Source organism: Rhodococcus sp. P4_B6, assembly GCF_056402215.1.
Map to the genome: position 1 here is coordinate 1 of NZ_JBFUHV010000055.1, position 55447 is coordinate 55447.

Genomic DNA, 55447 nt, shown 5'->3' on the forward strand with positions numbered 1-55447 from the left:
GATATCGGGGGCGGTGAGAATCCGCGCGCGGCAGCCGGAATCGGCGAGGGCGCGCACGACCCGGCCGGCCGCGATCGTGATCGCGCGGGAAGCGCCTTCCTCGCCGCCGCCTCGCCGGGCCACAGCCGCGACGCTCTCGGTGGCGTCGAATCGCAGGGCGAGCCAGACCATCCGGGTCGCCGTCGCCGGGAGCGGTCCGACCAGTCTGTCGTACACATCGGTCGCGGGTGTGCCTGCCGCGGCGCGATAGCCGTGGCTGACGATGTCGATTCCGGTCAGCGAGATGTCGTGCTGCACGAGGCACGCGGCGAGCGCGTCGGTGGGGAGTTCGTGCGTCGTCTGGAAGCCGTCACGGGTGATCTGGGTGAGACTGCCCGCGGGAGGAAGGACCTCGACGACGGCGACCACGTTCCCCCCGTCCCAGCGGAGCCCGACGGACTGGCCGGTCGGCGCCTGGAAACCGACGGTGCGGGACTCCGTCCGGCCGGGTTCGGTGCAGTACCGCCAGTACGTCCGGGCCCAGTCCAGGCTCGACCAGCCGCCTACCCGGACGAGCGCGGCGACGACGAGAAGGACGGCAAGTGCGACGGCGCCCCACCAGACCAGCCCGCACAGCGAGGCCACGACGCCGCCGGTCACCCCCAGAAGTTGTGCGAGGATCACCTCGGTCGCCGAGAACCGAAGAGACGACGGCCGACGTGTGACGCGTGAGCGGTCCATGGTTCCTCCCCCGAATACCTGAACCCAGCAGACCCGTACCCGTCCGCCGTGAAGATTGTCGATGGAACTGTACTGTGTCACCCCGAGCGCTGTGCAGCACGGGGGAGGAACAATGGCTGTAACACCCACCACCCGGTGGCAGGTCAACGGGTATCGCTTTCTGGTCAGAAGGATGGAGCACGCCCTGGTGCGTCGCGACGTCCGAATGTTGCACGACCCCATGCGGTCGCAGTCACGCGCGCTCGCGGTGGGGGTTGTGATCGCGTCACTCGGCCTCGCAGGGTGCGCAGCGCTGGCGCTGTTCCGTCCGCAGGACAAGATCGGTGACGCGTCGATCGTCGTCGGCAAGGACTCGGGCGCAATGTTCGTCGTCATGGGCGACACTCTCCGTCCCGTTTTGAATCTCGCGTCCGCCCGGCTCATCGTCGGAAAGTCCGAGAATCCGGTGATCGTCAAGGAATCCGAACTCGACACCCGCGCGCGCGGTGCCCTCGTCGGGATCCCCGGCGCGCCGTCGGCGCTGCCTGCCGGAGACCCCGCGGCGAAGACCCCGTGGACCGTGTGCGATTCGATCGCGGCCGACGGAAATCATTCCGTCACAACATCGGTCATCGTCGGGAAGACGGAGGGTTCCGACGGCGGCGGGTCCCTCACGGGAGATCAGGCACTGCTTGCGTCGACCTCCGACGCGTCGTACCTGATCTACGGCGGCAAGCGGGCCAGGGTCGACCTGGACGACCCTGCTGTCACCCGTGCGCTGGGCCTCGAAGGCGCCCGGCCGCGTCCGGTGAGCAAGGGCCTCGTCAACGCCATCCCCGAGGTGCCGCCACTCGCGGCTCCCGTCATTCCGGGGGCCGGAAGCAGCCCTCGGTATCCGTTGCAGGACAAGGTCGTGGGATCGGTGTTCACGGCGCTGATCGGCTCCGAGGCCACCCACTACGTGGTCCTTCGCGACGGAATCCAGAAGATCAGCTCGGCCGTCGCGAACCTGATCTTCCTGTCGGACTCGCACGGCGACACCGAGATGTCGAGCGTCCCGCCGGACGCCACCAAGCGAATCCCCTCCGTGGAACAGATTGAGGTGGACAGCTTTCCCGAGTCGGCGCCCACGATCGTCGATGCCTCCGACAGTCCCGTGAGCTGCCTGACGTGGAAGCCTCTCCGTGCACCGGACGAGACCGGCTCGAGTGGTCCGGCGGCCGAACTGTCGCTGGTCGCGGGCCGCGCCCTCCCGATCCCGGGCGACGCCCGCGCGGTCGAACTGGCCCAGGCGGACGGCGCGGGCGACAACGCCGACACGGTCTATGTACAACCGGGAACCAGCGGTTTCGTGCAGTCCACCGGCATCGAGCCCACGAGCACGCGACGTGACAGCTGGTTCTTCGTCGCGGACACGGGAGTTCGGTTCGGTATCCCGGACAGGGACGCGGACAAAGACTCTGCCAAGGCATTGGGGCTCGACGGCGCCCAGCCTCTCGCGCCCTGGCAGATACTCGCCCTCCTGGCGCAGGGCCCCTCGCTCGGAAAGTCGTCGGCGCTCGTTGCACACGACGGTGTCGCACCGGACCTCGACCCTGCCGCTGTCGCGTCAGGATCCAGATAGGAGTTCGCGGGGGAGGACGCGGTCTCGTTCAGGCGTCCGCATCCTCCCCGTCGGGCGGAGGGTCAGTTCCGGTCGGTCGCCGAGCGGAACCGGCGGCGGAGCGGGAACGACGCCAGGACGCCGAGCACGAGCAGTGCGCTCAGCGTTCCGGTGGCCGCCACTGCGACGTTGCGCGGCCGATGGTCCGGGGGAGCAGCGGCCGGAAGCTCCTCGATCGCGACGGAATTCGACTGATCGACGATGGCATCGTCGAGGGGAACGTCGGCGGTGACTGCCGCCAGCGGATCGATGATCCCGTGCCCGACCGACGGATTCCACCCCTCTGCCGGAGCATGCGCCGTGGCCTCGATGCGGGCCATGACCTGCTGTGCGGACAGTTGCGGGAACCGCGAACGAACCAGGGCGACGGTCGCCGAGACGTACGGGGCGGCGAAACTCGTTCCCTGCACCGGCTCCGCGTTGCCCTCTGGGGCGTACACCGTGTTCGTCAGGTCGCCGGTGGTCGGGTGCAGTGACGTGAGACCGGTTCCCGGGGCTGCGACGTCGACCCACGGACCGGCCAGGCTGAAGTCGCTCGCCGAACCGTTTGGCTCGACGGAGCCGACGGTGAGCACGTAGTCGTCGTACCAGGCGGGACTCGCGATGGTGCTGACGGAGTCCCACAGATCGGCGCCGGGCCGGAGGGGGTCGACCGGTGGATTCTGAATCTTGCAGTCTCCGGAACCGAAGTTGCCTGCTGCCGCGACCACCACGGCGTTGTGCACCGTGACGGCGTACTTCACGGCAGCTCCCACGTACCGGTCGCCGCTGCCGATCCCCTCCGTAGCGGTCTTGCACGCGACCTCGGAGATGTTGATGACGGTCGCACCCTGGTCGGCCGCACGCCGGATCGCCGTCGCCATCGTCACAACGTTTCCGTATCCGCCGACCGAGTTGCCGGCGTTGTCGACCTCGTCGGCCTGGCCGGCGGGGTTGTACGCATTGCTCGACTGCCGGATCGACAGGATCCGCGAATCCGGTGCGCCACCGGAGAAACCGGAGCCGGGCACCTGCGAGGCGCCGATCAACCCGGCGACGAGAGTGCCGTGCGCGTCGCAGTCGACCGTTCCGGTCTGCGTCCCCACGAGGTCGCCGCCGTCCACGAGTCCGGGGAGACGGGGGTGCCGCGAGACGCCGGTGTCGATCACCGCGACGATCTGACCGGCGCCCCTCGTGATCGGCCAGACCGACTGGAAGTCGAGATCGCGCTGGGCCGCCGGGACGTCGGGGCCGTCGGGCACGCGCACGGCATCTTTGCAATTGCGGCGTAGCTCGGCCTTCTGGCGGTCCGTCGGTGGAACAAGTCCGACGTCCACGGGAGCGGGCACCACAGCCGAGGCGCCGCCCTGACCCACGGCGGCGGTGACCGCCACGATCGCGGTGGCCAGGACGACGCGGGTGAGCCGGCGCCTCACAGTCCACGCATCAGCGAGTAGAGACCGGTCACCCAGCACACCAGCGGGACGATCGACGCGATCACCGCCAGATCGATGAGCTCGGCCACCCGCCGCATCACGGGCGAGAACGTCCGGCGGGGGGCGAGGATTCCCAGCACCAGCCCGCCGACGGCGAACAGGATCGCGACCGCGAACGATGCGATCGCGAAGTCGGGTACGGCGACAGCCGCGGCGGTGAGCAGCAGAACCAGTATCGTCACCCCGCCCGCGATCAGCGGAACGGCCTGCTCGGCGCTGCTGTATGTGCGTCCCCGGAACATCAGGACGGTGGCGGTGGCGACGGCGAGAGCGAGTCCGGGCCAGAAGATTCCGTCGTGCACGCCCGGGTGCGCCGCGACGAGGGCGCCGGTCACGGCGAGTGCCGTCATCGCGCCGACCAGGCCCGTGAGGTACTTGCGGGCACGTGCCGCTCGCTGTGCGAGGGAGTCGAACGAGGGCATCGTCACCTCGTCGTCCGGGTCGTCCTCGGACGGATCGACCGACGTGCCCGGAGCGGGGACCGGGGGCAGCGGAAGCTTCGCCAGCAGTATCGACACCCGGGCCGAGAAGGCGAGTCCGATCAGCGCCGCCGCCACGAGGCCCGCGCCGACCGCGGCGGTCGGGTTGCCGAACAGCGTGGCCACGAGCGCGGCGATCGATCCGAACAGGGACGTCACCGACAGTGCCGTGAACAGTCGCAGCCCGACCCCGCCCAGTCGTAACGCCAGAACGGCGGTGGTACCGGCCAGCGCGAGCCCGAGGAGCAGGTGCGCAGCGCCGAGATCGYCCGGCACGAACAGAATTCCCGCGGCGAACGAGAGGGGAACGGCGCATCCGCTGAGGACCACGGAACTGGGCGCGTCGCCGTAGACGCGGCCGGTGACCGCGCCGGCGATCAGGAACAGCAGGGCCGTCGCGACGGCACAACCCGCCCCCAGGAATCCTTCCGTCCCCGCCCCGGACCACAACAGTGCGAACGAACCGACGACGGTGCCGAGCACGGCGGCGACGGAGCCCACGACCCGTGCGGAACCCCGGGTCCACTCGCGGTCGCCCTCGGCGTCGGCGATCGCCACGTTGTACATGATGTCGTCGAACAGCGGCGGCGGTGCGCCGGCGTGCACACTCTGCAGCACGAGGAGATCCCCGTCGCGGATTCCGTGCTCGTGCAACGTCAACGTGGTCGAGAGCGGCGAGTGCCCGATCTTCGCGAGAACCCACTCGCTCGGTTCGTACTGTTCGAGGGAGTCGTCGAAATCGTTGGTACTGCGATGGGTGCGAATGGTGTCGACGATCCCCGGAACGAGGATGGCAAGCGGCACACCGAACGGCACGGCCATGTCGACCTGCGAATGCGTCGACAGGACGGTGATGCGGCACAGATCGGCCGCGGCACCGGGACGGGTGGACGAAGCGGATCCCCGCGATTCGTCATGGGTGACGGACACTGCGATTCCCCCAACTCTTCCGACGCACAACCCCATCTGCGCCGTTACGACACCGATCGACGACAGATCACGGATCGTCGTCCGGTTTGATCACGGGTGACCTTACGACACTGCGGGCGGTGCCTCCAGTGTCCACCAGGGCACGACCTCCTATATGCCCGATCGCCCTCCATGGGTTAGTGTCTGACTTCGCGGATCGAGCCCAGGGGGGCGGACCCGGAGTTTCGGGATCGGATCGGCTGCACGGTTTTTTCGGGGCGGTTGTAGTCATGGGGGCGAGTAGTGAGCACTATTCGATTCGTGCGCAAAGCGCGACGGGAAGTACCACGCATTCCGGGCGGCGAAGTGAGCTTGCAGGCTCCGCCCGAGATTCCACGTCTGGTTCCCGGAAACCTTCTAACCAAGCTCCTTCCCGTGGTCATGGTCGTCGCCATGGTCGGGATGATGGCCCTGATGTTCTCGTCGGGCATGGCCCGCAATCCGATGTCGATGCTCTTTCCCGTCATGATGATGGTGTCGATGCTCGGCATGCTGGCAGGCGGCGGCCGTGGTGGCCCGAAAGCGGCGGAGGCCAACGAGGACCGCAAGGACTACCTGCGCTACCTCGATCAGCTGCGGCGCGACGTCAACGAGACCGGCGGGCAGCAGCGAAAAGCGCTCGACTGGAGTCACCCCGAACCCGGTCTGCTGTGGACCCTCGCAGGCACGGCTCGCATGTGGGAGCGCCGTATCACCGACCCCGACTACTGCCACGTGCGCGTCGGCCGGGGAAGCCAGCGCCTCGCGACCCGCCTGATCGCGCCGGAGACCGGACCGGTGGAGGATCTGGAACCGGTTGCAGCGGTGTCGCTTCGTCGCTTCGTCCGCGCGCACTCCGTCGTTCAGAACCTGCCCACCGCGGTGTCGCTGCGCGGCTTCGCGGCCATCTCCGTCGAAGGGGACCGCGGTACCGCACGGTCCCTGGTGCGGTCGATGCTCATGCAGTTGTGCGCATTCCACGGCCCGGACAATCTCCTGGTCGCCGTCGTGTGCGGTCCCGACACGGAGCACGAGTGGGACTGGGCGAAGTGGCTGCCGCACGCGCAGCATCCGGATTCGTCCGACGGTGTCGGTTCGTCCCGCATGATCTACGGCTCGATCCTCGAACTCGAATCCGCGCTCGGCCCCCAGCTGTCGATGCGAAACCGGTTCTCGCGCAACGCGCCCGCCGCGCCCGGTGTTCCGCAATTCGTCATCGTCGTCGACGGAGGGATTCTCGAGGGCGAATCGGGGATGATCACCGACGGCGGCGTCGACTCGGTCTCCGTTCTCGACATCAGCGGTTTCTGCCCGCGACTGACGGCCACGCGTGGCCTCCAACTCGTCGCGCAGGACGGATCCCTCGGCGCCCGCAGCGGAGTCGGAGTGGAGATGTTCGCGACAGCGGACCTCGTCAGCGCTCACCAGGCGGAAACACTGGCCCGGCGACTCGCGCCGTATCGGACGGCGTCGCATACGGCAGTGGACGCCGGCGACGACGATCAGCCGGTCCAGACGTGGAGCCAGATGCTGGGAATCGGCGACGTCGGCCGTCTCAACCCGGATCACGCGTGGCTGCCCCGCCAGGGCCGCGACCGGCTGCGGGTCCCGATCGGTGTGGGAGTGGACGGTCACCCGGTCGAGATCGACCTGAAGGAGTCGGCCGAGAACGGAATGGGGCCCCACGGACTGTGCATCGGAGCCACCGGTTCCGGCAAATCGGAGTTTCTGCGGACGTTGGTGCTCGGGCTGATCTCGACGCATTCGCCCGAGGCGCTCAACCTCGTCCTCGTCGACTTCAAGGGCGGCGCCACGTTCCTCGGCCTCGAGGACGCGCCGCAGGTCGCCGCGGTGATCACCAACCTCGCCGAGGAACTCGCGATGGTCGACCGGATGCGGGACGCCCTCGCCGGTGAGATGAACCGACGCCAGGAACTTCTGCGCTCCTCCGGGAACTTCGCGAACGTCACCGAATACGAGAAAGCCCGCCAGGCCGGCGCCGACCTCGACCCGCTGCCCGCGCTGTTCATCGTCGTCGACGAATTCTCCGAACTGCTCAGCCAGCAGCCCGAGTTCGCGGACCTCTTCGTCGCCATCGGCCGACTCGGCCGGTCGCTGCACATCCACCTGCTCCTGGCGAGTCAGCGGCTGGAAGAGGGCAAACTGCGAGGCCTCGACAGCCACCTGTCGTACCGGATCGGCCTCAAGACGTTCTCGGCCAACGAATCGCGCACCGTGCTCGGTGTACCGGACGCCTACCACCTGCCCGCGACCCCGGGCGCCGGATACCTCAAATGCGATTCCGCGGAGATCGTCCGCTTCCAGGCCTCGTACGTGTCCGGCACCTACGAGGGCGGTCGCGTCGACAACGTGCGGCGCCCCGGTGAGGCGGCGGTCGACCTGCGGCCGAAGATCTTCACGGCCGCACCCGTCGCCGTCGACGTCGTCGAGATCCACGACGAACCACAGTCACTCCACCTGACCGAGGAGGCGGCGGAAACCCGCACCACCATCGACGTCGTGGTCGAACGGATCAAGGACCGCGGACCGCGCGCCCACGAGGTGTGGCTGCGGCCCCTCGACGCCGCGCCGACCCTCGACCAGATGCTGCCGAGGTCCGTTCTCACCGAACCGGTTCCCGCACTGAGTTCGCTGCGTGCACCGATCGGGATCATCGACAGACCCTACGACCAGCGGCGCGACCCGCTCGTCGTGGATCTGTCCGGGTCCACCGGCAACATGGCCGTGGTGGGTGGACCACAGTCGGGCAAGTCCACTGCGATCCGCACGCTCATCACGTCGCTGGCCGCCACCCATTCCGCGGAGCAGGTGCAGTTCTACTGCCTCGACTTCGGTGGCGGCACGCTCGCCGGACTGTCGGGACTACCGCACGTCGGATCGGTCGCCAACCGCCTCGACGTGGACCGGGTGCGGCGCACCGTCGCCGAGATGAACACCATCGTGCGTCAACGCGAGGAGCGTTTCCGCGAACTCGGGGTCGAGTCGATGGCGGAGTTCCGCCGTCTACGTGCCTCCGACCCCGGCAGCGGCGGCCCGGCTGCGGGGGTCGCGCAGGACCCGTTCGGCGACGTGTTCCTGGTGATCGACGGGTTCGGCAGCATCCGTCAGGATTTCGAGGCTCTCGAACAGCAGATCACCAACCTTGCGTCCCAGGGCTTGTCGTACGGCGTGCACGTGGTCCTCACGGCGTCACGGTGGGGCGAGGTCCGGCCCGCGCTCAAGGATCAGCTCGGCACGCGCATCGAGCTGCGGCTCGGTGACCCGTCGGACTCGGACCTCGGTCGCAAGACCGCGGCACTCGTTCCCGAAGGCAGGCCCGGACGCGGCATGACCCGCGACAGCCTGCATCTGCTCATCGGGTTGCCGAGGTTCGACGGGAGCTCGGATCCGACCGCCCTGGCAACCGGGGTGGCGCACGCGGTGTCCGCCGTCGCCGCCGCGACCCACGGCAGGCCCGCTCCAAAGGTGCGAATGCTGCCGGCACAGATCGCCCGCGAAGACCTGCTCCACGCTGCCGGGGGGTGGCCGTCCTACCTGGACCCTGCGCAGGCATGTCTGCAGATTCCGATCGGCCTCGACGAGGCCGAGTTGACCCCGATGTTCCTGAACTTCGCCGAGCAGCCCCACTTCCTGGTTTTCGGCGACACCGAATGCGGTAAGACGACGCTCCTGCGGAACATCTGCGAGGGCATCATGGCGTCGAACACGAGCAAACAGGCGAAGATCATTCTCGGCGACTATCGGCGCACGATGCTCGGTGTCGTCGAAACGGAGCACCTCGCCTCGTACGCACCGTCCGAGGACGTGCTGGGGACGAACATGAGGGATCTCGCGTTCCTGCTGAAGGAGCGCATGCCGGGTCCCGGGTTCAGCCGCCAGCAGCAGCGCGACCGGTCCTGGTGGTCGGGCCCCGAAATCTTCGTCGTCATCGACGACTACGACCTCGTCGTGACCTCGAGCGGGAACCCCGTCTCCGCGATCGTCGAATTCCTGCCGCACGCCCGCGACATCGGATTCCACCTGATCATCGCGCGACGCTCCGGCGGTGCGGCACGGGCGATGTACGAGCCGGTCATCGCACGCCTGCGTGATCTGCAATCCACGGGCCTCGTGATGAGCGGCAACCGGGAGGAGGGCAACCTCATCGGCACCGTCCGTCCGAGCGCGATGCCTCCCGGGCGCGGAACGCTGGTCAACCGTGCGGGTACCGGCCTGATCCAGCTCGCGTGGATGCCCCCGCTGTGATGTCGTCGGTCGCGATTCACCTCACTGAATCCGGCATGTGGTCCTGCGTGCAGGGCGTGACGAGGGCGGTACGCGAGACGACGCCGCTGTGCTTCGTCGACGACGAGTACGTCGACGTCGACGGTGGTGTTCTCGCGGTGTCCGACGCACTGACCGCGGTGTACCGGTCTGTGATCGGCGGTGCGGGGGAGGCGTCGCCGATCGCGACGGCGGTACTGTCGCACCCGACGGAGTGGGGTTCCGCGCGGCAGAATGTGCTCGCCGCCGCGGGTTCACGGGTTGCCGCCGACACCGTGCTGGTTCCGGTCGCGGTGGCGGCGGCCGAGGGTGCTGTTTCTTCCGGCGGTCGATGGCTGGTGCTCGAAAGCCGGACGATGGGCGCGACGGCCAGTTACGTGGTCGGTGAGGTCGGCGGATACCGGGTCGTCGCATGCGAGCACGACCCGTCGCTCTGCGCGGACGAGGGGATCGACGAGTGGGCTGCGGCGATCGCGGAACTCGGTGCGCGGGCCCGCGGTGATCGCCCGGTCGACGGAATCCTCCTGACGGGGGCCGGAGATTCGCAGGAGCGCGCATCGATGCGGGACGCCGTGGTCGCGGTCGCGCCCGCGAACACCGATGTCCGGATCGTCACCGGAGAAGAGATTGCCCGGGCACTCGTCGTCGGCGTGGTCGACGCCGACGAAGCGCCGACGACGATGGCTGTCCCGCAGTCGAACTGGCTCGAACCGGCACTGCAGGGGTCGGATCGCGGGGGCCGGCGGAACGTGCGGCCCACTTTTCTCGCGGTGGCTGCGGTGCTGGCAGTGGTCGTCGGGGCCGTTCTCGTCTTCACACTTCGCGACCCCGACCCCGGCACCGAAACGGTCCGCGCACTCGACGCGAGTGCGGCACCGGCGGCCCCGGCCCCGACGCTCACGCGGTCCGCGGTGCCGACGACCACCACGACCGACGCCAGCCTCGAGGTGGGCGGCATTCGTGTAACGCTGCCGAGCGGATGGAAGGAGCGGGCACCCGCGTCGAACTCCGCCGTGCCCCGGCTGGAATTGGTGCCGGCAGGTGGGGCCGACAGGCGAATCATCATCACGCAGAACGCGGTTCGAGAGGGTTCCGGATACGACGAGGTGGCGGCGACGCTCGCGTCGAAGATCGCGCAGCGCGGCCGGCCCGAACTGTTCGGCGAACTCGAGCGCGACGTCGTGTTCGGAGGCAGACCCGGCATCGCGTACAGCGAGTTCCCCGACGAGAGTTCCGCGGTGCGATGGCACGTACTCGTCGAACGCGACCTCCAGGTGAGCGTCGGCTGCCAGTTCCTGGCCGAGGAGTGGGAGTCGATCGAGAGCGTGTGCGAGGACGTCGTGCGGTCGCTGGTGATCGTCCGGTGATCCCGTTCTCTTCGCCGAGAAATCTTCCACGGAGGTGGAACCGATTGGGCGGATGACGCGTCCAATCTTGTGTAGGGGTGAATTCGGGCAGTCCAGTGGGGGCCGCCGCACCGAGAGCAGAAGGAGTCACACATGGCGGGAGTTGTTACCGATGTCGGCCAGATGGAGGTCGCGGCCAATCACGTGCAGACGGTGAACAGCCAGCTGCAGGGCACGATCAACAGCCTCAAGGGTCGTTGCGAGGAGTCGTCTTCGGCGTGGCAGGGTGGAGCGCAGACGGCGTTCATGAACCTGATGGCACGGTACGGAGATGCCTCGCGCCGTATGCAGGAGTCGCTGGACGAGATTGCGGTGAAGATCCGCGAGAACGGCAAGGGTTACGACGCCGCCGAGCAGGCCAACCAGGATGCGATCCATTCGGCTGGAGCCTCGGGATCGCTCGACATCTAGCGCCGGCACCGAGAACAGTTACGAAGCTCGAGGGGAGCACCGAATGTTGAAGTACGGATTTGCCGAGTTGCAGGCGCTGGCGGCCGACATCAAGTCGAACGAAGCGAAGCTGCGCGAGACGCACGACGAGCTCAAGGGCTACGTCAACGGCCTCGTGGCGCAGTGGGAGAGCGGTGCGCGGGACAACTACCAGGCTGTGCAGGCCAAGTGGGACAGCTCTCACGAGGATCTGCTCCAGGTCCTGCAGACGATCTCGAAGGTCGTCCAGGACGGCGCCATCGACATGCAGTCCGCGGAAGACCGGAACGCCACGGCCTGGCTCTGATCTTCGCGTGACACACCCGAGTGCCCCAGCAATCCACGGTTGCTGGGGCACTGTCGTCGCCGCCGTGTACGACGAGGGGATCAGTCGGCGGGCGGTATCAGTCGGCTGAGGACGACGCTGCTCTTGGTCTGGAGGACGGCCGGCTCCGACCGCAGGTTCTCCAGCGTTCGTTCGAGGTGTGCGGTGTCGGTGGTGCGGACGCGGAGCAGGGCGTTGGCGTCGCCGGTGACCGTGTACGCCTCCTGAACCTCGGTGTGGCGGGACACGATCCGCGCGATCTCCACGGCCGACGTGCGACCGCTGCAGTACAACTCGACGAACACCTCGACGCCCGGGCCGAGGGCGCGGGGATCGAGCGCCGCATGGAATCCGGTGATCGCTCCGGACTCGACCAGTCGATCGACCCGGCGCTTCACGGCCGGTGCGGACAGCCCGACCTCGGCGCCGATGGTGGCGAAGCTGGACCGTGCATTGCGCTCCAGTCGCGCAACGATCCGCCGATCGAGCCCGTCCAGACGCAACGAATCATCCATGTGATGGAACGCTAGCGCATTGATCAGGCCTTTTGGTGGGTGGATACTGATGTCACCGACACCGATCGAGGGGGAGTGGAGATGGCGCCCACTGCTGGTATCGAGTCCGAGAGCCCCTATGAGGAGCCGGCGGTCGCGCCGGGCGACGCCGTCCGCCACGCCCACCCGCGGACCTACCTGATGTGCCCGCCCACGTATTTCGACGTCGTCTACGCCATCAACGACTGGATGCGCCCCGGTGAACCCGTGGACCGGGACCGTGCGATGTCGCAGTGGTCCGCGCTCGCGGACACCTACCGGCGGCTCGGCCACGAGGTGCTGACGATCGACCCCGTCGAGGGGCTCCCGGACATGGTGTTCGTCACCGACAGCGGACTCGTCGTCGACGGCGTCGCTCTCGGCGCCCGGTACCGGACCGCCGAGCGACGCGCCGAGGCCGAACACGTGTTCCGGTGGTTTCGGGACAACGGGCTGATCAGGCCCACCCTGCCGCGGTACGTCAACGAGGGGGAGGGCGACTTCCTCGTCGTCGGCGACGTGATCCTCGCTGGAACCGGGTTCCGGTCCGACCCACGGTCGCACGCCGAGGCGTCGGCGCACCTCGGTCGTCCGGTGATCACCCTGAACCTGGTGAACCCGCGCTACTACCACCTCAACACCGCGCTGGGCGTGCTCGACGACAGCACCATCGCGTACCTGCCCTCCGCGTTTTCGCCCGACAGTCGCGACGTGCTGGGGCGAATATTCCCCGATGCGGTGATCGCCGCCGGGACGGACACCGACTGGCTCGGACTCAACCTGGTCAGCGACGGCGCCAATGTGGTGTTGCCCGTGCAGGCTTCACACCTCGCCGACCAGCTGTCGGACCGCGGGTACGAACCCGTTCCGGTCGACTACTCGGAATTCCTCAAATCCGGTGGCGGAATCAAGTGCAGCACTTTGGAGCTCCGCGGCTTCCGCGGGATCCGGGACGAAAGTCAGGGGTGACCAGCAATGTCGGACGGTGTCGTTTCCGTGTCGGATGCCACGCGTGAGCAGCTGAAGAGGGCCGAGGAGCACAGCGCCCACAACTACTCCCCGCTGCCGGTCGTGATCGAATCGGGTGCCGGCGCATGGGTGAAGGGAATCGACGGCGTCGACTACCTGGATGTGCTCGCCGGTTACTCGGCACTCAACTTCGGCCACGCACACCCCGCGCTCGTCCGGGTGGCGCGCGAACAACTCGGCCGGCTCACCCTGACCAGCCGCGCGTTCCAGCACGACCGTTTCGCTACCTTCTGCGAGGACCTGAGCCGGCTGTGCCGGAAGGACGCGGTGCTGCCCATGAACACGGGCGCCGAGGCCGTCGAGACCGCGCTGAAACTGGCCCGTAAGTGGGGGTACGACGTCAAGGGTGTGCCGCCGGGGCGCGCCGAGGTAATCACGTGCGCCGGGAACTTCCACGGCCGCACCATCACGATCGTCGGGTTCTCGTCCGATCCGGACGCGTACGCCGGGTTCGGTCCGTACCCGGCAGGGTTCTCGTCCGTCGAATACGGGAACGCGGCGGCGCTCGAGGCCGCGATCACCGAGAACACGGTGGCCGTGCTCCTCGAACCGATCCAGGGTGAGGCCGGAGTCCTGGTGCCGCCCCCGGGCTACCTCGCGGCGGTCCGGGACATCTGTACCCGGCGCGGAATCCTGATGATCGCCGACGAGATCCAGAGCGGGCTCGGACGGACCGGCGACACGTTCGCGTGCGACCACGAGAACGTGACCCCCGACGTGTACGTGCTGGGCAAGGCGCTCGGCGGCGGCCTGATGCCGGTCTCCGCCGTCGTCGCCGACTGGCCGGTGATGGCGGTGATAGGCCCCGGGCAGCACGGCAGCACGTTCGGGGGTAACCCGCTCGCCTGCGCGGTGGGCAGTGCGGTGGTGGACCTGCTCGAGACCGGCGAATATCAGGAGCGAAGCCGTGAACTGGGCGCCTACCTGCACGACATGCTGTCGCAGTTGCCTCCCGAACACGTGTCGGAGGTGCGCGGGCGCGGACTGTGGGCCGGTGTGCAGCTCGCCGACGGTATGCCGGCCGCCCGGACGATCTGTGAAAGACTCCTGGCGCGCCGGGTCCTCGCGAAGGACGCGCACGAGGGCACGATCCGCATCGCCCCGCCGCTGGTGATCGAACGCGACGAGCTGACGTGGGCCGTCGAACAGCTCGCCGATGCGCTCGCCGAGTGAGTTTTGACCCTGGGGCGCCCTGACCGGTATTGTTCTCCGTTGGCGTGCCGTGCGCCGCTGCGTCTCCGTGTCGCAGTGGCTGGCGGTTCTCGGGTCTCAACTGGCCGCCGGGAATCGCTCGACGATACGCAATGGCCAGCAGCGGATTGAACAAGACGAGGAAGTTCTGTGTCTACGTACACCCCGAAGGCCGGAGATGTGACCCGCACGTGGCACGTCATCGACGCCACTGACGTGGTGCTCGGCCGCCTTGCCGTCCAGGCAGCCAACTTGCTGCGCGGCAAGCACAAGCCCACCTTTGCACCGCACGTTGACGGCGGCGACTTCGTCGTCATCATCAACGCCGAGAAGGTCGCGATCAGCGGCAACAAGCGCGAGGGCAAGTTCCTCTACCACCACTCCGGACACCCCGGTGGTCTGAAGTCCCGCTCCGTCGGTGAGGTTCTCGACAAGAACCCCGACCGCCTCGTGGAGAAGGCCATCGTCGGCATGCTCCCCAAGAACAAGCTGGGTCGCGCCATCAGCAGCAAGCTGAAGGTCTACGCGGGCCCGAACCACCCCCACGCCGCGCAGCAGCCGGTGCCATTCGAGATCAAGCAGGTGGCCCAGTGACGGCGCCGGAGGAGCAGAACGTGTCCAACCCCGAAGAGATCACCGAGGTTGTCGAGGTCGCGGCGGACGAGTACGTGTCCGTCGAGGAGCCCGAGGTCGCCGAGGACATCGAGGCCGCTGCTGCGCCGCAGGCCCCGATCGTGATCGATCGCCCCATCCAGACCGTCGGTCGTCGTAAGGAAGCGGTTGTCCGCGTCCGTCTGACCCCCGGTTCGGGCGACTTCAAGCTCAACGGCCGCACCATCGAGGACTACTTCCCGAACAAGGTGCACCAGCAGCTGATCAAGGCTCCGCTGGTCACGGTCGAGCGTGCCGAGTCCTTCGACATCGTGGCGCTGCTGCACGGTGGCGGACCGTCCGGACAGGCCGGCGCCCTGCGTCTCGCCATCGCCCGCGCGCTCATCGAGGTCACCCCCGAGGACCGTCCGGCTCTCAAGAGCGCCGGCTTCCTCACGCGTGACGCCCGCGCCGTCGAGCGCAAGAAGTACGGCCTGAAGAAGGCCCGCAAGGCATCTCAGTACTCGAAGCGCTGATGTGTCGCCGAAGCCGCCCTCCGGGGTCGGCTTCGGCACCTGTTCTTCCCGAGAGCAGGCGTCCATCGTTACCGGACGCCTGCTCTCGTGCTTTATCCGAGATGTAATGGGTTTTCTAGGTGCGAGGGGTCTGGTCTATGGGTCGATTGTTCGGGACGGATGGGGTTCGTGGTCTCGCGAATACCGAGCTGACCGCCGAGCTGGCGTTGCAGGTGGCCTCCGCCGCAGCGACGGTGCTGGCGTCGCCGGGTTCGGGCGGACGCAAGACGGCCGTGGTCGGCCGTGACCCGAGAGCCAGCGGCGAAATGCTCGAGGCGGCGGTCGTCGCGGGCCTGACGTCTGCCGGCGTCGACGTCCTGAACGTCGGGGTGCTGCCGACGCCTGCGGTGGCGTTCCTGACCGCGGAACTGGACGCGGCTCTCGGTGTCATGATCTCCGCCTCGCACAATCCGATGCCAGACAACGGCATCAAGATCTTCGCGGCAGGCGGACACAAACTCGACGACGAGGTGGAAGACCGGATCGAGTCCGTCGCCACCGGCACCGCGACACGGCGGGCGCCGACCGGGGCCGGGATCGGACGTGTCCGCACGGTGCCGGACGCCGCGGACCGGTACCTGCAGCACCTGACCACCGCACTCCCGAACAGCCTCGACGGACTGACCGTGGTGGTCGACTGCGCGCACGGCGCGGCCTCGGATGTCGCCCCCGCCGCCTACCGGGCCGCCGGCGCCACGGTCGTCGCGATCAACGCCGAACCCGACGGACTCAACATCAACGAGAACTGCGGATCGACGCACCTCGAGGGTCTGCAGAAGGCCGTCGTCCGGCACGGCGCCGACCTCGGGCTCGCGCACGACGGGGATGCGGATCGATGCCTCGCCGTCGACGCAGCCGGTTCCCTCATCGACGGCGACGCCATCATGACCGTGCTCGCCCTCGGCATGCGTGATGCGGGCGAACTGGTGGACGACACCCTCGTCGCGACCGTCATGAGCAATCTCGGTCTGCACATCGCCATGCGCGAGGCCGGAATCTCGCTGGTCACCACGGCGGTCGGTGATCGCTACGTCCTCGAGGGACTCCGATCCGGCGGGTTCAGCCTGGGCGGCGAACAGTCCGGTCACGTCGTGTTCCCCGCCTTCGGCACCACCGGTGACGGAGTGCTGACGGGACTGCGGCTGATGGGCCGGATGGCGGAAACCGGGCAGCCGATCGCGGAACTGGCGTCGGCGATGACGACGCTCCCGCAGGTCCTGATCAACGTGAAGGTCGCCGACAAGCGTGCCGTCGCCGCGTCCCCGGTCGTGCTCGACGCAGTGCTGGCCGCGGAGCGCAGCCTCGGTGAGAACGGGCGGGTGCTCCTGCGGCCGTCCGGCACCGAGCAACTCGTGCGGGTGATGGTCGAGGCTTCCGATCTCGAAGTGGCTCGTAAGCTCGCCGACGAACTGGCGGGTACCGTCGCCTCCGTGTGATGCGAGCGGACACAGCGCACCGATCGGCCGGGAACCGATCGGTGCGCTGTCGCGTCTAATGCAGTAGGTCGCGAAGAGAGGGTGGGGCAATGGGCGAGGGACTCGAGGTGGACGTCGCGGTGGTGACGGACGCGGGCACCAGGCTGCTGCGGTCGGCGGAGGTTCTGAGACAGCGGGCCGCCGAGACCGCCCGGCTGGAATTCGCCGGAGCGCAGGCGGGCCGCGACTACACCGCGAAGGGCGACGCGGTGCGGGACGCCCTCGGCGTCGTCGGGGGCGCGCTCGAGCAGTGGGCCGCGGACGCGGAATCGTTCGGTCACGCGTTCCGGGAGGCCGCGGCGCGCTACTCCGGAACGGACGCGAGCGTGGCCGCCGACGTGGACGGGGTGCAGTGGTGACCACGGATCCCAGAACGCTGATCGAAGACCCGAACCTGAGCCGCGAGTTCAAGGAGCAACTCCTCCAGGCGTGGGCCGCCTCCCGAGAGGAAGACGAGTCATCGTGGCAGCCGTACTTCGACGAGTACGGACTCGGCAAACGTGACCGGACGCCGTCCGCCGACCAGCGGTACGCGGCACTGCTCGAGCACGGCAGCGACGCCCAGACCGCCAACACATCCCGCATCGCGCTGGGAGAGCACCTGCGCCCGGATGCCCTCAACGATCCCGAGGACATGCTCGATCTCGGCGCTCACGGGCTCGAATTCTTCGAGTTGTTCCTCCCCGCCGCGAAAAAACTGGGATACGAATCCCTCGAACTCACCGACTACTACGCTCGGTTCGACGCCGAGCGGGGGATGCGCCTGCACGCGCTCGCCCGCGACATCGACACCCTCGGACGCAGCGTCGACACGGCCCGCACGGAACTCGACGACAACGAGAAATGCGTCACCGCGGTGCGAACCGGGTGGAGCGGAATCGCGGCCGCGGCAGCGATCGACGCCGCCGACCGCCGGAACGCTCAGGTCGCCGCCACCGTCGATCGGCTCGGCGACCTCGCCGAGGTGCTGTTCGAAGCGAACCTCACCCTGAGCGCCGCCGTGACGAACAAGGCGTACAAGGTGGTGTCGCTGCACCAGCCGACGGTCGGGGGATACAGCGCCGCGCAGATCGACGTCCTCGCGCAGATCTACGCCGAGGGCAAGGACGGCGAGAATTCCGTCGCGAAGGATTGCATGGAAGACGCGTCCTACTGGTTCCCCGAACTCGCCGACGACGACTACCGGCACGTGAACGGCCTGTACAAGGACGGGGGCGCCGGTGCGCTCCGCCGCCTCGACCGCGACGACGTGGTGCGGCGGGCCGCCGGAATCGCCAAGGACTGGCTCGACGCGAACTTCCGGCGCGTGTACGAGGAGAAGCAGCAGGAGTTCACCGCTGCCTGTGCGGACTGCGCCGATGCGGTGCACGCCGCCTACGACGCCGTCGTCGCCGAGGCGCGGTCGATCGAGGTGCAGCCCGGGTTCCGTCCCGAGGACACCCCCGAACCGGCGCCCGCGCCGAGTGCACCCGAGGTCCAGAACGCCGGCACCGTCCCGGCTGCGGCACCGGGACCTGCTCCCGCACCTGCTGCGCCGGCCGGACCGGCCGCGGCACCCGCGAACGACGGCCCCGCGTACGTCCCGCCTCGATCCGGTGGCGGCGACGCGACCACCGGTCCGGCGGCCGCCGCGCCCCCGATCGCTGCGGCTTCTCCGATCGGGGCTGCACAGCCGGCGCCCGTGGCCCCTCCGACGGCCACGGCGCCCATGACGACTGCCCCGGTCGCACCGGTCCCGCCCGCAATGCCCGGGCTTGCCGGGATTCCCGGGTCGCTCGTGCCGGCACCGGGCGCCGTCCAGAGCACGGGAAACGTCCCCGGCCTGGGCGATCTGGTGCGGCAGGGCCTTTCGGGCGGTCTGGTCGATCTCGGTTCCATCCTGCGCCCGTTGATCGAGGACACCCTCTCGGGCCTCACCGACAGGGCCGACGAGGACGGGAACCCCGACGACCTCCGTGAAGAACTCGACGATCCGCCTGCGGACGAAGGCGAGCCGGCTCACGGCAAGAGTCTCGAACTGGACCTCGACGGACAGTCGTGGACGGTCGCCGTCGCTGCGGACGGTCAGGGGATTCATCTCGAGATGAGCGACGGACAGGGCGGGACGGCCAGATTCGGAGTCGAGATCGGCCCGGACGGTCTGCCGCAGATCCTCGCCGAAACCGCTGCCGCCGACGGAGACCCCGACGGTGCCGACTGCGCACCCGCCGAGCCCGACCCGGAATCGCGGGTCGACGCTGGAGCAGACGCGCCGCCGACGACGGCTGAAGACGGGCCGCCGCTGGACGGAGATGCCGGGGACGACGTGCCGGACCAGGAGGACGCACCGGCACCCGTGCCTGCCGGGGACGCCTCAACCGTCCCGCCACCGCAGGTGGTGACGATGCAGGAGGAGCCCGCCCCCGCGGCGCCCGACGCACCGGCCCCGCCGCAGGAACCGCGGTCTGCACCCGAACTCGCGACCGGTCCGGTCGCCGGACTCGACAGCGGCGCCGAGCTGGCCGAGGCCGGTCCACTGTGAGCCACCGAGCCGCCCAGTTGCGGGCACAACGGGCACAGATGCGCGCCGACCTGGAACTGTTCCGGGAGCGGATCGACGAAGCCAGAGCCAGAGACGAGGCAGCCGCAGCGAACCGCGGCCGTGCCGAGCCCGCGGCCGCAGTGTCACCGGTGTTGCCGCCGCGACAGGGAACACTCGACGACGACGAGTTCTATCGTCCGCGCAGCTGGCTGGTGTGACCGGACCTCAGATGTGCGGGAGCACACCCTTGAAGCCCGCATCGGTGTGCTCCTCGTGCGGATCGACGAGGGTGGTGTGGGGAAGTTCGGCGTCCGCCTTCGCGAACACCTCATATTTCTTGTCCTCGGTGAGGTGATAGAGCAGGAAGCCGGTCAGCAGCGCGCGGGTGATCTGCTGGGTCTTGCGTTCCGAACCGCCGATGCCGAGTGCGCCCAGCAGGCGGCGACCTTCGGTGAGCCCGGACTCCGAGGCGCCGTTGACGGCGCGCAGGACATACTCCCCGCCCCACGCCTCGGCCAGCGCCTTGGCGTTGCTGTTCATGGTGTCGATGTCGGCCCCGGCCACGATGAGCCCCGGCGCTGTGATCTTGGACGCATACCTCTCGGCCTTCGGCGCGGTCGGCGCCGGGAACAACGCGGCCACCGCCGCCACGTCCCGCTGGGCGGCGGCGAGCACGGCCGCCCCTGCACCCATCCCGTGACCTGCGAAAGCGACGCGGTCGGGCCGCACGCTGATCTGCCCCGGACCGAGACGCACACCCACACAGATGTCGAGGGTGGCCCGCAGGTCGGTGGCGAGGCCGAGGTGGGAGGGTACGGGACCACGTTCGCTGTTGGGGGCGGCCACGACGATTCCCCATGACGCCAGATGCTCGAGTGTCTTCCGATAGTGGTCCACACCTGCCATCCAGCTGTGCGCGAACGCGACGGCGGGCAGGTTGAAGCCTGATTCGGGCGTGTACACGACGCCCGGCTGTCCGGCGAGGGCGAGGTCACCGCGCAGCACGCGGTGCGGTCCCCGCTTGGACAGTTCACGGGCCAGGGTCTTCGGTTTCGGCGCCACGGGGAGAACGTTATCCGATTCGCGGGCCGGCGAGAGAGCCGATGCGGCCCACACTCCGACTTCGCGGCGTCGCCCGGTCCAAGTACCCTGATGAACCATGTGCGGAATCGTGGGATACGTCGGCCACCGGCAGGCTCTGACTGTTGTGGTGGAGGCTTTGCGGCGAATGGAATACCGCGGATACGACTCTGCCGGCATCGCCGTGCTCGACGGGCAGGGCGGGATGGCGGTCGAGCGGAAGGCGGGGCGCCTCGCGAATCTGGAGGCCGAACTCGACGAGGTCGGGGCCGAGCACTTCACCGGGAGCACGGGGATCGGTCACACCCGGTGGGCCACGCACGGCAGGCCCACCGACCGCAACGCGCACCCGCACCGCGACGCGGGCAACACGGTCGCCGTCGTCCACAACGGCATCATCGAGAACTTCGCCCCGTTGCGGGCCGAACTCGAGCACGACGGAATCGACTTCGCCAGCGACACCGACACCGAGGTCGCGGTGCACCTCGTCGCGCGGGCGTACGCCTCCGGTGAGACGGCAGGCGACTTCGTCGCGAGCGCGCTGAGCGTGCTGCGCCGGCTGGAGGGTGCGTTCACCCTCGTCTTCACGCACTCCGACCACCCGGACACCATCGTCGCGGCGCGTCGCTCGACGCCCCTCGTCATCGGTGTCGGCGAGGGCGAGACGTTCCTCGGGTCCGATGTCGCGGCGTTCATCGAGCACACCCGCGACGCGGTCGAGCTGGGGCAGGACCAGGTCGTGGTGATCACCGCGGACGGGTACTCGATTCTGAACTTCGACGGGTCCGAGGCGCAGGGCCGCCCGTTCCGCATCGACTGGGACCTCGCCGCCGCCGAGAAGGGCGGCCACGACTACTTCATGCTCAAGGAGATCGAGGAGCAGCCGGCCGCGGTCGCGGACACCCTGCTCGGTCACTTCGCGGACGGGAAGATCGTTCTCGACGAGCAGCGACTGTCGGATCAGGAGCTGCGCGACGTCGACAAGGTCTTCGTCGTCGCCTGCGGCAGTGCCTACCACTCGGGGCTCCTCGCGAAGTACGCCATCGAGCACTGGACCCGGTTGCCCGTCGAGGTCGAGCTCGCCAGTGAGTTCCGCTACCGCGACCCGGTCCTGGACCGGTCGACGCTGGTGGTCGCCATCTCGCAGTCCGGTGAGACGGCCGACACCCTCGAGGCGGTGCGCCACGCCAAGGATCAGAAGGCGCGGGTGCTCGCGGTCTGCAACACGAACGGTGCCCAGATTCCCCGCGAGGCCGACGCCGTCCTCTACACCCGGGCCGGTCCGGAGATCGGTGTCGCGTCGACCAAGGCGTTCCTCGCGCAGGTCACGGCGAACTACCTGGTCGGCCTGGCTCTCGCGCAGGCCCGCGGCACCAAGTACCCGGACGAGGTGGCACGCGAGTACGCCGATCTCGAGGCCATGCCCGATCTGGTGAGCCGGGTGCTCGAGACGGTGGAACCGGTGCGGGCGCTGGCACGGGAACTGGCGTCGTCGTCGACGGTGCTGTTCCTGGGCCGCCACGTGGGCTACCCCGTGGCGCTCGAGGGTGCGCTCAAGCTCAAGGAGCTGGCGTACATGCATGCCGAGGGCTTCGCGGCCGGCGAACTCAAGCACGGGCCGATCGCGTTGATCGAGGACGGGTTGCCGGTGATCGTGGTGATGCCGTCGCCGAAGGGGCGCGCGGTGCTGCACTCCAAGCTGCTCAGCAACATCCGCGAGATCCAGGCCCGCGGTGCGCGGACCGTCGTGATCGCGGAGGAAGGCGACGAGGCCGTGCGGCCGTTCGCCGACCACCTGATCGAGATCCCGTCGGCGCCGACGCTGCTGCAGCCGCTGCTGTCGACGGTGCCGTTGCAGGTCTTCGCGGCGGAGGTCGCGCAGACACGGGGCTACGACGTCGACAAGCCGCGTAACCTCGCCAAGTCCGTCACTGTCGAATAGGCGCGACGTCGGGGGCGCGGCCGGGCCGCGCCCCTACGGAGTGACGACGACGGTGCCCGTCATGTCCGGATGCAGCGAACACGTGTACTCGTAGGTGCCCGATTCGGTGAACGTGTACGTGAACGTGCCGGTCTGCATCAGCCGGCTCCGCAGCACGCTCTTCGCGGCCCCGACACCCACCACGTCGTGGGTGACGCCCCGGTCGTCGAAATTCCAGGTGACGGTGTCTCCGGCCCGGACGGTGATCGTCGAGGGCGCATACGCCATGTTCGCGACCTGCACGACGGGTCCGGTCGTCGCCTCGGGTGCCTCCTCGGCGGGCGAACTGCACCCGGAGACGACGGCTGTCATCGAAATGCTCGCGGCGAGAGCCACTCCGGCGATCCACGACGTTCCACGTACACGCATGGCGTCGAGCGTAGTCTGACCCGGTACCGACCCTTCACTGCACAGCGGCCGGCCGTGGGGCCGGCTCGACGAGGAGTTCCCATGCGGGGCTACTACACCGCTGACGAGGTTCGAGCCGCGGAGGCGCCGTTGCTGGCGTCCCTTCCGGGCGGCGCACTGATGCGACGCGCCGCACACGGACTGGCCACGGTGGTGGCGGCGGAACTGCGGGCGCGGACCGGGGGTGTCGCCGGCCGCACGATCACGGTGCTGGTGGGGTCCGGCGACAACGGCGGGGACGCGCTGTGGGCGGGGTCGATGCTGCGCAGGCGCGGTGTCGCCACCACAGCGGTCCTGCTGAAACCGGAGAAGGCACACGCGGCCGGGCTGGCGGCGTTCACCGCGGCCGGCGGGCGGGTGGCCGCCCCGTCCGACGACTTGGGCCTGCCCGACCTGGTGATCGACGGGATCGTCGGAATCTCCGGCCGCGGACCGCTACGACCCGATGCTGCTGCGCTGGTCGACCGGATCGAGGCGCCGATCGTGTCGGCGGACCTGCCGAGTGGGGTGGACCCGGACACTGGCGCCGTCGACGGGCCCGCCGTGCGCGCCGCGGTCACCGTGGCGTTCGGTGCCCTCAAACCGGTTCACGCGCTGGGCGCGGCGCAGTGTGGCCGAGTCGAGCTGGTCGACATCGGACTGTCGCTCGGTGATGCCGAAATCACCGCTCTGGACGCCGCCGACGTGGGCGCGGCGTGGCCGGTGCCGGGAGCGGACGACGACAAGTACTCGCAGGGTGTGGTGGGGGTCGTCGCGGGCAGCGACGGTTACCCCGGAGCCGGGGTCCTGTGCACGGGCGCGGCGGTCACGGCTACGTCGGGGCTCGTCCGCTATGCCGGGGCGTCCACGGGCGAGGTGCTCGCGCATGCGCCGGAGGTGATCGCGACCACCGATCTCGCGAAGGCCGGACGCGTCCAGTCGTGGGTGGTCGGGCCGGGCATGGGCACCGACGACGCCGCCCGCCGGACGTTGCGGACGGTGCTCGACGCGGATGTGCCCGTACTGGTCGACGCGGACGGACTGACCCTGCTCGCCGAGGACCCGGACCTGGTGCGCTCGCGGACGGCTGCGACGCTGCTGACACCGCATGCCGGGGAGTTTGCCCGGCTGACGGGAAAGGGACCGGGCCCGGACCGGGTGGCGTCGGTGCGCGCGCTCGCCGCCGACTGGAACGCGCACGTGCTGCTCAAGGGGCGGGCCACGGTGATCGCCGAGCCCGGCGGCCGGGTGTTCGTCAACGAGGCGGGCGGTTCGTGGTCCGCCACGGCGGGGGCGGGCGACGTGCTCGCCGGGATCATCGGCGCACTCATGGCCGCCGGTCTCGCCCCGGACCGGGCCGCCGCGGTGGGTGCGCGCGCTCACTCGCTGGCCGCGAACCTGGCGGCCCGAGGCGGCGGCGCCGACCTCTCCGCGGGGCGCGGAACAGCACCGATCTCCGCGGGAACGCTGCTCGCGCACCTCAGGGAGTCGATCAGAGTTCTCCGTGCGGGGGTGTCACCCGACGAAATGCCGGCCACCGCGTGAATGGCAGGATCGAACATATGACGCTTGCTGAAGCAGTACCGGCCGACGACCACGGACACAGCGAACCCGCAGCGCCCGCGCAGGCGGCGCCGGCACCGCAGGCCGAGGCAGTGGTGGATCTGGACGCGATCGCGCACAACGTCCGGATCCTGCGCGACAGCGCTCGGGGCGCGGCGATGATGGCCGTCGTGAAGGCGGACGGCTACAACCACGGCGCGGTAGCCGTGGCCCGCGCGGCGCTGGCTGCGGGAGCGTCGGAACTGGGTGTGACGACCGTGTCGGAGGCCCTGACGCTGCGTCGTGCCGGGATCGACGCACCCGTCCTCGCGTGGCTGCACACCGTCGACGCCGATTTCGCCCCCGCGATCGCGGCCGGTGTCGAACTCGGCGTCTCCTCACCCCGCCACCTCGCCTCGGTTGTAGCTGCGGCGCGGACCGTCGGCACCACGGCGATCGTCACTCTGAAGGTCGACACCGGCTTGAACCGCAACGGGGTGGCACCCGACGAACTGGAGCAGACCCTCGTCGACCTGGCCCGCGCGCAGGCCGAGGGTTCGGTGCGGCTGCGCGGCGTCTTCTCGCATCTGGCCCATGCCGACGAGCCGCACCACGCCTGGATCGATTCCCAGCGGGATCGACTGGTCGCTGCGATCGCGGATGCCAAGCGTCACGGACTGGTCCCCGAAGTGGTGCACCTGTCCAATTCCGCGGCCACCCTGACCCGCCCCGACCTGCGGTTTGACATGGTTCGCCCGGGAATCGCGATATACGGGTTGTCGCCCGTTCCCGAACTCGGTCAGTTCGGGTTGCGCCCGGCGATGACACTGCGATCGAGGGTGGCTCTGGTGAAGAAGGTGGCGGCAGGTGAAGGCGTGTCCTACGGGCACCAGTGGGTGGCCCCGAGGGACACGACAGTGGCGTTGCTGCCGTTCGGGTACGCCGACGGGCTCCCGCGTTCGCTGAGCGGCCGATTCGAGGTCCAACTGGGTGCGGAGCGACGTCCGGGGATCGGACGTGTCTGCATGGACCAGGTGGTCGTCGATCTCGGACCGGACGGCGGGGGAGTCCGGGAGGGGGACACCGCGGTGTTCTTCGGCAACGGGGACCTCGGCGAGCCGATCGCACAGGAGTGGGCCGACAAACTCGACACCATCCACTACGAGGTCGTGACGGGGGTGCGCGGACGCACGGTGCGCAGCTACGTCGGTGGGACGGGCACCTAGGCATGGGTGTGTCGAAGCGGTTGGGACTCGTCGGCGGTGTGCTCAGCGCGCTGGCGCTCGGCTCGGTGGCCGGAGTCAACGCAGTGCGCAGCGCGACCCGGCCCGGCCGCGAGATCTACGGCGACGAGGACTTCACCCTGATGACGCGGGACCGGCGCAGCGTGGTGGTCGCCGAGGACGGCGTGGCGCTCGCCGTCCGCGAGGTGGGTCCGGAGAACGCCCCGGTGACGGCGGTGTTCGTGCACGGGTACTGCCTGGACATGACGTCGTGGCACTTCCAGCGCCGTCAGCTCGCCGAGCGGTGGGGCGACGACGTGCGGATGGTGTTCTACGACCAACGCGGGCACGGCGATTCGGGTGTGCCGTCCGCGGCGAGCTGCACCATCGCTCAGCTGGGCGCCGATCTCGCGACCGTCGTCGAGGCGAAGGCCCCCACCGGACCGATTGTGCTGGTGGGGCATTCGATGGGTGGGATGACGGTGCTCGCCTTCGCCGGGCAGCGGCCCGAGCTGGTTTCGGAGCGGGTGATCGGTGCGGGCCTGGTGGCCACGGCCGCGGCCGGGCTCAGCGAGACCGGATTGACGCGGAACCTGCAGAACCCGGTCATCGACGGCTTCCGGCTCGCGGTCCGGACCTCGCCCGAACTCGTCCAGCACGCGCGCGGCGCGGCCCGCGTCCTGATCACCCCCATCCTGCGGGCGGCGTCGTACGGCACGGACGTGAGTCCGCGGCTGCACAAGTTCTCCGACTCCATGCTGGACCGGACGTCGGTGGTCACCATCGTGAACTTCCTGCGCACGCTCGAACTGCACGACGAGTCCGCGTCACTCGCGGCGCTCGGACACACCCCGTCCGTCGTGGTGTGCGGCGACAGCGACATGACCATCCCGTTCGGCAGTTCCCGGAAACTGGCGGCGGACCTACCGGAGTCCGAACTGGTGCGGGTGCGCGGCGCCGGTCACCTGGTGCAGCTCGAGTTCCCGTCCGTGGTGTCGGACGCGGTCGACCGGTTGTTGCATCGTGGCCTGGCCACATTCCAATCGGGTGAGCAGTCCGATGTCGGCTGAGGAAGGAGTACTGCCCGTGAGCGGGACCGTGGTGCTGGCGACGGCGGAAGACACGGAGGAGTTCGGGCGGAACCTTGCCCGGGGACTCGTCGCCGGTGATCTCGTGGTGCTCGACGGCCCAATCGGTGCGGGGAAGACCGCACTGACGAAGGGAATCGGGGCCGGGCTCGGTGTCCAGGGGCGAGTGACTTCGCCCACATTCGTGATCGCGCGGGAGCACCGGGCGGGCACCCGGCCGGGTGGGGGTGCGCCGGTCGGAATGGTGCACGTGGACGCGTACCGACTGGGCGGCAGCGGCCCGCACGCGCTGGACGAACTCGACGCGCTCGATCTCGACACCGACCTGGCCGCAGCCGTTGTCGTCGTCGAATGGGGCGAGGGCATCGTCGAGCAGCTGGCCGATCGTCACCTGCGGGTACGCCTGCGCCGCGAACCGGAGTCGGATGTCCGCACGGCCCACTGGGAGTGGATTTCCTGACGGGTCGGGTGTCGGGAGCGTATCTGACGTGCGAGTACTCTCAGTTACCGTGCTTGTTCTCGCCATCGACACGTCCACGCCTGCCGTGACCGCCGGAGTCGTCCGGGTTTCGGCCGGCTCCGCATCGGTAGAGGCGGTCCACACGCTCGCGGTGCGGGTGACGGTCAACCCGCGCGCGCACGCGGAAGTGCTCACCCCGCACATCCTGGAGTGCCTCGCCGAGGCGCGGCACGTCCCCGCGGACCTCGATGCGGTGGTCGTCGGGGCCGGGCCGGGTCCGTTCACGGGACTGCGCGTGGGGATGGCCACCGCCGCCGCGTTCGCCGACGCCCTCGGCATCCCGGTTCACGGGGTGTGCAGCCTCGACGCCATCGCGGCGCAGGTGGACGGTGACCGGAATCTGCTCGTCGTCACGGACGCACGCCGGCGCGAGGTGTACTGGGCACGCTATTCGGCGGGAGTTCGGGTGGAGGGTCCCGCGGTGGTGAAGCCGCGCGAGCTCGAGCCCATGCCGTCCGAGGTGGTGGCGGGATCGCCGTCGCACGTCGACTTCTTCGATCTGCCGGTCGAACCGGTGGAAACCCCCTCGCCCGCAGGGCTGGTCGCGGTGGCCGCGGATGCGCTGTTCGGTAGTGCGGCCCCGGCGGCGCTCGTCCCGCTCTACCTGCGACGCCCGGACGCGGTGGAACTGGCGGACCGGAAGAAATGACTTTCCGCATCGAACCGATGGCGGTCGCCGACGCCGAACGGTGCGCGGAGCTCGAGACCCTCCTCTTCGCCGGTGACGGACCCTGGAGCGCACACGCGTTCAGGGCGGAACTCGCCGCTCCGCACGTGCACTACGCCGTGGCGCGGGACGACACCGGCCACGTCGTCGGGTACGCCGGAATCGCCCTGCTGGGCAACGGTTCGCACCCCGAATCCGAGATACACACGATCGGAACCGACCCGGCGTGCCAGCGGCGGGGGATCGGCGGGGCCCTCCTCGACGAGCTGCTGCGCGTGGCCGACACACGGGGCGGCCCCGTGTTTCTCGAGGTGCGCACCGACAACGACGCGGCGATCGCCCTGTACCGACGTGAAGGATTCGAGATCGTGGGAACCCGTAAGAAGTACTACCAACCGAGCGGTGCGGACGCGTTCACGATGCGTCGCCCCGGAACGGGTGAGGAGCCGGTGCAATGATCGTCATGGGGATCGAAAGCTCTTGTGACGAGACCGGAGTCGGCATCGTCCGGTGGAACGGCGACGGGACCTGCGAGCTGCTCGCGGACGAGGTCGCATCCAGCGTCGACCAGCACGCACGCTACGGCGGGGTGGTGCCGGAGGTAGCGTCCCGCGCACACCTCGAGGCGATCGTGCCGACGATGCGGCGGGCCCTCTCTGCCGCCGGGATCGTCAAACCGGACGCACTCGCCGTCACCATCGGCCCCGGTCTGGCCGGAGCCCTGCTCGTCGGCGTCGCGGCCGCGAAAGCCTATGCGGCGGCGTGGGACGTCCCGTTCTACGCGGTGAACCACCTCGGCGGGCACGTGTCGGTGGACACCCTCGAGCACGGACCGATGCCGCCCTGCGTGGCGCTGCTCGTGTCCGGTGGGCACACCCACCTCCTGCACGTCGAGGACCTCGCGAAGCCCATCGTCGAACTGGGCACGACCGTGGACGACGCCGCAGGCGAAGCGTTCGACAAGGTGGCCCGCCTCCTCGGACTCGGATTCCCCGGTGGCCCCGCCCTCGACGCCGCGGCGCAGGACGGCGACCGGAACGCGATTGCCTTCCCGCGCGGCATGACCGGACCGCGGGACGCACGGCACGACTTCTCGTTCTCCGGACTGAAGACGGCCGTCGCGCGGTACGTGGAATCGAAGGAACGGGCCGACGAGTCGTACTCGGTGCCCGACATCGCCGCGAGCTTCCAGGAGGCCGTGGCCGACGTGCTGACGATGAAAGCGGTACGCGCGGCTCGTGACGCCGGCGTGGACACTCTGGTGCTCGGTGGCGGCGCGACGGCCAACTCGCGTATCCGCGCGCTCGCCGAGGAACGCTGCGCCGAAGCCGGTCTGACCCTGCGAGTCCCGAAACCTCGCCTGTGCACCGACAACGGAGTGATGATCGCCTCGCTCGGCGCGCATCTGATCGCCGGCGGCGCCGCGCCCTCCCTGCTCACCGTGGCCAGCGACCCCGGGCTGTCGGTGGCGACCAGTCAGGTGTTCAGCTGACCGGAATGGTGACGGTCTGCGTGGCCGGGGGAGTCAGCGCCTCACCGGGTTGAGAGCCGCTCGGCTGCGCCCCGGCGGGAGCGCTCGGAGCGACCGTGCCCGGCGCCGGGACCATCGGGAAGAGCCCTTCGGGTGCGGCGGGCACCGATTCCGCGGGCGCAGTCGGTGCCGCGGGCGCCGCAGGCGCGGTGGATTCGGCGGGTGCACCGGGTGCACCGGTGGGCGGAGGTGCCACTTCGGGACCACCGGGTGCGGGCGCGACGGGGCGCGGTTCGTTCGGCGTCGATTCGCCGGGAACCTGCGGCCACAGCGGCGGAATCGCGGGCCACTCGATGTGCGGCCACGAGGGCTGCGGCGGCTCCGTTCCGGGCAGCGTCGGACGCGCAGGAGTCGTGGGGGTCGGCAGGGGGGTGGTGGTGCGCGGGGGCGTCGTCTCGGTCGTCGAATCGGGCGCCTGCGCAGGAATCTGGTCGGTGCGCGGTTCGGACGTGGGCGGGGCAACCTGATTCGGGTAGTACTCCGAGGTCGGCGTCGGATCGTACGACGGAATCCGCGTGGCGGGAGGCTCGTCGGTCGTCGTGGTCGCGACCTGCTCGGCGGTCTGGAAACTGTCGGTCCCCGCAGGGGAGACGTTGGGATCGGGTGCGGGCGCGAGTTCCTTCACGCCGTAACCGAGAACGAGGCCGCCGACCACCAGCGCGCCGACGAGAGCCCCCGACACCTTCGCGGCCGAACCGGGGCGGTTCGACTCGGTGGCCGGGTAGTCGCGGATGGCCGAGGACACGGCGAGCAGCGCCGCACCCTTCGCGGTCGCCGTGTCGGGTTCGGGCACCGCGATGACCCGGGCGGTGACGGCGTCGGTGACGGCGGCGGCGATCGCGGGAATGTTCGCGCCGCCGCCGACCAAGGCCAGGGCCTCGGGCCGGCGCGGAGAGTCGGCGATCGTGGCACGGATGAACTCCACCGCGACGCGGACGGTCGGTGCGACGATCTCGTCGAACCCGGTGCGGCTGATCTCGATCGGGCGGACGCCCTGCAGATCGATGTCGACGTGCGACTTCGGCTCCGAGGACAACTGCTCCTTGGCGACGCGGCACCGCGCCGAGAGCAGATCCCGGTCCAGGTGCCGCAGGGGATGCGGAGTGGTGAGGCTGCCGACGACGTGGTGGAAGATCAGGTCGTCGATACCGGTGCCGCTCACGTGGCTCGTGCGGTCGGCGTGCAGGACGGTGCCGTCCACCTGATCGACGACGGCGACGGACAACCCGGACTCACCGAAGTCGACGATCGCGACGGTGGCATGCTGTGCGACCTCGCCGGTGTGCCGCAGGTAGGTGAGGGTGGCCGCGGTCTCGGGCACGAGGTGCACACGATGGCGCTGCCTGCTGACGGCGCTGCGGATCGAGTGGGCCTGCTCCTGCGTCCGGTACGCGACGGCGAACGCGTCGGGGGTGGTGGGATCGGCGGGAACCTGGGTGGTCATCAGCGAGATCGACGAGCGGACCAGATCACCGAGGTCGGTGTGGGCCTGATCGGCGGACAGGTAACGGAACTCGACGTTCTGCGCGCCGTTGGAGGCGGTGGTGACGAGCGCGGAACTCACACCTGCCGCGCCGGTCGACATCCCCAGGGACATACCCATCACACACCCCCTCACGTTTTCGACGCGTGACCTGCTGTCTCTGCCGGAACGCCCTGTTCAGCGGGTATTCCCTGCCCGTTGAATCGGCGACTGTTATCTGAACGTTACAGAAAACAAACGGATTTCGCTCCCGACTTCCGGCCCCCGAAGACGAAGATGGCGCTCGATATCCGGTCTCACCTGCACAGTTGTCCAAAGGAATCTCATGGGACGCGCCAGCGATTTTCGCAACCTCACGAGACGCGAGCGCCGACGGCTTCTGGTGCGCGCATTCGTGCGCCCGCTGGGCACCGTCGTCCTGTGCGCGGTGGTCTACTTCGCCCTGCCGTGGACCTCGATCGGGAACATGTCCGCTCTGCTCTTCCTGGCGGGGGGCCTGCTGGTCGTCGGCTCGGCGGCGGTCTGGCAGATCCGCCGGATCTTCCGGTCCGACGTGCCTGCGCTCCAGGCCATCGAGGCACTCTCCCTGATCCTGCCGCTCTACCTGCTGGGGTTCGCGACAGGATATTGCCTGATGTCCGAAAGCGATCCGCGTTTCTTCACCGAACCGCTCACTCGGATGGGTGCGCTGTACTTCTCGCTCACCGTGTTCTCCACCGTCGGGTTCGGCGACATCGCCGCGACGACCGATGCGTCGCGAGCCGTCGTGAGTGTGCAGATCATCGGAAATCTGATCCTTCTCGGCGTCGGCATCCGCGCGGTCGTCGCGGCCGTCGACTGGGCCCGCAAGCGCCGGAACTAGCGACCCGACACCAGCACCAGTTCGACGTTCCGGTCGGCCGTCCCGCCGCCCAGGTCGGGGTCGGCGTGAATGTCGTTGAACGACAACTCCCGGTACAGCGACGCCAGCCCGAGCGGTGAGAGGTCGGTGTGGTCCACGGCGTACGGGCTGTCGGCCTCGAACAGCGTGGTGAGCAGCGACACGGTTCCGTCGACGTTGTCGACCACCTCGATGATCCGCCCGTGCTGGGGGAAGTCGATGTGCGAGGCCGTGTTGATCTCCCAGAACGACTGCTCCGGAGTGGATCCGGGCCACGGGGTGATCCGGTTCTCGTGGGTGTGTCCGTTGACCCAGGCGAGGACGTTCGGGAATCGGTGCAGCAGGTCCACCAGTCGCGAACCACGGATCCGGGGTTCCGCCGGGGCGGCGGGGTCGGGGACGACGTTGTCCATGCTGCCGCTGGTGTGGTGGCTGAACAGGACGAACCAGGTGTCGCTGCGTGCCTGCGACACAGGGTTGCCCGCGGTGTCGTAGTACCGGCTGCTGCCTGCCGCCAGGGTGTCCTCGATCCACCGGAACTGCGCGGCGCCGAGCGAGCCGTCGACGAACCCCGCCCGGTTGGTGGAATCCATGCTGATTCCGACGACACCGGGTGCGATCTCGAACGAGTAGTAGCCGATTCCGGTCTCGCCGGCGTCGGGTGCGAAGCCGTGACCGGCCGGTCCGGGGCCGGTGTTGGCCGGGTCCAGGTGTGCGGCGATGAACTGGCGGGGAGTGAACGGTGCCCGCGTGGGGTCGGGGGTGACGACCCGCGGGGGTGTGGTGAACGCGGACAGCGCAGCGGGAATGGCGCCGGGGTCGAACTTGGTGGCGATGTCGACGGCCTTCGCCTGCTCCGGCGACCCGGGGACCTCGAACTTCAGCGAACCGGTGTACATGGCTTCGAGCGGGGGGATGCCGCTCGGGACGGTGCCCTCCACCGAGTCGTCGTGGTTGCCGAAGACGCAGTACCAGGGGGTGTTCAGGCCGGGGCTGGTGACGGGGGCGATCGCCGCGCCGAGCAGGCCGGGGATCTCGGGGAACCCGGCCTTCTTGTACATGTCCTGGACGGAGGACTCCGGGTTCCAGTACAGGTCGGCCCCGGAGTTCTGCACGCCTTCGTAGCGGTCGGGGGCGCCCGTGTTGGGGACGATGGTGCCGCCGTTGAGCGCGGTGAGGAACCACCCGAGTTCGGCGAATTCCTTGTTGTCGGTGTTGTCGCCGGTACTTACGACCGCATCGAACGCGCGCTGGGTGTGCGGGCCGGACGCGAGGGCGTTGACGCGGGCGACCAGGGCGACGAGACCCTGCGCGGTGAGCGTCTCGTGCGGGCGGAACGCGGAACCGGTGAAGGGGTGGACGTATTCGAAGCGCATCGGGGACTGGGCGTCGACCAGGTGGACGTCGGTGAGCTGGACGAGGGAGGCGAGTGCGGTGCGCCGGTCCTCGCGCCCGCTGCGGGCCTCGGCGAGTTCGGTGCGGACGATCGTCGGCCACCCCGGTCCCGCGCCGAGTCTGCGGTAGCCGGAGCTTCCGAGGGGGACGGCCACCGCTTCGAGGGTGGTGCCTGCCCCGGAGGTCGGGAGCGGGGCCGCGCCCGCGTACTGCAACCCCCACGGGCGTGCTCCGAACCCCACCGTCCCGATCGCCCCGAGCCCGGCAAACGTCAGGAATTTACGCCTATTGATGTCAGACACCAGAGGAACCTTAGGTGACGACCCCTGAGACAGGACGATATTCGGCGCGGCGCGATCTACCACCCCCTTCTCCTTGAGGGTTGGCACTCTCACGTATAGAGTGCCAAGTGGCGCCGATCGAGCTCCGGCACCCGCGACGACGGGGCTGTGTGAAGTGCCGTAAACGGAACACTCAAACAGGAGTCCGGAGAAGTCTCCGGATCCGCATACCCCAAAGTGGAGGGCTCATCGTGGCGAGCGTCAACATCAAGCCGCTCGAGGACAAGATCCTCGTCCAGGCCAACGAGGCTGAGACGACGACTGCCTCCGGCCTGGTCATTCCCGACACGGCCAAGGAGAAGCCCCAGGAGGGCACTGTCGTCGCAGTCGGCGAAGGCCGCGTCAACGAGCAGGGCAACCGCATCCCGGTCGACGTCAAGGAGGGTGACACGGTCATCTACTCCAAGTACGGCGGAACCGAGATCAAGTACGCCGGCCAGGAGTACCTGATCCTGTCGGCACGCGACGTGCTGGCTGTCGTCTCCAAGTAAGCCATACGTGATCCGCCCCGGAGTCCCCACAGGATCCCGGGGCGGAGTGCGTTCACGCGCGTAACCCTGAGATCCAGGAGAAGACAGAACACATGTCCAAGCAGATTGAGTTCAACGAGATCGCACGCCGGTCTCTCGAGCGTGGAGTCGACAAGCTTGCCGACGCGGTCAAGGTGACCTTGGGTCCGCGTGGCCGCCACGTAGTGCTGGCGAAGGCCTTCGGCGGCCCGACCGTCACCAACGACGGTGTCAGCATCGCCCGGGAAATCGAGCTCGAGGACCCGTTCGAGAACCTCGGAGCGCAGCTCGTCAAGAGCGTCGCCACCAAGACCAACGACGTCGCAGGCGACGGCACCACCACCGCGACCGTGCTGGCTCAGGCCATCGTGCGGGGCGGTCTGAAGAACATCGCCGCGGGTGCGAACCCGATGGCGCTCGGCATCGGCATCAACGCCGCGGCCGACAAGGTCGTCGAGGCACTGCTCGCCGCCGCGAGGCCGGTCGAGGGCAAGACGTCCATCGCCCAGGTCGCGACCGTGTCCTCGCGTGACGAGGAGATCGGCGAGATGGTCGGCGAGGCGCTCACCCGCGTCGGCACCGACGGCGTCGTGACGGTGGAGGAATCCTCGACCCTGGCGACCGAGCTCGTGATCACCGAGGGCGTCCAGTTCGACAAGGGCTACCTGTCGCCGTACTTCGTCACGGACCTCGACGCACAGAAGGCCGTGTACGAGGACGCACTCGTGCTGCTGTTCCGCGAGAAGATCACGTCCCTGCCCGACTTCCTGCCGCTGCTGGAGAAGGTTGCCGAGAGCGGCAAGCCCCTCCTCATCATCGCGGAGGACGTCGAGGGCGAGGTTCTCTCGACGCTCGTGGTCAACTCCATCCGGAAGACCATCAAGGCCGTCGCCGTCAAGGCGCCGTTCTTCGGTGACCGCCGGAAGGCGTTCCTCGACGACCTCGCCGTCGTCACCGGCGGCACGGTCATCAACTCCGACGTCGGCCTCACGTTGAAGGACGCCGGACTGGACCTGCTCGGCAGCGCCCGCCGCGTCGTGGTCAGCAAGGATGACACCACGATCGTCGACGGCGCAGGAACCGACGACGACATCAAGGGCCGCGTCGCGCAGCTGCGCCGCGAGATCGAGAACACCGACTCCGACTGGGATCGCGAGAAGCTCGAAGAGCGTCTGGCGAAGCTGGCCGGTGGCGTCGCCGTCATCCGGGTCGGCGCGGCCACGGAGACGGACCTCAAGGAGCGCAAGTTCCGCGTCGAGGACGCCGTCAACGCCGCGAAGGCTGCAGTCGCCGAGGGCATCGTCCCCGGTGGCGGTTCCGCCCTCGTCCAGGCGAGCACCGAGCTGGCCGACAACCTCGGTCTGACCGGGGACGAGGCCACGGGCGTCAAGGTGGTGCGCGAAGCACTGCAGGCGCCGCTGTTCTGGATCGCCAGCAATGCCGGTCTCGACGGTGCCGTCGTCACCAGCAAGGTTGCCGAGCAGCCCAAGGGCCACGGTTTCAACGCCGCGACCCTCACCTACGGCGACCTGCTCGCCGACGGTGTCGTCGACCCCGTCAAGGTCACCCGCTCCGCGGTCGTCAACGCGGCCTCGGTCGCGCGGATGATCCTCACCACGGAGAGTGCCGTGGTCGAGAAGCCCGCGGAAGCGGAAGAGCAGCAGACCGGCCACGGGCACAGCCACTAGGCTCTGCCGTCGCGGCCGATCGGGCTCCGATCGTTCGAACGAGAAACCCCCGTGCGGATCACCGCGCGGGGGTTTCTCTGTGTCCGGCGGCGGCCGGATCAGCTCAGTTGCAGCACCGCGAACGGCTCCGACGTCGGCTGGGGTGACCCTCCGGGCGGTTCGACGGTGACGGCCAGCTTCGACATCGACCCCACGTCGTCGAGGACGATCGTCGTGGTCGGCTGCATGTCGCCGGCCGACATGGTTCCGGCGGGCACCGGGGCGTCCCCGGATTCGGGCATCAACCACAGCTGATACACGGTGTCCGCGCTGGGCGGGGCGACACCGTCCATCACGAACACCACGGCGTCCTGCGACTTCGAGTAGCTGGCGGTCGCGGACCCGCCTGCCGCGATCGGACTCGTCGACGAGTGCATGTCGGCGGCGTCGAGCACCTGTTCCGAGACTGTGGGCGCCGGGCCTTCCGTGAGCTGCCGGACGATCACCGTTCCGCCGGCGAGCACCCCGACGGCCGCGGCGGCGGCGACGGCGATCTGCCAGCGCCGCCTGCGGGAGCGACGCTCGGCGAGCGACGTCGGCGCGGGCGCGGGACGCCTGATCTCATCGAGGACCCGGATCCGCACCCGTGGCGGCGGTTCGACGGCGCCCACCGCGCTCACCACCGCGAACGCTTCGCGGATCCGCCGGACCTCGTCGGTGAACGTGGAGCGGGTGTCCTCGTCGGTGCCTGCGAGATCGGTGTCGAGTTCGCGGCGCTCGGTGTCGTCGAGTGCGTCGAGTGCGTACGGGTAGGCCATGCCCACGAGTTCGTCGTTCATGTCACAGACCTCCCAGGCAGCCGCGAAGACGCGTCAATCCGTCACGGATGCGCGTCTTCACCGTCGACAGCGCGACCCCCAGCTGGGAGGCGACCTCCCGGTAGGTGCGGCCGTCGTAATACGCCATCGCAACGGACTCACGCTGCATGTCCGTGAGCGAGTCGAGGCAGACGAGCACCGATTGATGCTCGAGCCGGCGAGTCACCTCCTCGGTGACGTGGTCGAACGGCCCCGCGATGTTGGTGGTCTCGTAGAGGGATTCGCGGTCGGTGCCTGCCTGCTCCGAGCGCACGCGGTCGACGGCCCGGCGGTGCGCGAGTGTCATCAGCCACGACATGACGGAACCCTTTGCCGGGTCGAAGTTCGACGCGGTGCGCCAGGCCTGGAGGAAGACTTCCTGCGTCGTCTCCTCCGCATACCCGGGGTCGCGCAGCACCCGCAGGACCATGCCGTGGACTCGGGCGCTCGTCCGGTCGTAGAGTTCGGCGAATGCGTCGGCGTCCCCGTTCGCCACGCGGGCCATGGTGTCGTGGAGCTCCGCGGATTCGGTGGCCCGGGCGCTGTGTGCCCCGGCCGCGTCCGCCGAGCACACGTCGTCTGCCGGGGTTTTGCCCTCGTGGTTCGTCACCAGCGCTCGTCTCGCTTCATCGAGAACCACGGTAGCGTGCATGTCCGCTCATCTCCTCCAGCCGGTAGGCATTCGGAGACCGAGTCGCCGTGGATGGGTGGCGAGGGGATCGAAGTGACGCGAGGAACCCTCGCACGGCGGCGAGGGGCCCTCGGTGAGTGTGGGCGAGCGGTCAAACGGCGATCCGGCCGCGTCTGTGCCGGGCGTGCATCTCGCGTTCCGTTTCGGACATTCCACCCCAGATCCCGTACGGCTCGGACACGCTCAGCGCATGACTGCGGCACTGGGCGAGGACCGGGCAGCGTCTGCACATTTCCTTCGCACGGGTTTCCCGCTGTGCGCGGGCACGGCCGCGCTCCCCGTCGGGATGGAAGAACATCGAGGAGTCGACTCCGCGGCACAGTCCGTGCATCTGCCAATCCCAGATATCCGCGTTCGGGCCGGGAAGGTGGTTGGGTGCAGGCATGTGGACTCCTTAGCTGCAAGCTCGCCTCGGGCGGCGAGTGGACCGTGGGCTCGACGTTCAAGCCGCTGAATCATTCACGTTGCTAACCGTAGAGTCGGTTCGGAAATCGCGTCAATAGTTGTTCACAGTGGGGATTTACATATCCCACGAGCTGAAAGTTAACCTGGAAAATATTTACTTTCCCGCGTTTCCGTGTTTCCGTTTCGGGTTGAAAGACCTTGGGGTACGGGTAACGATGTGCGGGTGCCCCAGCCCGCGGAGCCTGAAACGCAGACCCCCTCCGGATCTCCGGACGAGGGACCCACGATGTCGGTATCCGCGCTGGCCAGAAGGCTCGGGGTGGCACCGTCGACGCTTCGCACGTGGGACCGCCGCTACGGCATCGGCCCCTCCGTCCACCCGCAGGGAAGTCACCGGCGATACACGTCGCGCGACGTCGCCCGGCTCGAATGCATGCAACAGGCTCTGGACGGTGGTGCAAACTCCGCGGAGGCCGCGAGATATGCGATTAACGCAATGGCTACATATTCGTCAGAAAGCGGCCGCCGGCCGGGCGGCGAAAATCTGGATGACAACTCGGTGAACGGGACGAAAACAGGCTCGTCGAACCTTTTGTCGTCCTTTTCCGGCCTCGCCGACGCGGAGGCCGCCGTCCGCAATTTGTCGGGTGCGTTGCTGGCGCGAGACGTCGTGACCATCCGCCGGATCGTCGTGCGGGCGGTCGCGGAGCGAGGATTCAGCTCCATGTGGACGACGGTGGTCGCTCCGGTGCTCGAATGGGCGGACGACGGCAGGAATTCCGACGCTGCCGCTGTGAGCGTCCGTGTCTTCGCCGAATGTGTCGCGGGGATTCTGTCCACGATGACCCTGGATGCACCGATCGGCGGCGGTGGCCGGGTCCTGCTCGTGCAGGTGCCCGCGGACACGCCGGACGCGGTTCCCGCGGACCCGTACGGTCTCGAATTCCGGGCCCTGGGCGCCGCCCTGGCCACGGCGTCGGTGGACACGCGGATCGCGCTGCCACTGTGCCGGTCGGCGTTGCTCGCCGCCGTGACCAACGCCGAACCGGACGTGATCGTCCTCTGGTTGCCCGCCGCCGGATGCGACGTACCTTCCCTGCTGCGGGCGATCCGCCGCAGGCGCACCGGGCTGACGGTGCTGGCGGGCGGTCCCGGCTGCCGGACACAGTCGCTACCACGGACGATCACGGTGCTGGGAGCGCTGGATGCGGCCGTGGGCGCCGTCGCTGCGGTCACCTGACCGGTGCGAGGGCGGGCGATGCGATGATCTCGGCGTGCCCGACTCCTCTCTCCGTTCCGCAGTCACGAATCCACTGATCCGCGCGGCGTTCGGCGCCGATCCGGGCGTGAGCCCCCTGCCGGAGTCGGACGTTCCCGTCGAACGCTGGATGCGGGCGGTGGCCTGGGGTGCCCGCGGGTACTACAGCCGATCCCGCGCCGAACTGGACGCCCTGACGCGCGGCGGGGTTGCCGAACCCGCGGTCGTCTCGCTCGCCTGGAGCACGCAGGCGTCGCTGCTGAGACAGCTCGGCTGGCACGCCGTGTCGTCCGGATTCGATGGCCGGGCCCTGGCCGTCGTCGGGACGGGTCCCGGAGCGTCGGACGGTGTTCTCGCCGTGGAGGCGCGGTGCGACGCAATGACGGGACTCGCCGCCGACGCGCTGGGGTGCGGCCGGCTCGCACTGGGCAGGCGGCTGCTCGATCGGTGCGCCGAGCACCTGGACGTGCACGCCCACGGCGAACTGTGGCGGCAGCACGTCCGGAGGCACTGGGTGAGCGCGGAGTTGTTCCTCGCGGACGGGGACTTCACCGCGGCGCGCCGCCACGCCGAGGCCGCGGCAGAAATTTCGGAGGCCGCCGGATCGGTCCGGCACCACGTCAAATCGGACCTGCTGCGGAGTGCGTCGATGACGGGGGAGTCCGATTCCGGTCCGGCGGCGCGGCTCGCCGCGGATGTGCTCGACCGCTGCGATCGGTACGGCCTGATACCCCTGAAGTGGGCGGCTGCGATGTTGCTGAGTGGTGTGACGTCCGACTCACGTGCGGAGGCGGTGTCCGAGGAGTGCGAAGCGCTCATCAGGGCGCGAGGTGGGCGCTTCCGAATCTGACACCGCTGATCGGGCCCCGTGGGCCCGTGTTGTTCACGAATCGGTGCGAATCCGGGCGAATACCGTTCGGTCCGCACCGTTACTCTTGGAGTGTTCCGCTGAGAGCGGGAGCACACCCATCGGGGGAGGTGCCACTGTAACGCCAGGATATTCAGCAACGATGACTAACACGAGCGAGGAGTTGGACTCCGCCGTCGCCGCTGCAACGCAGGGTGACCGGGCCGCTTTAGCTCTGGTCCTGGAAAACATTCGGCCCTTGGTTGTGCGTTACTGCAGAGCCAGGGTCGGTGCTGCGGAGAGGGGACAACTCTCTGCGGACGACGTGGCACAAGAAGTGTGCCTCGCCGTGATGACGGCCCTACCTCGCTACGAGGATCAGGGCCGGCCGTTCATGGCATTCGTCTACGGGATCGCCGCGCACAAGGTCGCCGACGCGCATCGGAACTCCGCACGTAACAAGTCGGAGCCCGTCGCCGAAGTACCTGATGTCGTCGCCAACGATGACGGACCCGAACAGCGGGCGCTGGACTCGGAAGCGAGCAGGCAGATGAACGAACTGCTGAGCACGCTGCCGGAGAAGCACCGGGAGATCTTGATCCTCCGGCTCGTGGTCGGTATGTCAGCCGAGGAGACGGCCGCGGCCGTGGGTAGTACCGCGGGAGCTGTCCGCGTGGCTCAACACCGAGCCATCGCGAAACTGAAAAAAGAAGTGACAAAGGCAGGTGAGAGGTTTGGYTAGGGGCATSMAGCGCAACGGCAATCCCGATGCCGATCTCCCAGGAGACGACGCACCGGTGGACGTCGCGGCWGTGCGCCGCGACGACGCAYTGATCGACGCGATCGCCGGTGGCGGTCCCGTCGCAACGGATTCGCCGGARCARKACSARCTCGCGCTTCTGCTGACCAATTGGCGTGCCGACATCGTGTCGACGCCGATGCCGACCGGGCCGCTGCTCGACGACGTGATCGCGGCGATCGACGCCTCGGACAACGCCCGTTCCGCACGCAGCGCCGCCCGCGGCAAGCTCCGGCTGTTGCGACCCATCGCAGGCGCTGCCGCCGCGATCGCGGTCGTCATGGGCGGCGCCACCATCTTCTCGTACAACGCCGMACCCGGCGATCCGCTGTGGAGCGTCAAGTCGGTCGTGTTCAGCCAGCAGGCCGATTCGACCGTYGCRCAGATCGACACCACGTCCCAGCTGCAGGAGGCCGAACGGCTGATCGCCGCGGGCGACGCGGAGTCGGCGAAGAACCTGCTCGACGGCGCCGCCGACCGTGCCGGCGGGGTCCGCGACGCTGACACGCGCAACGAACTCGACGCGTGGCGGGCGAAGCTGGCCGCGGAACTCGAGAAGATCGCTCCCACCCCACCCCCGGCGACGACAACGCCGGGAACCACCACCACCGGCGCGTCGACGCAGACCACCCAACTGCCTGCCACCGTGCAGGGAACACCCGGTTCCACGACGGTGCCGGGAGTCGGGCAGTTGCCGGGAACCCTGCCCACGGATCTACAGATTCCGGGACTGCCGCCCACTTCACTGCCGCCGCTACCCACCTTGCCGCCGCAGCAGCTTCCGCTTCCGCCCGAGACGTTGCCATCCACCAGCCCGGAACCCCCCATCACGGTGGTCCCGCCTCCGCAGCCGCCCCTGCCTGTCCCTTCCGACACCCCGACCACACAACCACCCCCGCCTGTGCCGCCGGACAACCCGACCACACAACCACCCACCCAGCTGCCGCCGCAGGAGCCTTCGTCGGCGCCGCTCCCGCAAATACCGCCGGAAAACCCGACCACGGAACCACCCACCCAGCTGCCGCCGCAGGAGCCTTCCTCGGCGCCGCTCCCGCAGCCGGTCCCGACCAGCTGACTCGCTCCGCACTGACCATTCGATTTGATGCGCAACCCACGGCGAACCCCAAACCTACTGTGCACCAACGCTTCCTGATGCATCAACCTCACGGAAACGGGAGGGGCCGGAGGAATCCGGTCAGGAGCTTTGCCCAAGAGCCCGCCGGGGCGGCACCAGGCCTCGAGATCGGCGGCAACAGCAGCCGGATCAGAGTGCATCCCCGAGCGGGTGGGCGATATCCGGATCGACGTGCTCCGGTGATCGCAACGAGTTCGGCGGTCACCTGGCACCGAGCGAACTCGTTGGATTCACCATCTCCGGCGCATGTCGTGGGCGGTTGCCCTGCGCTAGCCGTGTCACCTCACCGTCGGAGGTATCCCGACGGCACCTTGGGTGTTTCGCAGCACGATTGCCACGAGATTCATCACGGCCGTGTTGCTGCTGCCTATGCGGCCGGCGCCTTGGCCTGAGCGAGATGAAAGGCGTCTACGATCTCCGCCGAGATCCGGCCACGGGCCGATATATCGAGGCCCTCGCCGATCGCCCACTCGCGAATCTCCTTGGTCGTCCTCTTCGCCGGAGCCTTGCTCGCCGCCGCGCTGTTCAATGGAGCCGTCCTCGCGGCTGTCTTCTTCGCGGCCGTCTTCTTCGCGGCTACCTTCTTCGCGGCCGTCTTCTTCGCGGCGACCTTCTTCACGGCCGGCTTCCCCGCGACGACCTTCTTCGCCCGAACCGTCTCTGCCTGAACCTTCTGTACCTGAGCGTCATGGAAGGCCCGCTCGACCTCGGCCGAGATTCGGCCACGGGAAGACACATCAAGACCGGCACCGATTGCCCACTCGCGAATATCCTTGGTCGTCTTCGCCGCCGGAGCCTTCCTCACGACAGGCTTCTCCGTATCTACCTTCTTCACGGCCGACGTCTTCACAACCGACTTCTGCGCGGCTATCTTCTCAGCAGCCGGCTTGCCCGCAGCGACCTTCTTCGCCGGACCCCTTGTTGCCTGAACCTTCTTTGGCTGACCCTTCTTGGCCTGAGCGCCCTCGAAGGCTTCTACGATCTCAGCCGGAATCCGACCACGGGCAGACACATCAAGACCCGCACCGATCGCCCACTCGCGAATATCCYTGGTCGTCTTCGCCGCCGGAGCCTTCTTCGCGGCCACCTTATTCACGGCTGCCTTCGTCACGGCCGCCTTCACGGTGGCCGAATTCTTCGCCTGAACCTTCTTCGCCTGAACCTTCTTCGCCGGAGCCGTCTTCGCCTGAACCTTCTTGGCCTGAGCGTCCTCGAAGGCTTCTACGATCTCWGCCGGAATCCGACCRCGGGSMGACACATCRAGACCCGCACCGATCGCCCACTCGCGAATCTCTCTGGTCGTCTTCGCCGAACCTTTCGAACCATTCGGTGACTGGGCCATCTTGTTCTCCTTCTTCGCGGGCAATCGTCGAACGCACACAGTAACGGCAAACTTCTCTCGGTAGTCAAAAAGCTCACCTGAGCTAACTTTTCGACGTCTCCAGCTATTACCTATCTGGGCAGGCCAACACGATACTCTGGGCTCCACAGCGCGACTCGCCCCCCGAAAGCCGCTTCCCCACCACCCCCGAAAATGCTTCGCCCGCTGCAGCATCAAATGCGTAAGCTGTGACGCATTTGGCGATGTGAGGTTTCAGCAGAGCGTGTGCCGAATCACACCTGCACCGAGTCGTGAGGTCTGAAACTGTAAGCACACCATAACCGATGCAAATTACGTTCCTACCCTCACCAGTTGATTACCAAACACACACCCCAGACGTCGGCGAGTCACTATTCGCCCAAAGCCCTCCGCAGGCGACCCCAGGGGGCTTGCCCCAACCCAATGAACGTCCGCATTGCCCTCACCCCAGCCACGACGGTGATACGCGGTGATCGTCGTCTTCAGGACCTGCCCGCCATCGGCATCATCACCGCATCATTTGGTGCCCACCCTGGGCGGGTGATCCCGGCGGACCTGCTCGAGTCCATTCCGCCAACCTGGATGCATTGGCGACGTCGATCATCACCGACAGCCGTGATCCCCTAGCGCCCGGTTGGCGCTCGATGGGCGGCGGTGGTCTCCTTACTCAACAGGTAACTCGCGTGCTCGACGAACTGCCCGGTCATCGGATGGCGATCGTTCCGGGGCCACGTGAGGTACACCTCCACCGGGGCGACATCGGGTAGCGCGGTGTAGCTGACGCCTGGATGCGGATGGCTGTATTCCGTGGCGACACTGGTTAACCCGATCGCTTCACCTGTAGCGATCGCGGTCAACCACTCGTCAACATTTGCAACGACCACCGTACTTTCAGGACGCTCGTTCGCCGGCCACAAATCCAAGTCAGCCGTTCCCGCGGTGGAGCACAGTGCAATGCGTCGCCTCGACAAATCGCTGAGTGACAACGGACCTGTCTGATTGAGCGAATCGTCCTCGGCAACCGCAACCATGCGATCTTCATACCCTAGGAGCACGTGTTCGAACGTGTCCGGACCGGGGAACGACGACCGGAAGAACGCAATGTCGACCTCGCCCTTCCTCAGGGCAAGTTCGGGGTTGTCGACCTGCCTGACAACGAGCGCCGCATCGGGATTTTCGTCCTTCCAGGTTCGTAGCAATGTCACCGTATGCCGCCCCAGCGCCGACCATGCGTATCCGACCCGCAGGGGAGCTGGTCCGGCCGTGGCCTCGGCGATGGCGTCGTCGACGCTCTGAAGTATGCGGTGTGCCCTTTCCCATAACCGCCTGCCTGCCGCGGTGAGTTCCAAGCTTCGTGTGGTTCGTTCGACCAACCGTGTTCCGACCCGCTCCTCGAGTTGATTGAGTGTGCGCGACAACGCTGGTTGCGCCGTGTGTAAGGCGGCAGCAGCAGCCGTGATACTTCCCTCGTCCCCGATCGCCGCAAGCGCACGCAGATGCCGCAACTCGATATTCATAACTTTCAAGCATAACCGGTCGTCAAGAAGTATTTCTCTTCCTACTATCGGTGTCGATAACTTGGCCGCATGAACATCCTGCTTATCGGATCCACCGGCCGACTCGGATCTGCGGTCTACACCGCACTCGCAGATCGTGGCCACAAAATTGTCACCGCCAACCGCACTGGAGGCGACTTCCGTGCCGACATCACAGATCCTGGAGCCGTGGCCGCACTCTACGAGAAGGTGGGTGTACTCGACGCCGTCGTGAGCGCTGCAGGCGTCGTACCGTACAAGCCCATTCAGCAGATGACCGACGATGACTACTCCGCCGCGTACGCGGGTAAGGTCCGCAGCCAGGTGGAGTTGGTCCGCCAAGGGATCGACCGGGTCTCCCTCACGGGATCGTTCACCCTCATCACGGGCATCCTCGCGCGTACCCCCATTCCCACCGGGACCGCCGCGTCCCTCGCGAACGGGGCGGTCGAAGCCTTCGTTCGGGCCGCCGCGATCGAAATCGCCCCGCAGCGCATCAACGCCGTCAGCCCCACCGTGTTCACCGAGGCACTGGATGCGTACGGGGACTATTTCCCAGGCTTCTCCTCCGTCGATCTCGCCGACGTCGCGCAGGCCTACATCCGCTCCATAGAAGGCGCACAGACCGGTCAAATCTACAAACTTGACTAAATCTCCGTGCTGAGAAACCCAGTCGTTCAGCGAAATCTCACTATTCCCTGTCAGGAAGCGATCCCGCCCTATGAGCACCACTTCCCCCATCCCGCAGCAACCCACGCAGGACGCGTACGACGTCGTCATCATCGGCGGCGCCACCAGCGGCTCTGCGATCGCCTGGTACCTGAGCACCAACCCCGACTTCACGGGCTCGATCCTGGTTGTCGAGCGCGACGCCGGGCTGACGCACTCCGCCACCATGGCAAGCAACAACTGTATGCGTCAACAGTTCGCCACCCAGATCAACGTCGAGATCGCCCAGTACGCGGCTGAATTCGTGAAGAAGTTCCGGGAGAACCTGGGTGGAGACCTCGCCATCCCGCACATTCCGATCCGGAACTTCGGGTACCTGTACCTCGCCGACAACGAGGAGTTCGCCGAGACACTGCGTGAGGATCAACAGCTTCAGGCATCATGCGGGGCCGGCACCGCGATTCTCGCGCGTGACCAGATCGCCGAGAAGTATCCCTTCTACAACCTCGACGACATCGTTGCGGGAAGCCTCAACACAGTCGACGAAGGCGCCTTCGACGCCCTGGCCATGGTCGAGTGGCTCCGCGGCAAGGCCCGGGAAAATGGTGCCGACTACATCGAGAACGAAGTCGTCTCCATGACCCGCTCAGGTGAACGCATCGACAGCGTCACGCTCGAGACCGGTGAGGTGATCAGCGCGGGAACGGTTGTCAATGCTGCAGGCACCCGCGCGGGACTCGTCGCGCAATTGGCGGGCGCGGATCTGCCGATCGAAGCTCGACGCCGCTACACCTACATCTTCTCCGCAGAGACTCCGCTGGATCAGGACCTGCCGCTGACCATCGATCCCACTGGCGTCCACATGAGGTCGTTCGGGGACGACAACTACCTCGCAGGGTGCCCGCCGAGGGATGGCGATCCTGCAGTGGGTTTCGATGATTTCGCCTATGAGGAAGGCATCTGGGAGACGAAGATCCTCCCGGTCATCACGAACCGCTTGCCGACAATCGGCGAGGTCACGGTGATCGATTCCTGGGTCGGCCACTACGAATTCAACACCTTCGATCACAATGCGATCCTTGGTCCCCATACCGAGGTCACGAACCTGCTGATGTGCGCTGGGTTCTCAGGTCACGGTAGCCAGCAAGCACCCGCCTGTGGTCGCGGTGTCGCCGAGCTGATCACTTACGGTGAATTCCGGACTCTCGACCTGTCCCCGCTCGCCTACGAGCGCATCGCCAAGAACGAGCCGCTGGTGGAACGGGCCGTCATCTGAGACCCAACGGCGCCACTTCTACTGTGTCGGAGGGAGCGACTACGTGGGCCGGGTTCTCGCTCGGCGCAGATTTGCGGGGACGGTGTCGCGGGCGCACGCGGGCGTCATACGAAGGCGCTGTGTCCGGTCAACGACCGTCCGACGATCAGGGTGTTCATCTCCCTGGTGCCCTCGTAGGAGTAGATCGCTTCCGCGTCGGCGACGAATCGGCCTACGTTGTGTTCCAGTAGTATTCCGTTGCCGCCCATCAACTCCCGCGCCCATCCGACAGTTTCACGCATTCGGACTGTACAGAATGCCTTGGCGAGCGATGAGTGCCGGTCTTCGGCGTGCCCCTGATCCTGCAACTGGGACAGCCGTGCACACAGGGCCAAGGACGAGGTGATGTTTCCGAGCATCCGCACCAGCAGGTCCTGCACGAGCTGGAAGCCGCCGATCGGCCGGCCGAACTGTTCACGAGCGCAGGCATATCTCAGCGCGTTCTCGTATGCGCCGCGCGCGCATCCGACCGCCATCCAGGCCACGCCCGCGCGTGTCAGTCGGAGCACCTCGGCGGTGTCCTTGAATGTGTTCGCGCCTTGTAGGCGGTTGTGCTCCGGAACCCGCACGTTGTCGAGCGTGATGAGCGCGTTCTGCACGATCCGGAGGGCGATCTTGTGCTCCTGCTTGTCCGCCGTGAATCCGGGCGAGGAGTTCTCGACGACAAATCCCTTCACCTGGCCGTCGGCGACATCCTTGGCCCAGATGACCGTGAGATCGCCGAACGTCGCGTTGCCGATCCATTTCTTCTGCCCGTTCAGGGTCCAGGTGTCACCGTCGCGTTCGGCGGTCGTGGTGAGCCCGCCCGACGCACCGGAGCCGACGTCGGGTTCGGTCAGCCCGAAGGATCCGATCTTCTCGTACCGTGCCATCGAGGGGAGGAAGCGTTCGCGTTGTTCGTCCGAACCGCACAGGTATATCGATCCCATGGCGAGGCCGCCATGCACGCCGTTGAAGGTGGCTATCGAGGAATCCGTGCGGGCCAGCTCCATCGCAATCATCCCGTCGAGCAGGTAACTCCGTCCGGCACAGCCATGGCCCTGGTAGGGCACGCCGGCGATGCCGAGTTTCCGGAGTCCGGGCACGATCTCGAACGGGAAGGTCCCGGCATTCCAATGTGTGTTGATGATCGGGTCGACCTCGGTGGTCATGAAATCGCGCACGGAGTGCAGCATTGCGCGCTCGGAGTCGGAGAGCATCTGTTCGAATGCATAGAAATCCGATGTGTCGATGTTCGGACTGGGGCTCATGGGCTTACTCCTGGGTCGTGAAGGAAGGTGGTGATCACCGGCGCGAGTTCGGTGGCATTGGTGACCAGGTCGATGTGTCCGCCGGAGTGCAGATGGATGGTTGAATGTGGCAACAGCTGATTCATGATGCGGGCGTTGACCACGGGCACGATCGGGTCGTCGGTGCCCGCGACGAGGAGGGTCTGCTGCCTGATCGCGGGCAGCAGGGGCAGGCTCGTCCACACCGCTCCGGCGAGCAGTTGATGGAAGTAGCCGATCTTCGATCCGGCGTGCAGCTGCTGGAGGAAGAGCCCGGCAACGTCGTCGCCCTGCCGGCGCGCGGTGCCGCCGTACAGGTCGCCGGCGATCGAGGCCGCGTAGGCCGGGTCGCGGAACCTGCGCGGTGTCAGCATCTTGGCCAGTACCCGAGGGTTGCCGGGAACCATCACTGCGCCGGTGCCGGTCGCGGCCAAGACCAGTCGCCGGCACCGGCGCGGATTCTGGACGGCGAACTGCTGTGCCAGCGCCCCACCCCAGGACAACCCGAGCACGTCGACGACGCCGAAGTCGAGTGTGGTCAGCACCCGCCCCAGCATCCAGGCCAGGTAGGCAAACCCGTAGGGGGCAACGGACGCGGGGGATCCGCCGGTGCCGGGAACGTCGAACCGAATCACGGTGATCTCCGGATCCAGCTGCGCCACCAACGGATCGAGCACCTCGTAGCTGGCCCCGATTCCGTTGCACAAGACCAGCGGAACACGTCGGGTGCCGGCGGATCCGGGCCGGATGCTGACGCGGATCCGCTGACCGGCGGTCGCGACGAATCTCTCGGCCTCGATGTCCGCGTTCATCGGTACAGCACCACGACATCGGCGATGCAGGCCGGGCGTTCGGTGCCGTCGACCTCGTAGGTCAGTCCGAAGACGACCTCGACGCCGGCGGGCTTGTGCTGGGCCGACGTGACGGTCACCGTTGCCCGGAGTTTGGCACCGACCGGCACCGGCGCCGGGAACCGCACCCTGTTCAGCCCGTAGTTCAGCGCGGCCTGCACGTTGTCGATGGTCAGAACGTCGGCGAGCACTCGCGGGGCCAGCGAGAGCGTCAGGTAGCCGTGCGCGATCGTCCCCGTGAACGGCCCCCGGGCGGCGCGTTCGGGGTCGGTGTGGATCCATTGATGGTCGCCGGTCGCGTCGGCGAAGAGGTTCACCTGGTCCTGGCCGAGTTCGTACCACGCGGTGGTTCCGAGGGTCTGTCCGGTCAGGTCGAGCAAGTCCGCCGGGTTGGCGATATGTGTGGTCATCGTCGTCTCTCAGGTGGTGTCAGTTCTGGTGCACGTAGGTGCCGGGCGCTGGGGCGAGGGGTGCATAGCCCGGGCCGCCCAGGGTTTGCGGTGCGTCGACTTCGGGGCCGCTGCGGTCGGCCAGCCAGCTGACGTAGTCCGGCCACCACGAGTCGGTGGTCTGCTCGGCCGTCTGCACCCAGTCTTCGGCCGTGTCCTGATCGACTTGGCCGATCTGGAAGGAGGCCCTGGGGTTGCCCGGCGGGTTGACCAGGGCCGCGATGTGGCCGCTCGACGACAGGACGAACCGGTTGTCCTTGCTGCCGAGCAGCCGGGCACTGCGGTAGCAGGCCTGCCACGGGGAGATGTGATCGGCGACACCGCCGATGACGTACGAGTCCGCGGTGACCTTCGACAGGTCGACCGGAGTTCCCAGCATGCTCACCGCCCCGGGGATGGTCAGCGCGTTGCGTAATCCCATCAGCACCAGGTCGCGGTGCAGCGCGGCCGCCATCCGGGTGGTGTCCGCATTCCAGAACAGCACGTCGAAGGCCGCGGGCGAGCGGCCCTGCACGTAGTTGTTCACCCAATACCGCCACACCAGATCCGTCGGTCGCAGCCACGCGAACACCTCGGCCATCGCCCGTCCGTCGAGGTACCCCTTGGACCTCGACGCCCGGATGGCGGCCTGCGCTGCGCGCTCGCTCATTGCGGCCGACGCGAAGCCGGCCCTGTTCTGGTCGAGCACCGTGACGGCGAGCGTGAGTCCGGCGATCCGATCACCCTCACCGATCTCAGCGAGATGGGCCGCGGTCATGGCGGCGAGGATGCCACCCGAGCAGGTCGCCAGTAGGTGCGCGCTGGCGGTCCCGGCGATCTTCTGCACCGCATCGAGCGCCTCGACGATCGCCGCACCGTACGTATCGACGTCCCAGTCGCGATGCCGGGCTTGGGGATTGCGCCACGAGATCGTGAAGACCTGCTGGCCCTGCTGCAGGAAGTACTCGATCATGCTGCGACCGGGAGCGATGTCCATGATGTAGTACTTGTTGATCACGGGCGGGATCAACAGCAGCGGGATCGAGCGCACCTTCGGTGTCTGCGGTGCGTAATGGATCAGTTCGAACGCCCGGGTCTGCAACACCACAGCCCCCTTGGTGGTGGCGACGGTCTCGCCGACGGCGAACGCGTCGGGATCCACCATCGCCGGAATTCTGGGCTGGGACAGCATGTCACGGGCGAAGGCCTTCAATCCGCGCACGGCGCTCAGCCCGCCGGTGTCGATCATTGCTTTCCAACCGACCGGGCTGATCAGGGGGTTGTTGGTCGGCGCCAACCCCTCGACGATGTTGTCGAGAACGAACCGCATCTTCTCCGCGTCGCGCCAATCCAACTGGGCATCGTCGAACAGCTTGTCGGCCGTCTCCGCTGCTGCCAGGTACGCCTGCATGGTTCGCTTGAGCAGGGGATTGCCCTGCCATGCCGGATCGACGAAGCGTTTGTCACCCCTCGCGGGGGCACGTTCGCAGGTCCCGACGGCAATCGTGCCCAGTTCGCGGGCCAGGGTAGTGCCGCGACGAGCGAGTGTGCGCTGCCGTTTGGTGAGATTGACCGCCGACCGGGCCCAGGCCCCATTCGGGAGCATTCGGCCGAAAAATCCTCGGGTGGAGCTGGTCAGCAGCAGGTCCAACGGCGCGGCGAGCTCGTCGGGGCTCGTGGTCGGGCTCTTGGTCGGGTTCGTCATGACTACTTGGTGCTTTCGGTTGTAGGAACGGTTACCTCGCGGCGGAGGATCTTGCCGGTCGCTCCCTTCGGGAGACTGTCGACGATCCACACGCGGCGCGGGTACTTGTAGGCGGCGACTCGCTGCTTCACGAAGTCGCGCAGTTCGGTGGGATCGACCCGCGCGCCGTCCTCGAGGACGACCGCAGCGCCGATCTCCTCGCCGAGTGAGTCGTGCGGAAGACCGATGACCGCGGCCTCGACCACCACCGGATGCTCGTAGAGCACCTCCTCGACCTCCCGGGGGTAGACATTGAAACCACCGCGGATGATCAGGTCCTTCTTGCGGTCGACGATGTAGAAATAGCCGTCTTCGTCGACCTTGCCGACGTCACCGGTCGAGAACCAGCCATCGACCGAGAGCGCCGACGCCGTCGCGTCCGGCAGGTTCCAGTACCCCTTCATCACGTTGTGGCCCCGGATCTGGATCTCGCCGAGCTCGCCCTGCGGGACCTCGTGGCCCACCAGGTCGACGATCCGCATCTCGACACCCTCGACCGGGGTACCGATCGATCCGGGCTTGCGCTCGCGGTGCAGGTGGTTGAAGGACGCTACCGGGGAGGTCTCGGACAGCCCGTAGCCCTCGAGGATCGTGGCACCGAAAATCTTCTCGAAGTCGGTGAGTACCTGAACCGGCAGGGAGGCGCCGCCGGATACGCAGACGCGAAGGGACGCCGTCGCCGAGGAAGGAAACCCCCTCGCCTCACCGAGCAGCGCCGAGTACATCGTCGGCACGCCCTCGAACACCGTGACTGCGTCGCGTTCGATCACGTCGAGGGCCGTGTGCGGGTCGAATCTGGGGATCAGTGTGAGCGTCGCCCCCGCCGACACCGAGGTGTTCAGCCCGCAGGTCAGCCCGAAGACGTGAAAGAGCGGCAGACACCCCATCACTACGTCGTCGGGCCCCAGTTCGATCAGGGTGCGCGCGGCGACGTCCTGGTTGCGGTCGAGGCCGCCGTGGGTGAGTTCGGCCCCCTTCGGCTTGCCGGTCGTCCCCGACGTGTGCAGGACGACGGCGGTGTCTGTATCGGCACGGTCGACCGGACTCACTTGTTCGGGCAGATCCGCCGTCAGCCTCACCAGATCGGCATCGTCGACCAGCCAGCATTTCGCTCCGGCCGCCGCGGCGGCCGCGGTGGCCTCCGGGGCGAAGGCCGGCGTCGCGAAAAGAGCTGTCGCACCCGTGTTGGAAAGGTAGAACTCGATCTCTCGGGACTTGAGCAACGGGTTCATGGGCACCGCGATGGCACCGCTGCGCAGAATGCCGTAGAAGGCCAGCGCGAATGCCGGCGTATTGGGCAGCATCAACCCGACCCGATCGCCGGCCGCGATTTCTTCGCGGTCGAGGAAGGTGGCGACTCGCGCGGCCGCCGCGTCGAACTCGGTGAAGGTAAATTCCTGATCGCCGCAGCGAAGCGCGATCTTGTCCGGGTATTTTCGCGCTGAGGCAACAAGATTCAAACTCAGATTGGACAAGAGGACCTCCGGTGACTGTTGGCGTTTTGCCGTTGAATCAAGGGTGACTCCTGGCGCCGCCTCAGTCGATGGCCGCGGGAACAACGTCCGTCGGCCGCCGGTGTGTGCGCTCACAACCGGCGTCGATTCGGCCTATCGTGTCGGTATGGAGGGACGACCAGATCCACCCATCGTCGAACTCGCCGACGCGATGCTGGCCCGTGCCGACGAGTTCGGTGCCGCGCTGGCCGCGGTCATCCGTCGCGACATCGACTACTACCGGTCGAACACCCTCGTGAGCACCGACGAGATCCAGCGCAGCTGCAGCGCGAACATGACCTTCGTCTTTCGTGCGCTGGCCGGAGACACCGATATGGACGTCTCCGCAGCGGAAGCGACCGGGACCTCCCGGGCGCTGGCCGGCGTCCCGTTGCCGGCGGTGATGGCGGCGTACCGGGTCGGCTTCCGCTTCATGTGGGAGAAGACGGTCACGGAGGCGAGAAGTAGCGGGGTGCCGCTCGCCGCGATCCTGAACGCCACCTCGCAGATCCTCATCGCCCAGGACATGTTCACCCAGGCGATGACCGACGCGTACCGGCACCAACAAACGATTCAGGTCCTCAACCACGAGGAGGAACGTTCGGCGCTCGTGGAAGCGTTGTTGTTCCGCCGCATCACCGACATACAGAGTCTGTGGGAGACAGCCGACCTCTTGCGGTTGCCGACAGCTGGCCCGTATGTCGTTGTGGCAGCGCAGGTTCCCGCCATCGGCAAACTCGGTCTCCCGGAAATCGCAAGCAAGCTCGACGTCCGTGACATCCGCTCAGCATGGCGACTGCTACCCGACCTCCAGGTCGGCATCGTCTTCCTCCGCCGCCCCGACATCCTCCACGAGCTGATCGACGTCCTCGACACCGTTGCCACCTCGCGCGTCGGCATCAGCCCACAATTCGACGACCTCAACGAGACCAGCGAAGCACTTCGACTCGCCCGGATAGCCACCGGCGAGAGACCGTCCGGCGACTCCTTGATCACGGTCTTCGACGGGTCTGCGCTCGCGTTCGCCGCCGTCAGTGCACCCGAGGCCATGAAACGGATCGGGAAGTCCGTGCTCGGACCGATCGATGACCTGCCACCCGAGGAGCGCAAGATTCTGGTGGACACCTTCGCGGCGTGGCTCGATACAGGTGGTTCAGCGAACGAGACCGCTGCGAAGATCTACTGCCATCCGAATACCGTCCGGCATCGACTCCACCGCATCGAGGAGTGGACCGGTAAATCGCTGTCGCGGCCAAGAGATGTCGCCGAACTCTGCCTGGCATTCGAGATCGACCGACTACTGCCCTGAAGGCACCGCGTTCAGCGCAGGCGCGATTGCAAGGCCGACGAACGACTCTTCCGTAAAGCTCTCGACCAGGCAGTGCCTGGCTCCTCGGGTGCTGGTCACCGACAAGCTCGCCAGTTACGGGATGGCGCATTACTCGGCGTCCTGATCGCCAACGTCTTCGCGTCCTGTCTTCTCAGAGCATTGGCTGGCGGGTCAGGGTGCCGCCATCGACCGTGATGGTCTGCCCCGTGATGTAACTAGCATCGTCGGAGACGAGGAAGGCCACCACTGACGCGATCTCCGACGGTGTACCCAGTCGGCGCATCGGTACGTACCGCGCGATGACCTCATCGGATAGATCGGCGACCAGCGGATCAACCATCGGTGTTCGTATGCAGCCGGGCGCAACGCAGTTGACCCTGATGTTTTCATCGGCCCACTCAATAGCGCTGGTCTGAGTCAGGGATATCAGTCCGGCTTTCGAGGCGTTGTAGGGCGCAAAGTTGGCCTCCGCCGCCAGCCCGTTGACCGAGGCGATGTTGACGATCGATCCGCCGCCGGTGGACCGCATGGCACGGGCCGCCGCAGCAGAAGTGAGTGCCGCACCACGCAAGTTGTTGTGCAAAGTGGCGTCCCATCCCTGGGCCGTCATGTCGACCATCGCGATCGACTCATAGATGCCGGCATTATTGACGAGATAATCGACCCCCTCGAACAGATCGAGGCACCGATCGACAATGCTGTTACCCACATCCGGATCCGCCAGATCCGCAGCCATTCCGGCAACTTGACCGCTGTGCTGGCTCAGCTCCGCGGCCACCGCATTGACCTGGGCTGTATTGCGTGAGCAGATCAGCACACGATAACCCCGTCGTGCAAATAGCTTTGCGCAGGCGTACCCGATACCCTTGGTACCTCCGGTGATAATGACGCGGCGGTCCACACCGGCTTCCGAGTTGTTCACAGTCACTTCCCTTTCCTCGCTCAGATGAAGTTGGCCGACCGCCGGCACAGGCCGCGTTGGTAGCTGCCCGCGCCGTGCTTCTCGCGTGTGGGCCCCTTTGCGTACACCGGATCAGACGTCGTGGTCGGTGAATGCCTTTACCGGCCGCACGCTCGGTTCCTGGCTCTACCGAATAGTGGACAACCCAGCGTTATTGGCTACCTCCTCGTGGACGGTCCCAGCACCCCTGGTCACGCGCATCTCGAGCTCGAGGGCGAGAGCGTCCGCGCCCTCGGGCATGGCAGGAGCCGGGAGTCGCCAGACCAATGGAAGCTTGTCCTGGACGACGCGTCGATAGACATAGAGCACGACCGAGAACAGCAAGATACCCACTGCCAGCAGAGATTCCCTTGCGCCGCCGTAGCCCAGCAAGCCGGGATTGAGGACGCCGATCACGGTGATGAACACGTTGAACACCACCAGGACGGCCACGACCGGAATCCACGCGTTACTCCGCCGAATCGGCCGCGGCCAGTTCGGGCGATCTTTGCGTAGCAGGATGAAGGCCGCCAAACCCAGGATGATCGCCAACAGGTAGCCGAGATTGYTCGCCAGCAGGATGCTCACCGGATGCCCCACCAGGA

The 55447-nt window shown here is 67.7% G+C and carries 50 protein-coding genes and 1 pseudogene; 31 read left to right on the plus strand and 20 right to left on the minus strand.

Annotated elements, in window-relative coordinates:
- The coding region (eccE, locus tag AC1DWT_RS24535) for a type VII secretion protein EccE (RefSeq protein WP_477922565.1) at positions 1 to 720 on the minus strand (720 nt) is incomplete at its 3' end.
- A gap of 112 nt (positions 721 to 832) precedes the next feature.
- Between eccE and eccB the strand changes: the two genes are divergently transcribed.
- A complete protein-coding gene (gene eccB / locus AC1DWT_RS24540) occupies positions 833 to 2323 on the plus strand; it encodes a type VII secretion protein EccB (RefSeq protein WP_206015188.1) in 1491 nt (496 codons plus the stop codon).
- A 62-nt stretch (positions 2324 to 2385) separates the two neighbouring features.
- Here the strand turns inward: eccB and mycP are convergent, their stop codons facing one another.
- The gene (gene mycP, locus AC1DWT_RS24545) at positions 2386 to 3777 is read right to left on the minus strand and encodes a type VII secretion-associated serine protease mycosin (protein WP_072945721.1); all 1392 of its coding nucleotides are present in this window, start codon (positions 3775 to 3777) and stop codon (positions 2386 to 2388) included.
- Entirely contained in the window at positions 3774 to 5246 is a 1473-nt protein-coding gene (gene eccD, locus AC1DWT_RS24550) for a type VII secretion integral membrane protein EccD (RefSeq protein ID WP_477922568.1), read from the minus strand. Before eccD ends, mycP begins: the two co-directional genes overlap by 4 nt.
- 282 nt (positions 5247 to 5528) lie before the next feature.
- Between eccD and eccCa the strand changes: the two genes are divergently transcribed.
- From eccCa to AC1DWT_RS24570, 4 genes are all read left to right on the plus strand, one after another.
- A complete protein-coding gene (eccCa, locus tag AC1DWT_RS24555) occupies positions 5529 to 9530 on the plus strand; it encodes a type VII secretion protein EccCa (protein WP_206015190.1) in 4002 nt (1333 codons plus the stop codon).
- Positions 9512 to 10915, plus strand: coding sequence for a type VII secretion-associated protein (locus AC1DWT_RS24560; RefSeq protein ID WP_241031542.1), 1404 nt, complete (start codon positions 9512 to 9514; stop codon positions 10913 to 10915). The genes eccCa and AC1DWT_RS24560 overlap by 19 nt, the downstream gene beginning before the upstream one ends.
- A 132-nt stretch (positions 10916 to 11047) precedes the next feature.
- Positions 11048 to 11365, plus strand: a complete 318-nt coding sequence (locus AC1DWT_RS24565; RefSeq protein WP_015889935.1) for a WXG100 family type VII secretion target — start codon at positions 11048 to 11050, stop codon at positions 11363 to 11365.
- Between the two features lie 43 nt (positions 11366 to 11408).
- Positions 11409 to 11690: a WXG100 family type VII secretion target gene (locus tag AC1DWT_RS24570; RefSeq protein ID WP_072945730.1), complete on the plus strand. Its 282-nt coding sequence runs from the start codon at positions 11409 to 11411 to the stop codon at positions 11688 to 11690.
- An 80-nt stretch (positions 11691 to 11770) separates the two neighbouring features.
- Here AC1DWT_RS24570 and AC1DWT_RS24575 read toward each other — a convergent pair whose 3' ends face one another.
- Positions 11771 to 12223, minus strand: a complete 453-nt coding sequence (locus AC1DWT_RS24575; protein WP_072945733.1) for an Lrp/AsnC family transcriptional regulator — start codon at positions 12221 to 12223, stop codon at positions 11771 to 11773.
- An 81-nt stretch (positions 12224 to 12304) separates the two neighbouring features.
- On the opposite strand from AC1DWT_RS24575, the gene ddaH reads away from it, so the two are divergent.
- The 8 genes from ddaH to AC1DWT_RS24615 all read left to right on the plus strand — a co-directional run bounded on the left by ddaH (position 12305) and on the right by AC1DWT_RS24615 (position 19841).
- Positions 12305 to 13210, plus strand: a complete 906-nt coding sequence (gene ddaH / locus AC1DWT_RS24580) for a dimethylargininase (protein ID WP_206015191.1) — start codon at positions 12305 to 12307, stop codon at positions 13208 to 13210.
- A 6-nt stretch (positions 13211 to 13216) separates the two neighbouring features.
- Positions 13217 to 14443 (plus strand): ornithine--oxo-acid transaminase, encoded by a 1227-nt coding sequence (gene rocD, locus AC1DWT_RS24585; protein ID WP_072945735.1) that lies wholly within the window; start codon positions 13217 to 13219, stop codon positions 14441 to 14443.
- Positions 14444 to 14611: 168 nt separating this feature from the next.
- Positions 14612 to 15055 carry a 50S ribosomal protein L13 gene (gene rplM, locus AC1DWT_RS24590; protein WP_005239728.1) on the plus strand — a complete coding sequence of 148 codons (444 nt, stop codon included), beginning with the start codon at positions 14612 to 14614 and terminating at the stop codon, positions 15053 to 15055.
- Positions 15052 to 15588 (plus strand): 30S ribosomal protein S9, encoded by a 537-nt coding sequence (rpsI, locus tag AC1DWT_RS24595; protein ID WP_043825651.1) that lies wholly within the window; start codon positions 15052 to 15054, stop codon positions 15586 to 15588. The genes rplM and rpsI overlap by 4 nt, the downstream gene beginning before the upstream one ends.
- A 137-nt stretch (positions 15589 to 15725) precedes the next feature.
- Positions 15726 to 17063, plus strand: coding sequence for a phosphoglucosamine mutase (gene glmM, locus AC1DWT_RS24600; RefSeq protein WP_072945738.1), 1338 nt, complete (start codon positions 15726 to 15728; stop codon positions 17061 to 17063).
- An 89-nt stretch (positions 17064 to 17152) separates the two neighbouring features.
- Complete coding sequence (locus tag AC1DWT_RS24605) at positions 17153 to 17461, plus strand: type VII secretion target (protein WP_072945740.1); 309 nt, start codon at positions 17153 to 17155, stop codon at positions 17459 to 17461.
- Complete coding sequence (locus tag AC1DWT_RS24610; RefSeq protein WP_241031543.1) at positions 17458 to 19623, plus strand: hypothetical protein; 2166 nt, start codon at positions 17458 to 17460, stop codon at positions 19621 to 19623. The genes AC1DWT_RS24605 and AC1DWT_RS24610 overlap by 4 nt, the downstream gene beginning before the upstream one ends.
- A gap of 38 nt (positions 19624 to 19661) precedes the next feature.
- On the plus strand, positions 19662 to 19841 hold the full coding sequence (locus tag AC1DWT_RS24615) for a hypothetical protein (RefSeq protein ID WP_095860912.1): 180 nt from the start codon (positions 19662 to 19664) through the stop codon (positions 19839 to 19841).
- Between the two features lie 7 nt (positions 19842 to 19848).
- Here AC1DWT_RS24615 and AC1DWT_RS24620 read toward each other — a convergent pair whose 3' ends face one another.
- Complete coding sequence (locus AC1DWT_RS24620) at positions 19849 to 20685, minus strand: dienelactone hydrolase family protein (protein WP_072945747.1); 837 nt, start codon at positions 20683 to 20685, stop codon at positions 19849 to 19851.
- A gap of 97 nt (positions 20686 to 20782) precedes the next feature.
- Here AC1DWT_RS24620 and glmS point away from each other — a divergent pair, with 97 nt between their 5' ends.
- The gene (gene glmS, locus AC1DWT_RS24625) at positions 20783 to 22645 is read left to right on the plus strand and encodes a glutamine--fructose-6-phosphate transaminase (isomerizing) (protein ID WP_072945749.1); all 1863 of its coding nucleotides are present in this window, start codon (positions 20783 to 20785) and stop codon (positions 22643 to 22645) included.
- Between the two features lie 33 nt (positions 22646 to 22678).
- Here the strand turns inward: glmS and AC1DWT_RS24630 are convergent, their stop codons facing one another.
- Complete coding sequence (locus AC1DWT_RS24630; RefSeq protein WP_206015193.1) at positions 22679 to 23053, minus strand: cupredoxin domain-containing protein; 375 nt, start codon at positions 23051 to 23053, stop codon at positions 22679 to 22681.
- An 81-nt stretch (positions 23054 to 23134) separates the two neighbouring features.
- Here AC1DWT_RS24630 and AC1DWT_RS24635 point away from each other — a divergent pair, with 81 nt between their 5' ends.
- Genes AC1DWT_RS24635 through tsaD form a run of 7 tightly spaced genes read left to right on the plus strand, consistent with a single transcriptional unit; the run spans position 23135 to position 29603 of the window.
- Positions 23135 to 24616, plus strand: coding sequence for an NAD(P)H-hydrate dehydratase (locus tag AC1DWT_RS24635; RefSeq protein WP_072945754.1), 1482 nt, complete (start codon positions 23135 to 23137; stop codon positions 24614 to 24616).
- Between the two features lie 17 nt (positions 24617 to 24633).
- On the plus strand, positions 24634 to 25839 hold the full coding sequence (alr, locus tag AC1DWT_RS24640) for an alanine racemase (RefSeq protein WP_072945756.1): 1206 nt from the start codon (positions 24634 to 24636) through the stop codon (positions 25837 to 25839).
- A gap of 2 nt (positions 25840 to 25841) precedes the next feature.
- A complete protein-coding gene (locus AC1DWT_RS24645; RefSeq protein WP_072945758.1) occupies positions 25842 to 26906 on the plus strand; it encodes an alpha/beta fold hydrolase in 1065 nt (354 codons plus the stop codon).
- Positions 26896 to 27384, plus strand: coding sequence for a tRNA (adenosine(37)-N6)-threonylcarbamoyltransferase complex ATPase subunit type 1 TsaE (tsaE, locus tag AC1DWT_RS24650; RefSeq protein ID WP_206015194.1), 489 nt, complete (start codon positions 26896 to 26898; stop codon positions 27382 to 27384). Before AC1DWT_RS24645 ends, tsaE begins: the two co-directional genes overlap by 11 nt.
- A gap of 49 nt (positions 27385 to 27433) precedes the next feature.
- On the plus strand, positions 27434 to 28093 hold the full coding sequence (gene tsaB, locus AC1DWT_RS24655) for a tRNA (adenosine(37)-N6)-threonylcarbamoyltransferase complex dimerization subunit type 1 TsaB (protein ID WP_072945761.1): 660 nt from the start codon (positions 27434 to 27436) through the stop codon (positions 28091 to 28093).
- Complete coding sequence (gene rimI / locus AC1DWT_RS24660) at positions 28090 to 28569, plus strand: ribosomal protein S18-alanine N-acetyltransferase (RefSeq protein WP_072945762.1); 480 nt, start codon at positions 28090 to 28092, stop codon at positions 28567 to 28569. Before tsaB ends, rimI begins: the two co-directional genes overlap by 4 nt.
- Positions 28566 to 29603, plus strand: coding sequence for a tRNA (adenosine(37)-N6)-threonylcarbamoyltransferase complex transferase subunit TsaD (gene tsaD / locus AC1DWT_RS24665; RefSeq protein ID WP_072945764.1), 1038 nt, complete (start codon positions 28566 to 28568; stop codon positions 29601 to 29603). Before rimI ends, tsaD begins: the two co-directional genes overlap by 4 nt.
- Here the strand turns inward: tsaD and AC1DWT_RS24670 are convergent.
- The gene (locus AC1DWT_RS24670; protein ID WP_095860907.1) at positions 29596 to 31245 is read right to left on the minus strand and encodes a DUF7159 family protein; all 1650 of its coding nucleotides are present in this window, start codon (positions 31243 to 31245) and stop codon (positions 29596 to 29598) included. The genes tsaD and AC1DWT_RS24670 overlap by 8 nt on opposite strands.
- A 205-nt stretch (positions 31246 to 31450) precedes the next feature.
- On the opposite strand from AC1DWT_RS24670, the gene AC1DWT_RS24675 reads away from it, so the two are divergent.
- Positions 31451 to 31987: a potassium channel family protein gene (locus AC1DWT_RS24675; protein ID WP_072945769.1), complete on the plus strand. Its 537-nt coding sequence runs from the start codon at positions 31451 to 31453 to the stop codon at positions 31985 to 31987.
- On the opposite strand, the gene AC1DWT_RS24680 is transcribed toward AC1DWT_RS24675, so the two are convergent.
- Entirely contained in the window at positions 31984 to 33702 is a 1719-nt protein-coding gene (locus AC1DWT_RS24680) for a TIGR03767 family metallophosphoesterase (RefSeq protein ID WP_206015195.1), read from the minus strand. The two genes, AC1DWT_RS24675 and AC1DWT_RS24680, sit on opposite strands and share 4 nt — an antisense overlap.
- A gap of 230 nt (positions 33703 to 33932) precedes the next feature.
- Between AC1DWT_RS24680 and groES the strand changes: the two genes are divergently transcribed.
- Together groES and groL are read left to right on the plus strand one after the other, a co-directional pair.
- The gene (gene groES / locus AC1DWT_RS24685) at positions 33933 to 34232 is read left to right on the plus strand and encodes a co-chaperone GroES (RefSeq protein WP_003940763.1); all 300 of its coding nucleotides are present in this window, start codon (positions 33933 to 33935) and stop codon (positions 34230 to 34232) included.
- A gap of 92 nt (positions 34233 to 34324) precedes the next feature.
- Positions 34325 to 35938: a chaperonin GroEL gene (gene groL / locus AC1DWT_RS24690; protein WP_206015196.1), complete on the plus strand. Its 1614-nt coding sequence runs from the start codon at positions 34325 to 34327 to the stop codon at positions 35936 to 35938.
- A gap of 98 nt (positions 35939 to 36036) precedes the next feature.
- Here the strand turns inward: groL and AC1DWT_RS24695 are convergent, their stop codons facing one another.
- The 3 genes from AC1DWT_RS24695 to AC1DWT_RS24705 form a co-directional block, all read right to left on the minus strand.
- Positions 36037 to 36756, minus strand: a complete 720-nt coding sequence (locus AC1DWT_RS24695) for an anti-sigma factor (protein WP_206015197.1) — start codon at positions 36754 to 36756, stop codon at positions 36037 to 36039.
- Between the two features lies 1 nt (position 36757).
- The gene (locus AC1DWT_RS24700; RefSeq protein ID WP_072945776.1) at positions 36758 to 37426 is read right to left on the minus strand and encodes a sigma-70 family RNA polymerase sigma factor; all 669 of its coding nucleotides are present in this window, start codon (positions 37424 to 37426) and stop codon (positions 36758 to 36760) included.
- Between the two features lie 130 nt (positions 37427 to 37556).
- Positions 37557 to 37850, minus strand: a complete 294-nt coding sequence (locus AC1DWT_RS24705) for a WhiB family transcriptional regulator (RefSeq protein WP_073359840.1) — start codon at positions 37848 to 37850, stop codon at positions 37557 to 37559.
- A 306-nt stretch (positions 37851 to 38156) separates the two neighbouring features.
- Here AC1DWT_RS24705 and AC1DWT_RS24710 point away from each other — a divergent pair, with 306 nt between their 5' ends.
- The 4 genes from AC1DWT_RS24710 (at position 38157) to AC1DWT_RS24725 (ending at position 41849) form a co-directional block, all read left to right on the plus strand.
- The gene (locus tag AC1DWT_RS24710) at positions 38157 to 39110 is read left to right on the plus strand and encodes a MerR family transcriptional regulator (RefSeq protein WP_378675993.1); all 954 of its coding nucleotides are present in this window, start codon (positions 38157 to 38159) and stop codon (positions 39108 to 39110) included.
- A 34-nt stretch (positions 39111 to 39144) separates the two neighbouring features.
- Positions 39145 to 39978, plus strand: coding sequence for a hypothetical protein (locus tag AC1DWT_RS24715; protein ID WP_072945827.1), 834 nt, complete (start codon positions 39145 to 39147; stop codon positions 39976 to 39978).
- 160 nt (positions 39979 to 40138) lie between these two features.
- Positions 40139 to 40717: a sigma-70 family RNA polymerase sigma factor gene (locus AC1DWT_RS24720; RefSeq protein ID WP_072945778.1), complete on the plus strand. Its 579-nt coding sequence runs from the start codon at positions 40139 to 40141 to the stop codon at positions 40715 to 40717.
- Positions 40701 to 41849, plus strand: coding sequence for an anti-sigma-D factor RsdA (locus AC1DWT_RS24725; protein ID WP_477922586.1), 1149 nt, complete (start codon positions 40701 to 40703; stop codon positions 41847 to 41849). Before AC1DWT_RS24720 ends, AC1DWT_RS24725 begins: the two co-directional genes overlap by 17 nt.
- 427 nt (positions 41850 to 42276) lie before the next feature.
- Here the strand turns inward: AC1DWT_RS24725 and AC1DWT_RS24730 are convergent, their stop codons facing one another.
- Together AC1DWT_RS24730 and AC1DWT_RS24735 are read right to left on the minus strand one after the other, a co-directional pair.
- Positions 42277 to 43251, minus strand: coding sequence for an Lsr2 family DNA-binding protein (locus AC1DWT_RS24730; RefSeq protein ID WP_477922588.1), 975 nt, complete (start codon positions 43249 to 43251; stop codon positions 42277 to 42279).
- A gap of 641 nt (positions 43252 to 43892) precedes the next feature.
- The gene (locus AC1DWT_RS24735) at positions 43893 to 44786 is read right to left on the minus strand and encodes a LysR family transcriptional regulator (RefSeq protein ID WP_206013947.1); all 894 of its coding nucleotides are present in this window, start codon (positions 44784 to 44786) and stop codon (positions 43893 to 43895) included.
- Positions 44787 to 44855: 69 nt separating this feature from the next.
- On the opposite strand from AC1DWT_RS24735, the gene AC1DWT_RS24740 reads away from it, so the two are divergent.
- Positions 44856 to 45455: a short chain dehydrogenase gene (locus tag AC1DWT_RS24740; RefSeq protein WP_095861567.1), complete on the plus strand. Its 600-nt coding sequence runs from the start codon at positions 44856 to 44858 to the stop codon at positions 45453 to 45455.
- Positions 45456 to 45525: 70 nt separating this feature from the next.
- On the plus strand, positions 45526 to 46749 hold the full coding sequence (locus tag AC1DWT_RS24745; protein WP_095861566.1) for an NAD(P)/FAD-dependent oxidoreductase: 1224 nt from the start codon (positions 45526 to 45528) through the stop codon (positions 46747 to 46749).
- 104 nt (positions 46750 to 46853) lie between these two features.
- Here AC1DWT_RS24745 and AC1DWT_RS24750 read toward each other — a convergent pair whose 3' ends face one another.
- From AC1DWT_RS24750 to AC1DWT_RS24770, 5 genes are read right to left on the minus strand one after another with little or no spacing between them, the layout of a single operon-like run.
- Entirely contained in the window at positions 46854 to 48038 is a 1185-nt protein-coding gene (locus tag AC1DWT_RS24750) for an acyl-CoA dehydrogenase family protein (RefSeq protein ID WP_143051433.1), read from the minus strand.
- Positions 48035 to 48868, minus strand: a complete 834-nt coding sequence (gene phaZ / locus AC1DWT_RS24755; RefSeq protein WP_206013948.1) for a poly(3-hydroxyalkanoate) depolymerase — start codon at positions 48866 to 48868, stop codon at positions 48035 to 48037. Before phaZ ends, AC1DWT_RS24750 begins: the two co-directional genes overlap by 4 nt.
- On the minus strand, positions 48865 to 49317 hold the full coding sequence (locus AC1DWT_RS24760) for a MaoC family dehydratase (protein WP_206013949.1): 453 nt from the start codon (positions 49315 to 49317) through the stop codon (positions 48865 to 48867). The genes phaZ and AC1DWT_RS24760 overlap by 4 nt, the downstream gene beginning before the upstream one ends.
- A 19-nt stretch (positions 49318 to 49336) precedes the next feature.
- The gene (locus AC1DWT_RS24765; protein ID WP_206013950.1) at positions 49337 to 51040 is read right to left on the minus strand and encodes a PHA/PHB synthase family protein; all 1704 of its coding nucleotides are present in this window, start codon (positions 51038 to 51040) and stop codon (positions 49337 to 49339) included.
- A gap of 2 nt (positions 51041 to 51042) precedes the next feature.
- A complete protein-coding gene (locus AC1DWT_RS24770; RefSeq protein ID WP_206013951.1) occupies positions 51043 to 52554 on the minus strand; it encodes a long-chain-fatty-acid--CoA ligase in 1512 nt (503 codons plus the stop codon).
- Positions 52555 to 52699: 145 nt separating this feature from the next.
- Between AC1DWT_RS24770 and AC1DWT_RS24775 the strand changes: the two genes are divergently transcribed.
- Entirely contained in the window at positions 52700 to 53881 is a 1182-nt protein-coding gene (locus AC1DWT_RS24775) for a PucR family transcriptional regulator (protein WP_072947302.1), read from the plus strand.
- 172 nt (positions 53882 to 54053) lie between these two features.
- Here AC1DWT_RS24775 and AC1DWT_RS24780 read toward each other — a convergent pair whose 3' ends face one another.
- Together AC1DWT_RS24780 and AC1DWT_RS24785 are read right to left on the minus strand one after the other, a co-directional pair.
- Positions 54054 to 54830: an SDR family NAD(P)-dependent oxidoreductase gene (locus AC1DWT_RS24780; RefSeq protein ID WP_206013952.1), complete on the minus strand. Its 777-nt coding sequence runs from the start codon at positions 54828 to 54830 to the stop codon at positions 54054 to 54056.
- A 159-nt stretch (positions 54831 to 54989) separates the two neighbouring features.
- Positions 54990 to 55447, minus strand: a pseudogene (locus tag AC1DWT_RS24785) (APC family permease); the annotation flags it as partial.

Excerpts from the sequence above, each read along its gene's own strand:
- eccB (WP_206015188.1), top strand. The coding sequence starts at position 833 with ATGGCTGTAACACCCACCACCCGGTGGCAGGTCAACGGGTATCGCTTT.
- AC1DWT_RS24565 (WP_015889935.1), top strand. The coding sequence starts at position 11,048 with ATGGCGGGAGTTGTTACCGATGTCGGCCAGATGGAGGTCGCGGCCAAT.
- AC1DWT_RS24570 (WP_072945730.1), top strand. The coding sequence starts at position 11,409 with ATGTTGAAGTACGGATTTGCCGAGTTGCAGGCGCTGGCGGCCGACATC.
- AC1DWT_RS24575 (WP_072945733.1), bottom strand. The coding sequence starts at position 12,223 with ATGGATGATTCGTTGCGTCTGGACGGGCTCGATCGGCGGATCGTTGCG.
- ddaH (WP_206015191.1), top strand. The coding sequence starts at position 12,305 with ATGGCGCCCACTGCTGGTATCGAGTCCGAGAGCCCCTATGAGGAGCCG.
- rocD (WP_072945735.1), top strand. The coding sequence starts at position 13,217 with ATGTCGGACGGTGTCGTTTCCGTGTCGGATGCCACGCGTGAGCAGCTG.
- glmM (WP_072945738.1), top strand. The coding sequence starts at position 15,726 with ATGGGTCGATTGTTCGGGACGGATGGGGTTCGTGGTCTCGCGAATACC.
- AC1DWT_RS24605 (WP_072945740.1), top strand. The coding sequence starts at position 17,153 with ATGGGCGAGGGACTCGAGGTGGACGTCGCGGTGGTGACGGACGCGGGC.
- AC1DWT_RS24615 (WP_095860912.1), top strand. The coding sequence starts at position 19,662 with ATGCGCGCCGACCTGGAACTGTTCCGGGAGCGGATCGACGAAGCCAGA.
- glmS (WP_072945749.1), top strand. The coding sequence starts at position 20,783 with ATGTGCGGAATCGTGGGATACGTCGGCCACCGGCAGGCTCTGACTGTT.
- AC1DWT_RS24630 (WP_206015193.1), bottom strand. The coding sequence starts at position 23,053 with ATGCGTGTACGTGGAACGTCGTGGATCGCCGGAGTGGCTCTCGCCGCG.
- AC1DWT_RS24635 (WP_072945754.1), top strand. The coding sequence starts at position 23,135 with ATGCGGGGCTACTACACCGCTGACGAGGTTCGAGCCGCGGAGGCGCCG.
- alr (WP_072945756.1), top strand. The coding sequence starts at position 24,634 with ATGACGCTTGCTGAAGCAGTACCGGCCGACGACCACGGACACAGCGAA.
- AC1DWT_RS24645 (WP_072945758.1), top strand. The coding sequence starts at position 25,842 with ATGGGTGTGTCGAAGCGGTTGGGACTCGTCGGCGGTGTGCTCAGCGCG.
- tsaE (WP_206015194.1), top strand. The coding sequence starts at position 26,896 with ATGTCGGCTGAGGAAGGAGTACTGCCCGTGAGCGGGACCGTGGTGCTG.
- rimI (WP_072945762.1), top strand. The coding sequence starts at position 28,090 with ATGACTTTCCGCATCGAACCGATGGCGGTCGCCGACGCCGAACGGTGC.
- tsaD (WP_072945764.1), top strand. The coding sequence starts at position 28,566 with ATGATCGTCATGGGGATCGAAAGCTCTTGTGACGAGACCGGAGTCGGC.
- AC1DWT_RS24670 (WP_095860907.1), bottom strand. The coding sequence starts at position 31,245 with ATGGGTATGTCCCTGGGGATGTCGACCGGCGCGGCAGGTGTGAGTTCC.
- AC1DWT_RS24675 (WP_072945769.1), top strand. The coding sequence starts at position 31,451 with ATGGGACGCGCCAGCGATTTTCGCAACCTCACGAGACGCGAGCGCCGA.
- groL (WP_206015196.1), top strand. The coding sequence starts at position 34,325 with ATGTCCAAGCAGATTGAGTTCAACGAGATCGCACGCCGGTCTCTCGAG.
- AC1DWT_RS24695 (WP_206015197.1), bottom strand. The coding sequence starts at position 36,756 with ATGAACGACGAACTCGTGGGCATGGCCTACCCGTACGCACTCGACGCA.
- AC1DWT_RS24700 (WP_072945776.1), bottom strand. The coding sequence starts at position 37,426 with ATGCACGCTACCGTGGTTCTCGATGAAGCGAGACGAGCGCTGGTGACG.
- AC1DWT_RS24705 (WP_073359840.1), bottom strand. The coding sequence starts at position 37,850 with ATGCCTGCACCCAACCACCTTCCCGGCCCGAACGCGGATATCTGGGAT.
- AC1DWT_RS24710 (WP_378675993.1), top strand. The coding sequence starts at position 38,157 with ATGTCGGTATCCGCGCTGGCCAGAAGGCTCGGGGTGGCACCGTCGACG.
- AC1DWT_RS24735 (WP_206013947.1), bottom strand. The coding sequence starts at position 44,786 with ATGAATATCGAGTTGCGGCATCTGCGTGCGCTTGCGGCGATCGGGGAC.
- AC1DWT_RS24740 (WP_095861567.1), top strand. The coding sequence starts at position 44,856 with ATGAACATCCTGCTTATCGGATCCACCGGCCGACTCGGATCTGCGGTC.
- AC1DWT_RS24745 (WP_095861566.1), top strand. The coding sequence starts at position 45,526 with ATGAGCACCACTTCCCCCATCCCGCAGCAACCCACGCAGGACGCGTAC.
- AC1DWT_RS24750 (WP_143051433.1), bottom strand. The coding sequence starts at position 48,038 with ATGAGCCCCAGTCCGAACATCGACACATCGGATTTCTATGCATTCGAA.
- phaZ (WP_206013948.1), bottom strand. The coding sequence starts at position 48,868 with ATGAACGCGGACATCGAGGCCGAGAGATTCGTCGCGACCGCCGGTCAG.
- AC1DWT_RS24760 (WP_206013949.1), bottom strand. The coding sequence starts at position 49,317 with ATGACCACACATATCGCCAACCCGGCGGACTTGCTCGACCTGACCGGA.
- AC1DWT_RS24765 (WP_206013950.1), bottom strand. The coding sequence starts at position 51,040 with ATGACGAACCCGACCAAGAGCCCGACCACGAGCCCCGACGAGCTCGCC.
- AC1DWT_RS24775 (WP_072947302.1), top strand. The coding sequence starts at position 52,700 with ATGGAGGGACGACCAGATCCACCCATCGTCGAACTCGCCGACGCGATG.